This window comes from Oceanisphaera marina, from assembly GCF_014643915.1.
GTDB lineage: Bacteria > Pseudomonadota > Gammaproteobacteria > Enterobacterales > Aeromonadaceae > Oceanimonas > Oceanimonas marina.
In genome coordinates this window covers 57,541-115,211 of the sequence record NZ_BMKE01000010.1, presented here as the reverse complement: position 1 = coordinate 115,211, position 57,671 = coordinate 57,541, and the positions used below count along the sequence as shown (strand labels likewise).

Annotated in this window: 47 protein-coding genes and 1 riboswitch (2 of these 48 only partly in view); of the genes, 17 read left to right on the top strand and 30 right to left on the bottom strand. The window is 54.6% G+C overall.

The window, feature by feature from the left end:
- Window positions 1-164, top strand: partial view of a MerR family transcriptional regulator gene (locus IEW52_RS07955; protein ID WP_188629533.1) — the end only. It extends 229 nt beyond the left edge of the window; the window shows 164 of its 393 coding nt (coding positions 230-393); its start codon lies off the left edge, out of view; the stop codon is at window positions 162-164.
- Window positions 165-284: 120 nt separating this feature from the next.
- Here IEW52_RS07955 and aroA read toward each other — a convergent pair whose 3' ends face one another.
- The 4 genes from aroA to gyrA all read right to left on the bottom strand — a co-directional run bounded on the left by aroA (window position 285) and on the right by gyrA (window position 7,112).
- Complete coding sequence (gene aroA, locus IEW52_RS07950; protein WP_188629532.1) at window positions 285-1,565, bottom strand: 3-phosphoshikimate 1-carboxyvinyltransferase; 1,281 nt, start codon at window positions 1,563-1,565, stop codon at window positions 285-287.
- Between the two features lie 91 nt (window positions 1,566-1,656).
- Window positions 1,657-2,757 carry a histidinol-phosphate transaminase gene (gene hisC, locus IEW52_RS07945; RefSeq protein ID WP_188629531.1) on the bottom strand — a complete coding sequence of 367 codons (1,101 nt, stop codon included), beginning with the start codon at window positions 2,755-2,757 and terminating at the stop codon, window positions 1,657-1,659.
- Window positions 2,758-3,037: 280 nt separating this feature from the next.
- Window positions 3,038-4,126 (bottom strand): 3-phosphoserine/phosphohydroxythreonine transaminase, encoded by a 1,089-nt coding sequence (gene serC / locus IEW52_RS07940; RefSeq protein ID WP_188629530.1) that lies wholly within the window; start codon window positions 4,124-4,126, stop codon window positions 3,038-3,040.
- A gap of 223 nt (window positions 4,127-4,349) precedes the next feature.
- Complete coding sequence (gene gyrA, locus IEW52_RS07935) at window positions 4,350-7,112, bottom strand: DNA topoisomerase (ATP-hydrolyzing) subunit A (RefSeq protein WP_188629529.1); 2,763 nt, start codon at window positions 7,110-7,112, stop codon at window positions 4,350-4,352.
- A 159-nt stretch (window positions 7,113-7,271) separates the two neighbouring features.
- Between gyrA and ubiG the strand changes: the two genes are divergently transcribed.
- The 5 genes from ubiG (at window position 7,272) to yfaE (ending at window position 12,719) form a co-directional block, all read left to right on the top strand.
- A complete protein-coding gene (gene ubiG, locus IEW52_RS07930; protein WP_188629528.1) occupies window positions 7,272-7,970 on the top strand; it encodes a bifunctional 2-polyprenyl-6-hydroxyphenol methylase/3-demethylubiquinol 3-O-methyltransferase UbiG in 699 nt (232 codons plus the stop codon).
- A 3-nt stretch (window positions 7,971-7,973) separates the two neighbouring features.
- Window positions 7,974-8,651 (top strand): HAD family hydrolase, encoded by a 678-nt coding sequence (locus IEW52_RS07925; protein WP_188629527.1) that lies wholly within the window; start codon window positions 7,974-7,976, stop codon window positions 8,649-8,651.
- Between the two features lie 344 nt (window positions 8,652-8,995).
- The gene (nrdA, locus tag IEW52_RS07920) at window positions 8,996-11,269 is read left to right on the top strand and encodes a class 1a ribonucleoside-diphosphate reductase subunit alpha (protein ID WP_188629526.1); all 2,274 of its coding nucleotides are present in this window, start codon (window positions 8,996-8,998) and stop codon (window positions 11,267-11,269) included.
- A gap of 47 nt (window positions 11,270-11,316) precedes the next feature.
- Window positions 11,317-12,450: a class Ia ribonucleoside-diphosphate reductase subunit beta gene (gene nrdB / locus IEW52_RS07915; RefSeq protein WP_188629525.1), complete on the top strand. Its 1,134-nt coding sequence runs from the start codon at window positions 11,317-11,319 to the stop codon at window positions 12,448-12,450.
- Window positions 12,447-12,719, top strand: coding sequence for a class I ribonucleotide reductase maintenance protein YfaE (gene yfaE / locus IEW52_RS07910; protein WP_188629524.1), 273 nt, complete (start codon window positions 12,447-12,449; stop codon window positions 12,717-12,719). The genes nrdB and yfaE overlap by 4 nt, the downstream gene beginning before the upstream one ends.
- A 142-nt stretch (window positions 12,720-12,861) precedes the next feature.
- Here the strand turns inward: yfaE and IEW52_RS07905 are convergent, their stop codons facing one another.
- From IEW52_RS07905 to IEW52_RS07895, 3 genes are all read right to left on the bottom strand, one after another.
- A complete protein-coding gene (locus IEW52_RS07905; protein ID WP_188629523.1) occupies window positions 12,862-13,245 on the bottom strand; it encodes a DUF4112 domain-containing protein in 384 nt (127 codons plus the stop codon).
- 10 nt (window positions 13,246-13,255) lie between these two features.
- Window positions 13,256-13,414 (bottom strand): YqaE/Pmp3 family membrane protein, encoded by a 159-nt coding sequence (locus IEW52_RS07900; RefSeq protein WP_188629522.1) that lies wholly within the window; start codon window positions 13,412-13,414, stop codon window positions 13,256-13,258.
- A gap of 78 nt (window positions 13,415-13,492) precedes the next feature.
- A complete protein-coding gene (locus tag IEW52_RS07895; RefSeq protein WP_229667852.1) occupies window positions 13,493-13,753 on the bottom strand; it encodes a DUF1496 domain-containing protein in 261 nt (86 codons plus the stop codon).
- A 62-nt stretch (window positions 13,754-13,815) separates the two neighbouring features.
- Between IEW52_RS07895 and IEW52_RS07890 the strand changes: the two genes are divergently transcribed.
- The gene (locus IEW52_RS07890; RefSeq protein WP_188629521.1) at window positions 13,816-16,167 is read left to right on the top strand and encodes a fatty acid cis/trans isomerase; all 2,352 of its coding nucleotides are present in this window, start codon (window positions 13,816-13,818) and stop codon (window positions 16,165-16,167) included.
- A 612-nt stretch (window positions 16,168-16,779) separates the two neighbouring features.
- On the opposite strand, the gene IEW52_RS07885 is transcribed toward IEW52_RS07890, so the two are convergent.
- The 4 genes from IEW52_RS07885 to guaB form a co-directional block, all read right to left on the bottom strand.
- Complete coding sequence (locus IEW52_RS07885; protein WP_188629520.1) at window positions 16,780-17,232, bottom strand: DUF302 domain-containing protein; 453 nt, start codon at window positions 17,230-17,232, stop codon at window positions 16,780-16,782.
- A gap of 176 nt (window positions 17,233-17,408) precedes the next feature.
- Entirely contained in the window at window positions 17,409-18,668 is a 1,260-nt protein-coding gene (locus tag IEW52_RS07880) for a D-amino acid dehydrogenase (RefSeq protein ID WP_229667851.1), read from the bottom strand.
- Window positions 18,669-18,738: 70 nt separating this feature from the next.
- A riboswitch (glycine riboswitch) is annotated at window positions 18,739-18,851 on the bottom strand.
- Window positions 18,852-19,207: 356 nt separating this feature from the next.
- Window positions 19,208-20,785, bottom strand: a complete 1,578-nt coding sequence (gene guaA, locus IEW52_RS07875; protein ID WP_188629519.1) for a glutamine-hydrolyzing GMP synthase — start codon at window positions 20,783-20,785, stop codon at window positions 19,208-19,210.
- Between the two features lie 93 nt (window positions 20,786-20,878).
- A complete protein-coding gene (guaB, locus tag IEW52_RS07870) occupies window positions 20,879-22,342 on the bottom strand; it encodes an IMP dehydrogenase (protein WP_188629518.1) in 1,464 nt (487 codons plus the stop codon).
- A 218-nt stretch (window positions 22,343-22,560) separates the two neighbouring features.
- Here guaB and xseA point away from each other — a divergent pair, with 218 nt between their 5' ends.
- Window positions 22,561-23,844 (top strand): exodeoxyribonuclease VII large subunit, encoded by a 1,284-nt coding sequence (xseA, locus tag IEW52_RS07865; protein ID WP_229667853.1) that lies wholly within the window; start codon window positions 22,561-22,563, stop codon window positions 23,842-23,844.
- A gap of 131 nt (window positions 23,845-23,975) precedes the next feature.
- Entirely contained in the window at window positions 23,976-25,037 is a 1,062-nt protein-coding gene (locus IEW52_RS07860) for a transporter substrate-binding domain-containing protein (RefSeq protein ID WP_188629516.1), read from the top strand.
- 238 nt (window positions 25,038-25,275) lie between these two features.
- Here IEW52_RS07860 and IEW52_RS07855 read toward each other — a convergent pair whose 3' ends face one another.
- Window positions 25,276-26,943, bottom strand: a complete 1,668-nt coding sequence (locus IEW52_RS07855) for a methyl-accepting chemotaxis protein (RefSeq protein WP_188629515.1) — start codon at window positions 26,941-26,943, stop codon at window positions 25,276-25,278.
- A gap of 196 nt (window positions 26,944-27,139) precedes the next feature.
- On the opposite strand from IEW52_RS07855, the gene IEW52_RS07850 reads away from it, so the two are divergent.
- Window positions 27,140-27,640 (top strand): aminoacyl-tRNA deacylase, encoded by a 501-nt coding sequence (locus IEW52_RS07850; protein WP_188629514.1) that lies wholly within the window; start codon window positions 27,140-27,142, stop codon window positions 27,638-27,640.
- A 103-nt stretch (window positions 27,641-27,743) separates the two neighbouring features.
- Here the strand turns inward: IEW52_RS07850 and sucD are convergent, their stop codons facing one another.
- From sucD to sdhC, 8 genes are all read right to left on the bottom strand, one after another.
- Complete coding sequence (gene sucD / locus IEW52_RS07845) at window positions 27,744-28,616, bottom strand: succinate--CoA ligase subunit alpha (RefSeq protein WP_188629513.1); 873 nt, start codon at window positions 28,614-28,616, stop codon at window positions 27,744-27,746.
- Between the two features lie 4 nt (window positions 28,617-28,620).
- The gene (gene sucC, locus IEW52_RS07840) at window positions 28,621-29,787 is read right to left on the bottom strand and encodes an ADP-forming succinate--CoA ligase subunit beta (protein WP_188629512.1); all 1,167 of its coding nucleotides are present in this window, start codon (window positions 29,785-29,787) and stop codon (window positions 28,621-28,623) included.
- 75 nt (window positions 29,788-29,862) lie between these two features.
- Window positions 29,863-31,098 carry a 2-oxoglutarate dehydrogenase complex dihydrolipoyllysine-residue succinyltransferase gene (gene odhB, locus IEW52_RS07835; RefSeq protein WP_188629511.1) on the bottom strand — a complete coding sequence of 412 codons (1,236 nt, stop codon included), beginning with the start codon at window positions 31,096-31,098 and terminating at the stop codon, window positions 29,863-29,865.
- A gap of 18 nt (window positions 31,099-31,116) precedes the next feature.
- Entirely contained in the window at window positions 31,117-33,930 is a 2,814-nt protein-coding gene (gene sucA / locus IEW52_RS07830) for a 2-oxoglutarate dehydrogenase E1 component (RefSeq protein WP_188629510.1), read from the bottom strand.
- 92 nt (window positions 33,931-34,022) lie between these two features.
- Window positions 34,023-34,739 carry a succinate dehydrogenase iron-sulfur subunit gene (locus IEW52_RS07825; RefSeq protein ID WP_188629509.1) on the bottom strand — a complete coding sequence of 239 codons (717 nt, stop codon included), beginning with the start codon at window positions 34,737-34,739 and terminating at the stop codon, window positions 34,023-34,025.
- A gap of 15 nt (window positions 34,740-34,754) precedes the next feature.
- Window positions 34,755-36,521: a succinate dehydrogenase flavoprotein subunit gene (sdhA, locus tag IEW52_RS07820; RefSeq protein ID WP_188629508.1), complete on the bottom strand. Its 1,767-nt coding sequence runs from the start codon at window positions 36,519-36,521 to the stop codon at window positions 34,755-34,757.
- 1 nt (window position 36,522) lies between these two features.
- Window positions 36,523-36,867, bottom strand: coding sequence for a succinate dehydrogenase, hydrophobic membrane anchor protein (gene sdhD / locus IEW52_RS07815; RefSeq protein ID WP_188629507.1), 345 nt, complete (start codon window positions 36,865-36,867; stop codon window positions 36,523-36,525).
- Window positions 36,861-37,250, bottom strand: coding sequence for a succinate dehydrogenase cytochrome b556 subunit (gene sdhC / locus IEW52_RS07810; protein WP_373286222.1), 390 nt, complete (start codon window positions 37,248-37,250; stop codon window positions 36,861-36,863). The genes sdhD and sdhC overlap by 7 nt, the downstream gene beginning before the upstream one ends.
- Before the next feature lie 407 nt (window positions 37,251-37,657).
- Here sdhC and IEW52_RS07805 point away from each other — a divergent pair, with 407 nt between their 5' ends.
- Window positions 37,658-38,944: a citrate synthase gene (locus tag IEW52_RS07805; protein ID WP_188629505.1), complete on the top strand. Its 1,287-nt coding sequence runs from the start codon at window positions 37,658-37,660 to the stop codon at window positions 38,942-38,944.
- A 285-nt stretch (window positions 38,945-39,229) separates the two neighbouring features.
- Here IEW52_RS07805 and fbp read toward each other — a convergent pair whose 3' ends face one another.
- The 6 genes from fbp to IEW52_RS07775 form a co-directional block, all read right to left on the bottom strand.
- Window positions 39,230-40,240, bottom strand: coding sequence for a class 1 fructose-bisphosphatase (gene fbp / locus IEW52_RS07800; RefSeq protein WP_188629504.1), 1,011 nt, complete (start codon window positions 40,238-40,240; stop codon window positions 39,230-39,232).
- 125 nt (window positions 40,241-40,365) lie between these two features.
- The gene (gene kdsB / locus IEW52_RS07795; protein ID WP_188629503.1) at window positions 40,366-41,115 is read right to left on the bottom strand and encodes a 3-deoxy-manno-octulosonate cytidylyltransferase; all 750 of its coding nucleotides are present in this window, start codon (window positions 41,113-41,115) and stop codon (window positions 40,366-40,368) included.
- A complete protein-coding gene (locus tag IEW52_RS07790) occupies window positions 41,112-41,300 on the bottom strand; it encodes a Trm112 family protein (RefSeq protein WP_188629502.1) in 189 nt (62 codons plus the stop codon). Before IEW52_RS07790 ends, kdsB begins: the two co-directional genes overlap by 4 nt.
- Entirely contained in the window at window positions 41,290-42,273 is a 984-nt protein-coding gene (lpxK, locus tag IEW52_RS07785; protein WP_188629501.1) for a tetraacyldisaccharide 4'-kinase, read from the bottom strand. The genes IEW52_RS07790 and lpxK overlap by 11 nt, the downstream gene beginning before the upstream one ends.
- Window positions 42,273-44,024: a lipid A ABC transporter ATP-binding protein/permease MsbA gene (gene msbA / locus IEW52_RS07780; RefSeq protein ID WP_188629500.1), complete on the bottom strand. Its 1,752-nt coding sequence runs from the start codon at window positions 44,022-44,024 to the stop codon at window positions 42,273-42,275. Before msbA ends, lpxK begins: the two co-directional genes overlap by 1 nt.
- Window positions 44,025-44,051: 27 nt before the next feature.
- Entirely contained in the window at window positions 44,052-46,196 is a 2,145-nt protein-coding gene (locus IEW52_RS07775; RefSeq protein WP_373286221.1) for a DNA internalization-related competence protein ComEC/Rec2, read from the bottom strand.
- 72 nt (window positions 46,197-46,268) lie between these two features.
- Here IEW52_RS07775 and IEW52_RS07770 point away from each other — a divergent pair, with 72 nt between their 5' ends.
- Complete coding sequence (locus tag IEW52_RS07770; RefSeq protein ID WP_188629498.1) at window positions 46,269-46,781, top strand: DUF2062 domain-containing protein; 513 nt, start codon at window positions 46,269-46,271, stop codon at window positions 46,779-46,781.
- Between the two features lie 44 nt (window positions 46,782-46,825).
- A complete protein-coding gene (locus tag IEW52_RS07765) occupies window positions 46,826-47,272 on the top strand; it encodes a DUF2062 domain-containing protein (protein WP_229667849.1) in 447 nt (148 codons plus the stop codon).
- 422 nt (window positions 47,273-47,694) lie between these two features.
- Here the strand turns inward: IEW52_RS07765 and lolE are convergent, their stop codons facing one another.
- From lolE to IEW52_RS07750, 3 genes are read right to left on the bottom strand one after another with little or no spacing between them, the layout of a single operon-like run.
- Complete coding sequence (gene lolE / locus IEW52_RS07760) at window positions 47,695-48,936, bottom strand: lipoprotein-releasing ABC transporter permease subunit LolE (RefSeq protein ID WP_188629496.1); 1,242 nt, start codon at window positions 48,934-48,936, stop codon at window positions 47,695-47,697.
- Complete coding sequence (gene lolD / locus IEW52_RS07755; protein ID WP_188629495.1) at window positions 48,936-49,694, bottom strand: lipoprotein-releasing ABC transporter ATP-binding protein LolD; 759 nt, start codon at window positions 49,692-49,694, stop codon at window positions 48,936-48,938. The genes lolE and lolD overlap by 1 nt, the downstream gene beginning before the upstream one ends.
- On the bottom strand, window positions 49,687-50,898 hold the full coding sequence (locus IEW52_RS07750) for a lipoprotein-releasing ABC transporter permease subunit (protein WP_188629494.1): 1,212 nt from the start codon (window positions 50,896-50,898) through the stop codon (window positions 49,687-49,689). Before IEW52_RS07750 ends, lolD begins: the two co-directional genes overlap by 8 nt.
- A gap of 68 nt (window positions 50,899-50,966) precedes the next feature.
- Between IEW52_RS07750 and IEW52_RS07745 the strand changes: the two genes are divergently transcribed.
- The 4 genes from IEW52_RS07745 to IEW52_RS07730 all read left to right on the top strand — a co-directional run bounded on the left by IEW52_RS07745 (window position 50,967) and on the right by IEW52_RS07730 (window position 57,196).
- Entirely contained in the window at window positions 50,967-51,563 is a 597-nt protein-coding gene (locus tag IEW52_RS07745; RefSeq protein WP_229667848.1) for a PilZ domain-containing protein, read from the top strand.
- Window positions 51,560-55,015 carry a transcription-repair coupling factor gene (gene mfd, locus IEW52_RS07740; RefSeq protein ID WP_188629493.1) on the top strand — a complete coding sequence of 1,152 codons (3,456 nt, stop codon included), beginning with the start codon at window positions 51,560-51,562 and terminating at the stop codon, window positions 55,013-55,015. The genes IEW52_RS07745 and mfd overlap by 4 nt, the downstream gene beginning before the upstream one ends.
- A gap of 291 nt (window positions 55,016-55,306) precedes the next feature.
- On the top strand, window positions 55,307-56,821 hold the full coding sequence (locus tag IEW52_RS07735) for an FAD-dependent oxidoreductase (protein ID WP_188629492.1): 1,515 nt from the start codon (window positions 55,307-55,309) through the stop codon (window positions 56,819-56,821).
- A gap of 93 nt (window positions 56,822-56,914) precedes the next feature.
- Window positions 56,915-57,196: a DUF503 domain-containing protein gene (locus IEW52_RS07730; RefSeq protein ID WP_188629491.1), complete on the top strand. Its 282-nt coding sequence runs from the start codon at window positions 56,915-56,917 to the stop codon at window positions 57,194-57,196.
- A 396-nt stretch (window positions 57,197-57,592) separates the two neighbouring features.
- Here the strand turns inward: IEW52_RS07730 and yegD are convergent, their stop codons facing one another.
- Window positions 57,593-57,671 carry the end of a molecular chaperone gene (gene yegD, locus IEW52_RS07725; RefSeq protein WP_188629490.1) on the bottom strand. 1,295 nt of this gene lie beyond the right edge of the window, so 79 of the gene's 1,374 nt are visible here — the last part of the coding sequence; its start codon lies off the right edge, out of view; the stop codon is at window positions 57,593-57,595.

The window sequence follows — 57,671 nt, the reverse complement described above, 5'->3', positions numbered from 1 at the left end:
CCGAACACCGCTCGCGGCCTCAATTACACTCTATGGTCGCCATGATTGCCGAAAAACGGGCCAGCCTGCGCCAGCAGCAAGAGGATATTGCCAAGGTATTGGCCGAGCTGGACGCTGCAGACATCATGGCCCGCGACACGCTGGAAAAAATTAAACACCACTAAATATAGCTGAAAGCCATAAGCTGTCAGCGATCAGCTGTTCGGGCTGAGTGAAAAATGAAGGGGAAATGCCTGATCTGGGCATTTCCCCTTCACCGTTTACTCTTCACTCTTCACCCATTGTCAGCAGCTAATGCTGGCCAGTTTTTCAAAGTAGTCAGGAAAGGTCTTGGACGTACACTTGGGATCCAGGATCACCACTGGAGTATCGCTTAACGCCACCAGCGAGAAACACATGGCAATACGATGATCATTATAGGTGGCAATCTCGGCCTCTTGTAATTGCGCCGCCGGCGTCACCACCAGATAATCTTCGCCCTCTTCCACTTCCACGCCCAGTTTGGCCAATTCGGTTGCCATGGCATACAGACGATCGGTTTCCTTTACCCGCCAGTTGTAAATATTGCGAATACGGGTCGTACCATTGGCAAACAAGGCCGTGGTGGCAATGGTCATGGCCGCATCGGGAATATGGTTCATGTCCATATCGACGGCCTGCAATGGTGCCACATGCTCCGCCTCGATAAAGTCTTCACCCCAGGTAATTTTGGCACCCATGGCTTGCAGCACATCGGCAAACCGAATATCGCCCTGAATGCTGTTACGACCGATGCCCGTCACTTTTACCTTGCCTTTGATGGCGCCGGCCGCCAGAAAATACGACGCCGAAGAAGCATCGCCTTCTACCAAAAACTGGCCTGGCGACACATAGGTCTGGTTGCCCTTGATGTAAAAGGTCTGGTAGTTGTCGTGCTCCAGCTCAACGCCAAACTGACTCATGGTGTGCAGGGTAATATCGATATAAGGCTTTGAAACCAGCTCGCCCTTGATGTGCACCCGAGTATCGCCAGACGCCATGGGGGCGGCCATCAGCAAAGCCGTTAAAAACTGGCTGGAAACCGAGCCATCTATATGGACATCTCCGCCCCACAGCCCTTTGCCATTGATAAACACCGGTGGATACCCATCGGTTTTGAGATAGCTCACATCGGCACCGGCTTCGCGCAGGGCTTCTACCAGGTGACCGATGGGGCGCTCCCACATCCGAGGCTCGCCGGTCAGGGTAAACTCCCCCGTTCCCAGACACAGGGCGGCGCACAAGGGGCGCATGGCCGTGCCGGCATTACCCAAAAACAGTGACACCGGCTCGGCGGCACTGAACGCACGGCCCAGGCCGTGAACCACGCACTCGGTTTTATCGTCCGACAGCTCGTATTGCACGCCCAGCGTCTTGAGTGCATCCAGCATGTAGCGAATATCATCGCTGTCGAGCAGGTTGGTCAGGCGCGTCGTACCCTGAGCCTGGGCGGCCAGCAGCAGCGCCCGATTAGAGAGCGACTTGGAGCCAGGCAGATTGACAGTGCCCTCCACCCGGGCAATAGGAGATAATTTAAGGCTTTCCATAACATTCCTAGTAAGGATAAACAAACTGAGCTGCCTAGACGTTAACAGGGCCGAGGCATCTGGGCAAGCTCATGGCCTTACACCAACGGCTTTATGCCAGTATCTTGGCCAAAGCGTCCATACAGCGCTGGTTTTCATGCTCAAGGCCGATACTGATGCGCAAACAGGTTGGCAAACCATATCCCGCAATAGGCCTTACTATAACGCCTTCACGCAGCAAGGCCTCATAAACAGGCGCCGCATTGCGCTGCAGATCCAGGGTGATAAAATTCCCCCGAGAGGTCACGTAGCGTAACCCCAACTGTTCAAAGAAGGTCTCGTAACGTGCCATTTCACGCCGGTTAAGCTCAACCACTTCAGACAGATAAGCCTCATCATTCAATGCCGCTTCGGCCGCTGCCAGGCCCAGGCTGTTGCAGTTGAACGGTTCGCGAACCCGATTCAGCACACTGATCAGCTCAGGATGCGCCACCATGTAACCCACCCGTAATCCGGCCAGCCCATAGGCCTTGGAAAAGGTACGCGACACAATCAGGTTGGGATATTGCGCCAGCCAGTCGATGGACGGATGACGCTCATCTTCGGCCACATATTCGGTATAGGCTTCATCCAGGATCACCAACACCTGCCTGGGCACCTTGGCCAAAAACGCGGCCAGCTCGGCCTTGGTCAAAAAGGTGCCGGTCGGATTATTGGGATTGGTAATGCATACCAGCTTGGTCTGGTCGGTAATGGCCGCCGCCATGGCATCCAGATCATGCCCGAAATCTTTGGCCGGTATTTCTACCGCCTGAGCGCCGTGGGCCTGAGTGGCCATGGCATACACGATAAAGGTGTATTGAGAAAACACCACCTGTTGCTGTGCCGCCACAAAGGTGTGAAAGACCAGATCGATCAGTTCGTTAGAGCCATTACCCAACACCAGCTGATCGGTGTTGACGCCCAGCTTGCCGGCCAGCGCCGACTTCAGCGCAAAGCCATTGGCATCGGGATAACGCGCCAGCTCAGGTAAAGACCGCTCAATGGCCGCCCTGGCCTTGGGACTCAAGCCCAGAGGATTTTCGTTCGAGGCCAGCTTGACGCTGTTACTGATGCCAAGCTCACGTTCCAGCTCTGCTACCGGCTTGCCCGGCTGATAGGGGTGTAACTTCTCTACCCCGGCATTGGCCAGGGCTAAATAATCGAGACTCACAATAGCTCCTTAAAATTCTTTAAGACAAGGTGAAGAGTAAAGGAAATAGTGAAGGGTGAAACATAACCGATGCCAGACCTTAAAAACCAACGTCTCTATCGGTCACGTAATCCACGAAACCACACGAAAAAATCAAGACCAAAGGATGTGGCCTTAAAACGGTCGAATGAATTCGACCCTACCACAGGCTTACTTCTGTCCTTTCCCAAGCAAGGGGGGTGGTGCTTGTCGTTCTCTTCACCCTTTACCCTTCACACACTCTTATGGCTTAGCGCTGTATTCAAGCGTGTTGCTTGGCAAACTTGTCCATAAAGTCTACCAACGCCTGTACCCCTTCAATGGGCATGGCGTTATACACACTGGCGCGCATGCCACCGACAATGCGGTGTCCTTTCAGCGCCAGCAAGCCTTCAGCCTTGGCTTGAGCCAGGAAGGCTTCGTTCAGGCTTTCGTCTGTCAGCTGAAACGGAATATTCATCCAGGAACGCGCATCGGGATGTACATTGTTGCTATAGAAGTTGCTGGCATCCACGTAGCTGTACAGCAGCTCGGCCTTGGCTTTATTACGCTTACCCATAGCCTCCAGACCGCCTTCACGCTTTAACCACTTGAAGACCAAACCGGCCAGATACCAGGCATAGGTCGGGGGGGTATTCAACATGGAGTCGGACTTGGCCATGGCCGCATAATCCATAATGGCAGGGGTTTGCGGGCAGGCCTGATTCAGCAAGTCTTCACGCACTATGACCACCGCCAGACCGGAAGGCCCGATGTTTTTCTGCGCACCAGCATAAATAAGACCAAACTTGGTCACATCAATCGGGCGCGATAAAATCGTCGAGGACATATCGGCAATCAGAGGGACATCTCCGGTATCGGGTACAAAGGAATACTCCACGCCCTCTACGGTTTCATTGGTACAGTAATGAACATACGCCGCTTGCGGGTCCAGATCCCACTCACTGGCCAGCGCTCGCGGACCCTGCTCCGATGCCGCAGCAAAGCCGTCCAGTACTCTTACCGTGCCTACTTTTTCTGCTTCTGCAATGGCAGACTGAGACCACTGGCCGGTCACGATATAATCTGCCTTGGCATTTTTACCCATCAGGTTAAATGCCAGCGCCGCAAACTGGCCTCGGCCACCGCCTTGCAAAAACAATACCTTGTAGTTGTCCGGGATCTGCATCAAATCGCGCAGGTCTTGCTCGGCCTGGGCGGCAACGGCAATATAATCGCTGCTGCGGTGGCTCAGCTCCATGACCGACACACCCAGGTCATTAAAGTTACAAAACTCGGCCTGCGCCTGCTGCATGACTTCAACCGGCAGCATAGCCGGACCAGCACTGAAGTTATAAACCATCTTCTTCATTTCCCTGCGTTACCCTGTCTGCTAAAAAATCGATAACACGCCTGCCGAGTACGAGTGACCGGCATCGATGTCCCTGAAATGTACAACTCATATCACCATAGTGGTTGGGGTTCATGATGATATGATCGTTTTACACCGCCAGGTGGCTAAATCAAAGGGATTTTATCGCCCGCATGCCAGATGAACAAAAGGGGCCACCAGGGCCCCTTGTTATCAGCTGCGATTACTGTTCCTGTTCCGGATCCTGCTGCTCATTGTCGCTGCTGTCGCCGTCTTGCTCGTCGGCGTCAACATCGGTTTGCGCAATGGCGGCATCCCCTTCTTCGCTATCCAGTAGTTCGTCTTCTTCTTCCGGCTCTTCAATGCGCTGCAAGCCCACTACCTGTTCGTCTTCTCCGGTACGGATCAAACGTACACCGGCGGTGTTACGGCCAATGAGGCTCACTTCCAGCACACGAGTTCTTACCAGAATTCCGCCATTGGTAATCAGCATGATCTCGTGGCTTTCGTCGACCTGAATCGCGCCCACCACGGCACCGTTACGCTCGCCCACTTTAATGGACAGCACGCCCATGGTGCCACGACTGCGGGTTGGGTATTCTTCCAGTGCCGTACGCTTGCCATAACCGTTGGCGGTTACCGTAAGAATCGGACCTTCGCCACGCGGGATAATCAAGGACACCACTTTATCGTTCGCGCCCAGGCGAATACCCCGTACGCCGGCCGCAGTACGGCCCATGGGGCGTACACCTTTAAACGGCTTGCTTTCGCCGGCGTCGGACTCTTCGGCCTCGGCCACGTCAACGGCTTCACCTTCGATGGCGTCAGCGTCATTGGCTTCAACATCATCATGGCCGCTGCCTTCGGCAAAGCGCACTACCTTGCCAGCATCAGAGAACAACATGATCTCGTTGCTGCCGTCGGTAATATCCACCCCGATCAACTCATCGCCTTCACGCAAGTTGATGGCACGAATGCCCGATGCCAGAGGACGACGGAAGGCCGACAGGCTGGTCTTCTTCACGGTGCCATCGGCAGTGGCAAAGAACACGTACTTGTCGTCGCTGTATTCCTGCACCGGCAAAATGGCGGTAATGCGCTCGTCTGCCTCCAGCGGCAGCAGGTTGACGATGGGTCGGCCGCGAGCAGCACGGCTGGCTTCGGGTAACTGGTAAACCTTGAGCCAGTACACCTTGCCGGCGGTCGAGAAGCACAAGATGGTGTCGTGGGTATTGGCCACCAGCAACCGCTCGACGAAGTCTTCTTCTTTCATCTTGGTGGCGGACTTGCCGCGGCCACCACGGCGTTGAGCTTCGTAGTCGGTCAGGGGTTGGTATTTCACATAGCCCTGATGGGACAAGGTCACCACTACGTCTTCCTGGGTGATCAAATCTTCGATGTTGATCTCGGAACTGGAGTTGGTGATCTCGGTGCGGCGAGCATCACCGTACTGGGTCTTGACCAGTTCCAGCTCTTCTCGGATCACTTCCATCAGGCGTTCCGGATTGTTCAGAATATAAAGCAGCTCGGCAATCAAGGTGAGCAGGTTTTGATATTCTTCCAGAATCTTTTCGTGCTCAAGACCGGTCAGGCGATGCAGACGCAAGTCCAGAATCGCCTGGGCCTGTTGTTCGGTCAGGTGATACAAGCCATCACGAATACCAAACTCCGGCTCCAGCCATTCAGGACGCGCGGCATCATCACCGGCCTGCTCCAGCATGCTGGCCACGTTGCCCAGATCCCAGCCTTGACTGATCAGGCCGATTTTTGCTTCGGCGGCGGTAGGCGAACGGCGGATCAACTCGATAATAGGGTCGATATTGGCCAGCGCAATCGCCAGACCTTCCAGGATGTGGGCGCGGTCACGGGCCTTGCGCAGTTCAAAGATGGTGCGGCGCGTCACCACTTCACGTCTGTGCTGAATAAAGCACTTCAGCATGTCTTTCAGGTTGAAGATGCGCGGCTGATTGTTATCCAGCGCCACCATATTGATGCCGAATACGTTTTGCATCTGGGTTTGTGAATAGAGGTTATTCAAAATCACCTCACCCACTTCACCGCGGCGCACTTCAATCACGATGCGCATGCCGTCTTTATCAGACTCATCGCGCAGGGCAGTAATGCCTTCGATGCGCTTTTCTTTTACCAGATCGGCGATTTTTTCAATCAAGCGCGCCTTGTTCACCTGGTACGGCAACTCGGACACGATAATGGTTTCACGACCGGTTTTTTCATCGGTTTGCACTTCGGCCACGGCACGAACATAGATCTTGCCACGACCGGTACGGTACGCATCTATGATGCCGGACTTGCCGTTGATGATACCGCCGGTAGGAAAATCCGGGCCCGGGATCAGCTCAATCAGTTGATCGATGGTGATGCTTTCATCATCAATCAATGCCAGACAGCCATCGACCACTTCATTCAGGTTATGAGGTGGAATATTGGTGGCCATGCCCACGGCAATACCGGATGAACCATTCACCAGCAGATTGGGCACCTTGGTCGGCATCACCGCCGGGATCATCTCGGTGCCGTCGTAGTTGGGCACCCAGTCGACGGTTTCTTTGTCTAAATCGGCCAGTAGTTCGTGGGAGATTTTATCCATGCGAATTTCGGTATAACGCATGGCAGCGGCGGAATCGCCATCTACCGAGCCGAAGTTACCCTGGCCATCGACCAGGGTGTAACGCATCGAAAATTCCTGCGCCATACGCACAATAGTGTCATAAACGGCACTGTCTCCGTGCGGGTGATACTTACCAATTACGTCACCCACCACACGGGCCGATTTTTTGTAGGGCTTGTTCCAGTCGTTGCCAAGTTCATTCATGGCGAACAGCACGCGGCGGTGCACTGGTTTCAAACCATCTCGTACATCGGGCAGAGCACGTCCTACGATTACGCTCATGGCGTAATCCAGATAGGAGCGTTTTAGCTCATCCTCAATGTTTATCGGCATGATTTCTCGGGCCAGATCGGTCATAGCAAGTCTTGTCCCCAGTTTATTGTTGATATCGCAATAAAAAACGCATCATTCTACCATACAAATACGCTCAGGGAGCACTGAAGCTGGCAGTGAATATCTGCTTGGCTATAATGGCCACTCTCACTTTTCATTTAATTATCTATAAAGGCGCTGTCCGTGAATGTAGACCAACAGGAAATCGAGAAATTTGACGCCATGGCCTCCCGCTGGTGGGACTTAGACGGCGACTTTAAACCCTTGCACCGGCTCAACCCGTTGCGCCTTGGCTGGATTGCCGATAAAGCGGACGGCCTGTTTGGCAAACAGATTATCGACATCGGCTGTGGTGGCGGCATTTTAAGTGAAAGCATGGCCCGCGACGGAGCCGATGTGACGGGCGTCGACATGGGCCGCGAACCCTTGGCAGTGGCGCGCCTGCATGCACTGGAAACCGGCGTGAGCGTCAATTACCGTCAGGGCACCGCAGAACAGGTCGCCGACGAGCAGCCTGGCCAGTTTGACGTGGTCACCTGCATGGAAATGCTCGAACACGTGCCCAGCCCCGCCTCTGTGGTACAGGCCTGTGCCAATCTGGCCAAACCGGGTGCCACCCTGGTGTTTTCTACCATCAACCGTAATCCCAGAGCCTGGCTGATGATGATAGCGGCGGCCGAGCACGTTTTTAAAATGGTGCCCAAAGGCACTCACGACCACAAGAAATTCATCACCCCTGCCGAGCTGTGCCGCTATATAGAACAGGCCGGCCTGGTAGTAAAAGACATCAGCGGGGTGGTGTATCAGCCATTAACCGGCGATTTCAAGCTCAGCTCGGACGCCGACGTTAACTATATGGTGCATGCCATCAAACCGGAGTAAGTCATGACCTTTCAAGCCGTGTTGTTTGATCTGGATGGCACCCTGCTGGATACCGCAGGCGACATGGGCGCTGCCGCCAACCACGTGATTGCCAGTCTGGGCTTGCCGGCACTGTCCGAGGCGGTACTGCAATGCACCACCTCGGATGGCTCTTATGCCCTGCTTAGGGCCGGTATTCATGCCGAATTAATCGAGCAACACGGTTTGGAGCAGTTACGTCAGCAGATGCTGGGCTTTTACGGCGCCAATTTGTGCCATCACACCCGGCCTTACGATGGCGTGCCGGCGTTGCTGGAGTGGCTCAATGTTAGTGGTATTCCCTGGGGCATAGTAACCAATAAACCGGCGGCGCTTACCCTGCCCCTGCTCGCAGAGTTACCCCTGTTTGCGCGCTGCGGGGTCACAGTGAGTGCCGATACCCTGGCGCAAAAGAAGCCCCACCCCGCCCCCTTGCTGTTTGCCGCCGAGCAATTGGCGGTGTCGCCACAGCATTGTGTGTACATTGGCGATCATAAACGCGATATAGAAGCAGGCCGAGCTGCCGGCATGACCACGGTGGCCGCAAAGTGGGGGTATATCTCGGCAGGAGAAGAGCCCGGGCAGTGGCAGGCAGACCACCAAATCGATTCTGTTTTTAGCTTGTTTGCTTGGCTAAAAGACACAATTGAGGCTAACCGCTGAAAGAACCAACAAGATCGCCAATTCCCCTTTTTTGCAAGGCAAATATTTTTAAAAATGTTTAATGCCGTGCAGAAAAACGGCACCGCTTCGCTAACGCCAGACCGCCAAAGGGATAAGCGTTAGCGAGTACAAACCTATCGCCTGCTAATCACAGATTATCCACAGTTCCAAGGCTTGGCACCGCCTTGAGAATTCCGACGCAACACACTATATTGTGCCGTTAATCCATTACGACAACTACATGTTGTGCTTCCTTCGGCAATCTACCACACTATATAGGATGGTAGCTGGCATAAGCACGTTTGACCGAAGTCGATGCAACACCACGGGAGAAGGTCTGTTTCATGAATAAAAATCTGCTGGTTACCAAGCGTTCTGGCGCTAAGGAACATCTTGATCTGGATAAGATTCACCGCGTTATCGACTGGGCAGCCGAAGGCCTGGATAACGTGTCTGTGTCCCAGGTTGAGTTGCGTTCACACATCCAGTTTTATGAAGGTATCCGCACCGAAGACATTCATGAAACCATCATCAAGGCTGCCGCCGATCTGATCTCGGAAGACACGCCAGACTATCAGTATCTGGCCGCCCGTCTTGCCGTGTTCCATTTGCGTAAAAAAGCCTACGGCCGTTTTACGCCGCCGCATCTTTACGACCATGTGGCGCGCCTGACCGAGCTTGGCAAATACGATCAGCACATACTGGCCGACTATAGCCGTGACGAATTTGATGCGCTGAACGACTATATAGTGCATGACCGCGATCTGACCTTCTCTTACGCCGCCGTCAAGCAGCTTGAAGGCAAATACCTGGTACAAAACCGGGTAAACGGCGACATATATGAAAGCCCGCAGTTTTTGTACATGCTGGTAGCGGCTTGCCTGTTCTCCAAATATCCGAAAGACACCCGTCTCGATTACGTGACCCGCTTCTATGACGCCGTGTCTCAGTTCAAGGTGTCTTTGCCCACGCCGATTATGGCCGGCGTACGTACTCCTACCCGCCAGTTCAGCTCTTGCGTACTGATCGAGTGCGGCGACAGCCTGGATTCCATTAACGCCACCTCCAGCGCCATCGTGCGCTATGTGTCCCAGCGTGCCGGCATCGGCATCAACGCCGGCCGCATTCGTGCCCTGGGTAGCCCCATCCGTGGCGGTGAAGCGTTTCATACCGGTTGCATCCCGTTTTACAAGCACTTTCAAACTGCCGTTAAATGCTGCTCTCAGGGCGGCGTGCGCGGCGGTGCGGCGACCTTGTTCTACCCGATGTGGCACCTGGAAGTGGAATCACTGCTGGTATTGAAAAACAACCGGGGCGTAGAAGAAAACCGCGTGCGGCACATGGACTATGGCGTGCAAATCAACCGCCTGATGTACCAGCGCCTGATCAAGGGTGGCGACATTACTTTGTTCTCGCCTTCAGACGTGCCCGGCCTGTACGACGCCTTCTTTGAAGATCAGGCCAAGTTTGAAGAGCTGTACGTCAAGTACGAACAGGACGACAGCATTCGCAAGCGCACCGTCAAAGCACTGGAACTGTTCTCGCTGATGATGCAAGAACGAGCCGGCACCGGTCGTATCTATATTCAGCACGTGGATCACTGCAACACCCACAGCCCGTTTGACCCAAGCGTGGCACCGGTACGCCAGAGCAACCTGTGCCTGGAAATTGCGCTGCCGACCAAGCCGTTAACCGATGTTAACGATGATCAGGGTGAAATTGCACTTTGCACCTTGTCGGCCTTTAACCTGGGCGCCATCAAGGAGTTGAGCGAGCTGGAAGAGCTGGCCGAGCTGGCCGTGCGCGCCCTCGATGCCCTGCTCGACTATCAGGATTACCCCTTGCTGGCCGCGCAAAATGGCTCCATGAACCGTCGTACGCTGGGTATCGGTGTGATCAACTATGCCTATTATCTGGCCAAAAACGGCGTGAAATACTCCGACGGCAGCGCTTTGGGTCTGACTCACAAGACCTTTGAAGCCATTCAGTATTACCTGTTGAAAGCCTCGGTGAAGCTGGCAGAAGAATTTGGCCCCTGTCCGGCCTTTGGCGATACCACTTATGCCCAGGGTATACTGCCCATCGATACCTACAAAAAGGATCTGGATGCCTTGTGCCAGGAGCCGCTGCACCTGGATTGGGAAAGCCTGCGTGAGCAAATCAAGACCGTGGGCCTGCGTAACAGCACCCTGACGGCCCTGATGCCTTCCGAAACGTCCAGCCAGATTTCCAATGCCACCAATGGCATTGAGCCACCTCGTGGCCTGGTCTCGGTGAAAGCTTCTAAAGACGGCATTCTGAAGCAGGTCGTGCCCGAGTATGCCGAGCTGAAGGATCAATACGAACTGTTGTGGAAAATGCCTTCCAACGACGGTTATTTACAGCTGGTAGGCATTATGCAGAAGTTTGTCGACCAGGCGATCTCTGCCAATACCAACTACGATCCTTCGCGCTTCGACGGTGGCCGAGTGCCCATGAAGCAGCTGCTGAAAGACTTGCTCACCGCCTATAAGTTTGGCCTTAAAACGCTGTATTACCATAACACTCGTGATGGTGCGGCAGACGCGCAAAACGATATGCAAGAAGACGATTGTGCCGGTGGCGCCTGCAAAATATAACCAATGATGGCGAGGGCTTCCCTCGCCCTTATGCGTGGAATAGATAAATGTCTTACACAACTTTCAGTCAAGTTCAGAACGACCACATGAAAGAGCCCATGTTTCTTGGCAACTCGGTCAACGTGGCGCGTTATGATCAACAAAAATACGATATCTTCGAAAAGCTGATCGAAAAACAGCTGTCTTTTTTCTGGCGCCCGGAAGAAGTGGATGTATCTCAGGATCGCATCGACTATCAGGCACTGCCGGATCATGAAAAGCACATTTTTATCAGCAACCTCAAATACCAGACGCTGCTCGACTCCATTCAGGGCCGTAGCCCCAACGTAGCGCTGCTGCCTTTGGTATCGATCCCCGAGCTGGAAACCTGGATTGAAACCTGGGCGTTTTCCGAAACCATTCACTCGCGCTCTTACACCCACATTATTCGTAATATCGTGAATAACCCGGGTACCGTGTTCGACGATATCGTCGATAACGAAGAAATCCTCAAGCGCGCGAGCGATATTGCCGGCTATTATGACGAGCTGATCCGCTATACCAACCTCTATCACCTGCACGGTGAAGGCGAGCTCGAATATCAGGGCCAGGCCCTGAACATCAGCCGCTATGAGTTAAAGAAAAAACTCTATCTGTGCTTGATGAGCGTTAACGTACTGGAAGCGATTCGCTTCTACGTCAGCTTTGCCTGTTCATTTGCCTTTGCCGAGCGCGAGCTGATGGAAGGGAACGCTAAAATCATCAAGCTGATTGCCCGTGACGAAGCCCTGCACCTGACCGGCACTCAGCACATGCTGAATATTCTACGCAGCGGGGACGATGATCCCGAAATGGCGCAAATTGCCAAAGAGTGCGAGCAGCAGTGTTTTGAGCTGTTCCGCGATGCGGCCATTCAGGAAAAACAGTGGGCAGAATATCTGTTTAAAGACGGCTCCATGATCGGCCTGAACAAAGACATTCTGTGCCAGTACGTGGAATACATCACCAACCTGCGTATGCAGGCCATTGGCCTGACTCCCGCCTTTGAAAAGGCCAAGCAAAATCCCATTCCGTGGATTAATGCCTGGTTGTCATCGGACAATGTACAGGTGGCACCGCAAGAAGTGGAAGTCAGCTCGTATCTGGTCGGCCAAATCGATTCTCAAATGAATCATGACGACCTGGGTGATTTCGAGCTGTGAGCCGAGTGTGTACCCAGGCATTAAGCTTTGAACTTCGAGCAGGAGAAACCCTGCTCGAAGGGCTGGAGCGCACCGGGCACGCCGTTGAATATCAGTGTCGCAGTGGATACTGCGGCGCCTGCCGCACCACAATTCTGAGCGGAGAAGTCCGTTATCAGAGCACCCCGCTCGCCTTTGTTGCCACCGGCGACATTCTTCCCTGCTGCTGTCGCCCGCAAGGCGATGTGGTGCTTGAGGTTGATGCCGAACTGATAAAGAAGCAGGCTTGACGCCGTAAGGCGTGAAGGGTGAAGGGTGAAGGGTGAAGGGTGAAGGGTGAAGGGTGAATTCATCCTATACAAAAAGGGACGGATGGGTAAACACAGGTTCAGGTTGGGTAACCTGTCCCCTTCACCATTATTCCCTCACTCTTCACGTGTTTTTGCTTAAATACTCATTCAGTATGCGCATGTTGCGCAAATTGGCCTTGAAGGCAAAATCAAAAATATCTCCGACGATGGGGATGACGCCCACCACCAGCTCGATCAATACATTCATTGCCATGCGCGCCAAGAGCCGAAATGGCAGCTTCAAGCGCGCCGCCTCTACGACGAGGTAAGACGATAAAGCCGTTCCCACCAGATCACCTATGCCGGGAACCAGGCCGATAATGCCATCCAGTCCAATTCTAAAGCCTCCGGGTAATCGAATGGCGCTGTCCAGCAGCCATGCCAAACGATCCAGTCGCTTACTGGCAGAAGCATGTTGAGCGCTGGCTGTTTTGGCACTCAAGGTTTGGCACTCGATGTTTTGCATGCACTGTGAATCACTTTTTGGCAATCACCCACACCGCATGCACAATACCGGGAATATAACCCAGCAAGGTCAGCAAAATATTGATCCAGAAGTGCTTGCTCAGCCCTACCTGCATAAAGACCCCCAACGGCGGCAACAGGATGGCGATAATGATACGAATAAAGTCCATGGCGTGCTCCTTTTAACACTGATGCTTATAACGTTAGCAGAAAATAGAGCGATTAAACGTCATGTTAACGTGCACGCGTCAGGATTTATCCGATGGCACCAAAGGAAAACGCTGCCAGCTTAAACGGCCATTCAGCTCAAAGGATTTTTCTCGCTCGCACACAAACAATTGCTTGCCCATTTCAATCACCGAGCCTTTTGAATAACGCTGATCGGCATAAAAACATACCGGCTCACTCCCGGCATTTACATTCAGCTCCAATGCTGGCTGTGTACTCATGGTGGTCGCCACCACCGCCGTTGAACACATCAGCAAACATCCAACCAAAACTCTCATCATGATACTCTCCCTCTTTACCTGGAATGGTAACACCCTCTTGCTCTCATAAAACAAGGCATGTTATGAAAAAACGCTATTGGCTGATATGGGCTCTCGCCTTCATCTCTCGGCTCCTGCTCATCCCCGCCCATGCAGCTGATGCTACCGCCAACACCGGCGGCCAGACGATCGACTATCAGCGCGATATCAAACCTGTTTTTGAACAGAAATGCATTGCCTGCCATGCCTGTTACGACTCCCCCTGCCAGCTCAAGCTATCCAGCAATGAAGGTGTGCTGCGGGGTGCCAGCAAGGCGCCCGTTTATGATGGTGCTCGCACCAAAGATGCCGAGCCCAGTCGCTTGCATGTGGACGCTTATGGCGAGGCTGAATGGCGCCAGCACGGTTTTTTCAGTGTACTCGAGCGCAAGGACGATAAAGCCGCCGTCATGATGCGCATGCTGGCATTGGGCCAGCAAACAACATGGGGAAACAACGAACGGCTACCGGATGAACTGGATCTCTCTCTTAACCGTGCCAATCAATGCAGCCAGCCGGATGAATTTGATAACTTTGCCCGCCAGCATCCGCAAGCCGGCATGCCTTATGCCGTAACCGGATTAACCGACCAGGAATATCACACCGTAAGTAACTGGATAGCCCAGGGTGCCTCTGTGCCCGAACAAACCGTGACCTTGTCGCCGGCACTGCAAACAACAGTCAATCAATGGGAAAGCTGGCTAAACCGCGATAGTGATCGTTATCGGCTGGTGGCTCGCTATCTCTACGAGCACTGGTTTTTAGCGCATCTGTATTTCAGTGATCAAGATACCAACGAACAGACGGTGTTTTTTGAGCTGGTACGCTCTCGTACTCCAGCCGGACTCCCCGTTGACGTTATCGCGACCACCAGACCGACGGATGATCCTGAGGGAGTTTTCTATTATCGGTTACGGCCACGGCTGGACAGCCGGGTACACAAAACCCATATCATCTACCCGCTGAATAGTGACAAGCTGCAGCGACTGAATCAGCTGTTTTTTGCCGATGACTGGACCATTAAAAAAATGCCCAGTTACGACACCGACTATGCCGCCAATCCGTTTTTTACATATAACGCCATTCCTGCCCGTACTCGCTATCAATTTTTACTGGATGACGCCGAATACTTTGTACGCTCATTTATACGCGGCCCGGTTTGCCGCGGGCAGATTGCCACCGATGTGATCCGCGATCAGTTCTGGGTGGCATTTCAGGCACCAGAGCACGATCTCTTTGTGACCGATGCCAGCCATCAAACCCAGGTCAGAGACTGGCTTACCCTGCCCGGCCTGGATTCCGATCTGCTTAGCCTGGGCCCGGACTGGGTTTCTTATCGCAGTGATCGCAACAACTACTTGCAACATCGTCAACTTGCCTATGCCAAGCGTTACCCACAGGGTCCGGATCTTGATCATCTATGGGATGGAGAAGGTCATAACCATCAGGCTTTGCTCACGGTATTTCGCCATCATGACAGCGCAAGCGTAATCAAGGGCTGGCAAGGCGACAGCCCATCCACCATGTGGGTGATGGATTATCCACTGCTGGAACGCACCTATTACACGCTGGTTGCCAACTTCAATGTCTATGGCAGCGTCTCGCACCAGGCGAAAACCCGACTCTATTTCGATCTTATTCGCAACGGTGCCGAGGCCAACTTACTGCGCTTTTTGCCCGCAGAGCAACGCAACCCGTTATTGCATCGCTGGTATGACAACAGTGCCCGCATCAAGCTTTTTACCAGCTACGCCGATGTGGATGAAACAACGCCCAGCCAAATCAAGGTAAACCCAGGGCAACCGCTTGCCGACTTCAGCCAACAGGTGCTGGCTGCCTTGACTCCGGTTGCCGGCCCTGATGATATTCTCAATCGTTGTCGACAAACCGGTTGTTCAAGCAACAATAACGAAGGTGAAACGGCTCCGTCAGAAGATGCCGCTATCTATCAGCTAAAGCGGCTGACTGGCGTCACGGCAAGTCAGCTGCCCGCCATCAAATGGTTGCCGGAAGTCACCTTGCTGCGCATAGAAAATGGCGAGCAGCGCCAGGTTTACAGCCTGATCCATAATCGGGACCACAGTAACGTTGCCTTTCTGTTGGGGGAGAGCCTGCGCCTGCGCCCAGACAATGACACCTTGACCGTATTGCCCGGGGTAGTCGGCAGTTACCCTAACTTCATCTTCAACGTAAAACAGCAACAATTGCCCGACTTCATGACCGCCTTGATTACGCTGCAAGAGCCTGAAGATATTCATGGGCTGGCAGATCAATTTGGTATTCGTCGTACTCATCCAGACTTCTGGTTTTATTTTCATGACATGCATCATTACCTGCAGGAAACAACACCGTTGGAAGCAGGTTTACTGGACATGAATCGCTATCTAAATTTATAAATTAACCGTGTAAATAACCGTTAAATCTCCCCCCAAGCCAAAGAGTTGCTTTCCTCTGGAGCTTGGGCTAGGGTATTTGCACTGCTTTGAAATAACTTGCACGGGTTACTTTTTACATAAGAGCACGGTTTGTAGAGAGGGTGTATGCATATTTATCAACTCCCTTCTTTACCACCCTCTCTTTTTATCCATATTTATCTGCGAAATTTTTATTTTTCGGCCAATGTTCATCTTTGTTTCTGTTTCTTGTGTATAGCGATAAGGAGATGCAATCTTGAAGTATTTACCTGCCGTGACCTGATTTAAACTGCCCCCAGTTTAAATGAATGAAAAAGTCGACTATGTAAGCCAGAAAGAAAAGAAAACGGCACTTTTCCGATGGTGGTTCATTAAGGAGCTTGATCATGAGTAAGGAAAAAGTAAAAAAGAAAGCAGAAAAATCACTGAAAGAAAAACGTCAGGAAAAACGCGACAAGCGCAAGAATAGCGAATAAGCAAGTAGCGGTGCAACGCCACTACGGGAGCAGGCACAAGAGCCAGTGCCTGATTCGGATACAGACAAGATAATCAGTACCTCATATTGGGCGCCTCTAGGCGCCCTTTTTAATGAGTTTACTTTTTGGCTACAGATTGAGCGATGCTGGCCAGCGCCTTTGCTACGGTCGCCAGCTCTTGCTCACATCCCTTGATGTCGTGTCTTTGTACCAGGTAATCCGGGTCATTATAAGACACCCACACCTTGCCATCGGCCGCTTGCCACATCAGCATTTTTTGTGGCAAATCGATGCCCACACTCTGCTGGCACTGCATCAGCGGGCTACCTACCCTGGGGTTACCAAAGACGATAAGCTCTGTATCCCTCAGTTTGATATCAACCTGTTCCGCTGCCTGCCCGTGATTAATGCGGTTAAACACCGTCATGCCTTTTTCTTTCAGGGTCGTTTCTATCCGATTTGCCGTTTCTGTCACCGTATACGCACTTTCAATATCGATCATGCCATCGGCCGCCTGTGACGATGTCGCCACCAGCAGCGTTAACCAGACAGTAAAAAGTATGGCTCTCATCGACTTCTCCTTAAATGGAACAACACGCACAGTAAGAGTAACAATGCTGTATTGAGTCTAGACGTTCAAGGCGCTCAAACATTAAAAACCATGAATACGCGCCGTGTATAAAAAATGCCAGTCAGCTTCACTGACTGGCATTCTCCTTTAACGGCTATCGTTCGGTGCTGAGAACCTTAGCTCACCACCGCCATCGTCAAGCTGCTGCTTCTGGTTTCATCACGTACCCCCGCCATCACGCTTGCTACCATATCAGCGGTGGCACCACTTAATGTCCATCCCAAATGGCCATGACCTGTATTGTAAAACACCTGTGGATGACGACCCCGGCCCACCTTAGGCATCATGTTCGGCATCATAGGTCTCAAGCCAGCCCACGGCACCACACTGCTGGTAGAAACATCAGGGAAGTGCCGGTTACACCACTTCACCAATGGGCGAATACGATCTTCGCGAATATTGCGATTATAGCCGTTAAACTCGGCCGTTCCTGCAATCCGAAAACGATCTTTGCCCAGGCGGCTGGTCACGATTTTCGTCTCGTCGTCCAGCAAGGAAATTAACGGCGCACTCTCCTGGCTCTGCTGGTCACGCAAGTTAACCGTAATTGAATACCCCTTCACCGGGTAGATATTGACTCGGTCACCCAGTTTACTCGCCAGTTTCCGACTCCCCACGCCCGCGCACACCACAACCGCATCAAAGTGGTTTGAGTTACCTTTATTGTCAGTCACCCGAACGCCCTTGCCTTCAATGCTGACGTCATCAAGCTCGGTTTCCATACAGAAGGTAACGCCGGCCTTGCGAATGGCTTCAGCCAGCCCAAAGGTAAAGTTGTGAATATCGCCCGTGCTATCACTGGGTGTCCAGAAGCCGCCAACAAAGCTACCTTGCAGGCGTGGCTCTTTTAGTTTGATATCGGCAGATGTGAGGGCATGGCGCTCTAATCCGCCTTTTTTCAGCAGTTTGGTGACTTCACAGGCGTGGTTAAAATCTTTTTGATTGGCATAAAAATGCATAATGCCACAATCGGAATGATCAAACCCAACCCCCCATGTTTGCCCCAGCGCCATCAGATGCTGACGCGCTTCAATGGCCAGGCGGGTGGTTTCAATGGTATTACGTTGGTAATCGGGAATGTGGCGCATAAATTCGAGCATCCAACTCAATTTATGCCAGCTTGGAGTGGGGTTAACCAGTAATGGCGCATCCGCCTGCAGCATCCATTTAATGCCTTTTAATACCGTGGACCAGGTGTTCCACACCTCGGCATTGGAGGCAGAAAGCTGGCCGCCATTGGCGAAACTGGTTTCCATGGCGGCATAACGCTGTCGGTCAAACACGGTGACCTCAAACCCCTGCTCAATCAACTTGGCGGCGGTGGTAATTCCGGTAATACCGGCACCTAAAACAGCAACCTTTTTCATCTCGGACATGAAAGTGCACTCTTTTTGTGCAGGCATGGCGCACCTTGTTTTAATGCAAAGTAATACGCAGCATTGCCTGACGTCCCCATCCGTCTTGGAGCCTGAGAGATTCACCAGCTCTATCCCTCGATAGATTGGTTTGCTCCTTCGGCGGGTCTAAAGTGCAACAGACCACTCTTCGGATATGTCTACAGCCACCGGTCCTTTTGCCTGAGAGTTTACGGGGCGGTTGCTCCTTCGGCGGCGCTGATACCTTGCGGTACTGGCTCAGCACTCTCTCCCGGCTGGCTTGAACACCCTACACATTAGATACAAAAAATTAACATCACAACACAATTATCTTGCCATTGAGCAACAAAGTATGACTTTGTGCTATTGATCTCCTTTTCTATGGGTTTTGTGAAAAAAGAATCTGGATTTCAGGCTTTATCTGTAACTGGTCGCTTAAACTCGACGGTGTACCGCTATCCGAAGGGATTTTTAGATATAAAAAGGGCGCTATTAAGCGCCCTCCTCATTTAGCAGTCTGCCCTATTCAGGCTGACAGTTTATTCCCACTCAATGGTAGCCGGTGGCTTGCCAGAGATGTCGTATACGACACGAGAAATACCGTCGATTTCGTTGATGATACGGTTGGATACATGCCCCAGGAAGTCATATGGCAGGTGTGCCCAATGCGCGGTCATGAAGTCGATGGTTTCTACCGCACGCAATGATACAACCCAGTCGTACTTGCGGGCATCACCCATGACGCCTACCGAACGGACCGGCAGGAACACGGTGAACGCCTGGCTGACCTTGTTGTACAGATCATAATTGTGCAGCTCTTCAATGAAGATGGCATCGGCACGACGCAGCAGGTCGCAATATTCCTTCTTCACTTCGCCCAATACGCGTACACCCAGACCTGGCCCAGGGAACGGGTGACGATACAGCATGTCGTAAGGCAGACCCAATTCCAGGCCCACACGGCGTACTTCGTCCTTGAACAGCTCTTTGAGCGGTTCAACCAGTCCCATTTCCATGTCATCCGGCAAGCCACCCACGTTGTGGTGTGACTTGATCACATGGGCTTTGCCGGTGGCAGAACCAGCAGATTCGATCACGTCGGGATAAATGGTGCCCTGTGCCAGCCATTTAACGTCTTTGATCTTGCCGGCTTCTTCGTCGAACACTTCGATAAAGACGCGACCGATGATCTTGCGCTTGGCTTCAGGATCATTTTCGCTGGCCATGGCGTCCAGAAAACGATGCTCGGCATTCACGTGTACTATGTTCAGGCCGAAGTGGTCGCCGAACATGTCCATTACCTGCTCGGCTTCGTTCAACCGCAACAGACCGTTATCTACAAAGACGCAGGTCAGCTGTGGGCCAATGGCACGGTGCAGCAGCATGGCGGTGACGGAAGAATCCACACCACCAGACAGACCCAACAGCACCTTGTCGCTGCCTACCTGTTCGCGAATACGCGCCACGGCGTCATCGATAATGGTGGCAGGCGTCCACAAGGCATCACAGGCACAGATAGTGCGAATGAAGTGCTCCAGCATGCGCGAACCCTGGCGGGTATGAGTCACTTCCGGGTGGAATTGCACACCGTAGAAATGACGGCTTTCGTCCGCCATGGCGGCAAACGGACAGCTGCCGGTTTGCGCCACTTTTTCAAAACCCTCGGGCAAGGCTACAACCTTGTCGCCATGGCTCATCCATACATCCAGCAACGGCTTGCCGTCGGCATCAATGGCATCTTCAATGTTGGCAAACAGGGCACAATCGGCCACTCGCTGTACCTGGGCATAACCGAACTCACGCTCGTTAGAACCCGCTACAGAGCCACCCAGCTGTTCGGCCATGGTCTGCATGCCGTAGCAAATACCAAACACCGGCACGCCCGCTTCAAACACATATTCAGGCGCGCGAGGGCTATTCGCCTCGGTGACTGACTCTGGGCCCCCAGACAAGATAATGCCATTTGGATTAAAGTCCCGGATTTGGGCTTCGGTTACGTCCCAAGCCCACAACTCACAATAAACGCCCAGCTCCCGAACACGGCGGGCAATCAGCTGGGTATATTGTGAGCCGAAATCCAGGATCAGGATCCGGTTATCATGAATATTTTTGGTCATCGTCTTCCTACTCGTTACAAGAACCGCCTGAGGGGGGAGCAGACGGCAATAGAAAAACGGGGAAACTCGTCCCCCGTCTACTGCGTTTTTGGATCAGCCCAACCGATAGTTAGGCGCTTCCTTGGTAATGGTCACATCGTGCACGTGCGATTCCTGAATGCCCGCGCCGGATATCTTAACAAATTCTGCCTTGGTGCGCAGGTCATCTATGGTGGCACTGCCGGTTAATCCCATGGCACTGCGCAGACCGCCCATTTGCTGATGAATAATTTCTTTCAGCTTACCTTTGTAAGGCACTCGACCTTCAATGCCTTCCGGTACCAGTTTGTCGGCGGCATTGTCGGTTTGAAAATAACGGTCGCTGGAGCCTTTACTCATGGCGCCCAAGGATCCCATACCACGGTAAGACTTGAAAGAGCGCCCCTGGAATAATTCGATTTCGCCGGGCGATTCTTCGGTGCCCGCAAACATGGAACCCATCATCACACAGTTGGCTCCGGCGGCCAGCGCCTTGGCAATGTCGCCAGAAAAGCGAATGCCACCATCGGCAATCACCGGAATATCCAGATCTTTCAGGGCTTCTACCGCATTGGCCACGGCACTGATTTGTGGCACACCACAGCCGGTTACAATACGAGTGGTACAGATAGAGCCCGGGCCTATGCCGACCTTGACCGCACTGACGCCTGCTTCAACCAATGCCAGCGCGCCCGCAGCCGTTGCTACGTTGCCGCCTACAATCGCCAAATCGGGAAATGCTTTACGGGTTTCGCGAATGCGCTCGAGTACGCCTTCGGAATGACCGTGTGAAGAGTCGATCAGCAGTACGTCCAGGCCGGCATCGACCAGCGCCTGAATGCGCTCTTCGTTGCCAGGAGCGGCACCTACGGCTGCCCCCACACGCAAACGCCCCTGGTCGTCTTTACAGGCATTTGGCTTGCTTTCGGCTTTCTGGAAATCCTTGGCGCTGATCATGCCGGTCAGCTGACCCTTGCTGCCCACTACCAGTACTTTTTCGATACGGTGCTGTTGCATCAGGGCTTCTACCCGCTCACGGGCGGCGCCGGCTTCTACGGTAACCAGACGAGATTTTTCGGTCATCACCTCGTCAACCCGCTTGTCCATGTCCTGCACAAAGCGCACATCACGGCCGGTAATAATACCCACCAGTTCACCGCTGGAAGACACGACCGGGTAGCCGGCAAAGCCATTGATCAGGGTCTGTTCGCGTACTTCGCCAATGGTCATGTCGGGGCGCACGGTCACCGGATCGGACACGACACCACTTTCGAATTTTTTCACCTTGCGCACCTGGGCGGCCTGGGCTTCTACCGACATATTCTTGTGAATAAAACCGATGCCACCTTCCTGAGCCAGAGCAATGGCCAGATCGGCGTCAGTCACCGTATCCATGGCGGCAGAAACAATAGGAATGTTGAGCGTTATGTCTCGCGTAAGGCGAGTACGGAGGTCTGCAGTATTGGGAAGCACGGTAGAGTGAGCTGGAACCAGCAATACATCATCAAAGGTCAGGGCGTCTTGAATAATCCTAAGCATCGCAATATTCACCATAGTTGGGGGGTAAAAATATTGCAGTAGAATTTTAGGCAAGTCGTCCTTGTCGGTAAAGCGATTTTTGTTATTTTGGCCAATTAAGCGCAAAATAGTGATGAAAACGGCTTACCTTCATATAAAGATACTCATCAGAGGCCATTTTGCAGCAAGATAAGTTAACAGACGTATATACGGTCACTCGCCTGAATCGACATGCCCGCATGCTGCTGGAAGGCGAAATGGGCACGGTAGCGCTCACTGGCGAAATCTCCAACCTGGCCACCCCGGGGTCGGGTCATTGGTATTTTTCTCTCAAGGACAATCAGTCGCAACTGCGCTGTGCCATGTTTCGCGGTAATAATCGCAGCGTGTCCTTTCGGCCGAAAAATGGCGATCAGGTGCTGATCTTCGGCAAAGTCACCCTGTATGAGCCCAGAGGTGATTACCAGCTGGTCGCACAAACCATGGCGCCCGCCGGCGAAGGCTTGCTGAAACAGCAATATGAGGCGCTTAAACAGAGCCTGGGTGCCGAGGGGCTGTTCGATGCCGATCGCAAGCAACCCCTGCCGCCCCACCCTGTCCGCATTGGCATCATCAGTTCGCCTACCGGCGCGGCCCTGCATGACATTTTAAGCGTGTTGGCACGCCGGGCGCCTCATTTGCAGGTCATTATCTACCCCAGCCAGGTGCAGGGCGACATTGCCGCCACTCAACTGATATCGGCTCTGGAGCGGGCCAATCGCCGCAATGAGACAGAGGTACTGATCCTGGCCCGCGGCGGTGGCTCACTGGAAGACTTGTGGTGTTTTAACGACGAACGTTTGATACGTGCCATTGCCGCCTCGCACCTGCCGATAGTCAGTGCCGTGGGCCACGAAGTCGATATTACCCTGAGTGATCTGGTGGCCGACTTGCGCGCCCCCACTCCGTCTGCCGCCGCCGAGTTGATCAGCCAGGACGGCGGTGCCCAGCAGCTGCAGTATCAACAGTGGCAGCAACGGCTGCAGCAGGCACAACGGCGCTATTTATTGCAAAGCAGCAACCGCTTAACCCGCTTGAATGCGCGCCTGCAGCTTCAACATCCACGCCAGCAACTGCAACAACAGGCACAACGACTGGACCAGCTGCAGGTCAGACTGCAACGCGCCTTGCGCCAGCGCCTGGCCGAGTCTCAACAACGGCTGAGCAATGGCAAACTGCGCCTGCAACATCAGCATCCGGCCCAGCGCCTGCAAAGCCGTCAATTGCAGCTGAATGGCCTGCAACTGCGCCTGAGCAGCCTGTTGAAAGCCCGGCTGGATCGCAGCAAACATCAGCTGGCTCTGGCAGGCTCTCGCCTCAATGCCATGAGTCCTCTGGCCACTCTTTCGCGGGGGTACAGCATTACCCTGCACCAAAAACGGGTGCTGACCGATGCCAGTCAATTACAACCGGGCCAGGCTATCACTACCCGGCTGGCCAACGGTGAAGTGGTGAGCCGAGTAGAACAGATTACCGCCAAATGATAAGGCGTCTGTCTCGCACCTGGGGAGATTTATTCTGACCAGGCCTCTTCTAATCCAGATGAGGCTGTTTACACTGGACGTGACTTATACACAAACTGGGAGCAAGGCCAGATTCAAGGCCATACCACGTTATGCTTAGAAAGATTATTTTTTATGTTTTACTCACCACATTTGGGCTGTCTGCCCAGGCTCAAACCGAGCAACCAATAAAAGTAGGCATCACCCAGGTTCCTCCTTTTGTCATGCAAAACGATGACGGCCGATGGGAAGGGATCAGCATCGACCTTTGGGAAGACATTGCAAAAGGCATGAACCGAGAATATGAGTGGGTGCCCCTGTCATTTGGTGCGCTGCTGGATGCCGTTGAAAACGGGGAGGTGGACGTCGCCGTGGGCGCACTGACCATGACCGCCGACCGGGATACGCAGTTTGACTTCAGCCACCCCTTCTATCAAACAGGATTGTCCATCGCCATTCCTCAGGTGGCGGAGCAAAGTCTGCTCGCCAGTTTGAAGGCGTTAATCAGCTGGCAGTTCCTGAGCGTGGTGCTTGCCCTTGCCGCCCTGTTGTTGGGTGCGGGTTTCCTGTTGTGGCTGGTGGAGCGAAAACGTAACCCGGACCAGTTTGGCGGTTCAGCGGCACAAGGCATTGGCGCCAGCTTCTGGTGGGCTGCGGTCACCATGACCACGGTCGGTTATGGCGACAAGGCGCCGGTCTCGTTTGCCGGCCGTGTCATCGGTCTTGTCTGGATGTTTGCCGGCCTGATCATGGTGGCCAGCTTTACCGCCGCCATTACCTCATCCTTGACCGTGAGCAACCTGCGCACCGGTATTCAGGGCGCCAGCGATTTGCCCGGCAAGGTGGTGGCAACCATTAACGAAACCGCCAGCCAGCGTTATCTGGAAGAAGAACGAGTTCGTTATCAAACCTACCCTGATCTCACTACCGCCATGGAATCGGTGATCAAGGGCGAAACGGACGCCATTGTTTACGATCGTGCGCTGATGCAATACCGCAATCTACAGCTGGGCCAACAGCTGACCGTGCTGCCCGGCGTGTTTGCGCAGCAGCTGTATGCGCTGGCCCTGCCGGATGGCAGCCCGCTAAGGGCCGAAATCTCGCAGCATGTGCTTAGAGTGACCGAAGAAGACAGCTGGGCAGACGTGCGGGCCGCCTACCTGGGCAAGGAATAAGCTCCGCGGGAAGCCGTACGCTGACGCCATACGCCGTCAGTTTAAAAGACGATATGCATCTTCAACTTATAGCGTAAGGCGTATCGCGTTGCTGTGTTTTGGGTTATATCGCCCTCTTCACTCTTTGCCCATCACCCTGGACCGTCTTTTCAAAACAAAAAACACCGAGCTGAACAGGCTCGGTGTTTTTTGTGTTTACGTGCCGCTTAAGGCTGAAACCAAGCCGGCGTTGGCAGGTTTAGCTGGTCGGCACCAGTTTGCCTAGCGGCAAGGCCTTGTCTTCATCCATATGCCCCTCTTGCAGTTGGTAATGGTTGATCATCTCTTCCAGTACCTTGCATTCGGCCACCAGCTGCAAACTGGCAGTGGCGGCAGCGGTTGATTGCAACAAGGTTTCTCCTGACGAGTCTCGCACTCGAGTAATGTTGTAACTCACCTCGGCACACACCGCACTTTGTTCATCGGCCGAAGTCGACACCAGGGCATTCAGCTCGTTGATCCGTGCCACCTGCCCGATAATGGACTGTAACGAATCCATCGCGGCCTGAGTGCTGGCCACGCTGTTAACGGCCTGCTCTTCGGCTTTCTCTATGGCGTGCACGGCCTCTTTGGCTTCCCCCTGCAGTAAACGGATCATGCCGGTAATTTCTTGTGCAGATTGTTGCGTGCGCAGTGAAAGCGTACGTACTTCATCCGCCACCACGGCAAAGCCTCGCCCCGACTCTCCGGCCCGCGCAGCCTCTATGGCCGCGTTTAACGCCAGCAGGTTGGTTTGCTCGGCAATGCCTTTGATCATGTCCAACACCTTGTCTACCTGATCACAGCGGCCATCCAGAGTCCGTATTACCTTGTCGATACGGCCGATTTCACCGTTCAAGTCTTCAATGCCGGCCACCGCTACCTGGGCCTGATCACTGGCCGTTAGCGCAAAGGCATGACTTTGTTCGGAGGTTTCCGAAGTTAAGCGGGCATTTTCTCGCACCTCGCGCGCCGAGGCTTCCATCTCATTCACCGCCGTAGCAATCAGCGCGGTTTCCTGATCTTGCGCCTTTACCGAGCTGTCCGTTTGCTCGGCGCCTTGCTGGATTTGATCCGCCGCGTTGTAAATGCGCCCCGTTACCTGCTGTACCTCTCGCAGGCTGCCCTGAAAACTGCTCAACAAGCCATTAATGGCCCCCACAAGCCCACCCAGCTCGTCTTTACCCATGGGCACCAGCCGCGAGGTAAGATCACGGTTTTTGGCCAGCAACTGCAAACGACCACTGATGTCGAGAATGGGGCTTTTCAGATAATAATTCTGGATAATCCACAGTAAAAGGCCGGCAGCCAGCATCACAGCCAGCAGTATCCCGCCCAGGCGCAAGTTATTGTTTCGGATCTGACCAAAGGTATCGGTCAAGTCATAGCTGATACGCACGGCCCCCATCACGGTGCCCTCTGCCACCTGATGACACTGCAAACAGGCCGTGCCCCTGTATTCCTTAAACGCCTTGTAGGGCTTAACCAGGGTCAGGCTGGGAATTTCATCCTGCAGATGCAAATCGAGCACGGTTTCACCCTGCTCAATGGCACGCCTGTCCAGCTCGTCTTCAATGCCCTGATCCGGCGCGCCCGGGCCAAACAAATCGCTTACGGCCGGTGCCCGAATAACCCGCGCCTGTTGAATGCCCAACTCTTCCTGAACCTTGGTCTGCACCAGTTTACGTTTGTGAATCACCCCGTTTTCCATCAGCACATTAAGCTGATCCATATACAGGTTGGCCGTGGTTTCTATTTTTTCTTCAGCCAACTGCAACGCCAGCGAGCGTTGCAGCTTGGTAGATACAATAAAGCACAAAATAAATACCAAGGCGAATATCACCAGTAAGGGTAAAAATATCTTCCAGTTCAGAGAGAGATTGCGCATTATTTTATAATCTCGAATGAAGCCACAGTGAGCCATTCTAAAACAATCGGCACATCATTAAATCACAATGATGATGTTAATTGATCTGGATCAAACAGCGATACCCTGTATTTAAAAGTCAACATTTAGTTAACGAACTATAATTAAATGATGACTTAAGAAGGCGCTGATTTGGCATGGCCTTCGGGAGGTAGCTATGGGTATGTCAACCAAGCTCAAACACTATTTAAATGAACATCATATCGCGTACAGTCGTGTGCAGCACCCCTATGCACAAGGCAGTACGCAAAGCGCCATTGTCAGCCACATTCCACTGGCACAAATGGCCAAGGCCGTTGTGCTGACTTGTGACGATAACCAAGCTGTCATGGCCGTGGTCCCCGCCGCCGACACCGTCGACTTGCAACGCCTTAATTACCTATTGCATAGCCAGCCACAGTTGGCGTCGGAGCTCGATTTGGCTCTGTGGTTCGACGACTGCGATAAAGGCGCCATACCAGCGTTGGGTGAAGCGTACTCGCTAAATACGCTGGTAGACGATGACATTCTGGCCATGGCGGATATCTATATGGAAAGTGGTGATCATCAGCAGTTGATTCACATCACAGGCGATGATTTTCGCCTGCTGGCCAATCACTGGCAACATGGGCATTTCAGTATCAAACCCTCTCCCTGGAGCCGGGTAGAAAGAATGTGATTTAAAACGTGAAGAGTGAAGCGTAAAACATAAAAGGAGCCTGAAGGCTCCTTTTTATTTTTTGCAACTTACCGCTTATGGCTTAACGCTGACAGCTTAGCGGTTACCAACCGGTGACTTCACGTAAGGCACTGCCGATGTCGGCGAGTGAACGGACGGTTTTAACACCCGCATCTTCCAGCGCGGCAAACTTCTCGTCTGCCGTGCCCTTGCCGCCCGAAATAATGGCGCCGGCATGGCCCATTCGTTTACCGACCGGGGCCGTTACACCAGCGATGTAGGATACCACTGGCTTGGTCACATGCTGTTTAATGTAAGCGGCGGCTTCTTCTTCGGCCGTGCCCCCAATTTCACCAATCATCACGATGGCTTCGGTTTCCGGATCCTTTTCGAACAACTCAAGAATGTCGATAAAGTTGGAACCAGGGATAGGGTCGCCGCCAATACCCACACAGCTGGACTGGCCAAAGCCTTCGTCTGTGGTCTGTTTGACCGCTTCATAGGTCAGGGTGCCGGAGCGCGAAATAATGCCCACTCGGCCTTTACGGTGAATACTGCCCGGCATAATGCCGATTTTGCATTCGCCGGGCGTAATCACGCCCGGACAGTTAGGGCCAATCATGCGTACGCCGGTTTGCTCCAGCTTCACTTTTACGTCCAGCATATCCAGAGTGGGAATGCCTTCGGTAATGGTCACAATCAGCTCTATGCCTGCGTCTATCGCTTCCAGAATCGCATCTTTACAAAATGGCGCAGGCACATAAATCACGGTGGCAGTGGCACCGGTCACCTCAACGGCCTCGCGTACCGTGTTGAACACCGGCAGGCCTAAATGCGTAGTACCGCCCTTGCCCGGAGACACGCCGCCCACCATATTGGTGCCATATTCAATGGCTTGTTCGGAATGAAAAGTGCCCTGGCCGCCGGTAAACCCCTGGCAAATAACCTTGGTATTTTTATTAATCAGAATGCTCATGCTGTTATTTCTCCTGTGCGGCGTTAACGACGCGCTCGGCGGCATCGCTCAAGCTGGTGGCGGCAATGATATTCAGGCCAGATTCGGCAAGCTTGGCAGTGCCGGCTTCGGCATTGTTGCCTTCCAAACGCACCACAACAGGGACTTCTACCCCTACTTCTTTTACCGCACCAATAATGCCATCGGCTATCATGTCGCAACGGACTATGCCGCCGAAAATATTCACCAGCACCGCTTTTACGTTTTGATCGGAGAGAATAATCTTGAAGGCTTCCGTTACCCGCTCTTTGGTCGCACCACCGCCCACATCGAGGAAGTTGGCCGGTGAGCCGCCATGCAGATTAACAATGTCCATGGTGCCCATGGCCAGGCCTGCGCCATTCACCATGCACCCTATGTTGCCATCCAGTGCCACGTAGTTAAGCTCCCACTTGGCCGCATGGGCCTCGCGAGCATCGTCCTGGGACGGATCGTGCATGTCGCGCAGCTTGGGCTGGCGATACATGGCATTGGAATCTATGTTGATTTTGCCATCCAGACACAACAAGTCACCGGCTTTGGTAATGATCAGCGGGTTGACTTCCAGCAAGGCAAAATCCAGGTCCAGGAACATTTGTCCCAGGCCGAGATAAATTTGGGTGAACTGCTTGATCTGCTTACCTTCCAGACCCAGCTTGAAAGCCAGTTCACGGCCTTGATAAGCCTGTGGGCCCACCAAGGGATCAATGGCCGCCTTATGGATCAGTTCAGGCGTTTCTTCGGCCACTTTTTCTATTTCAACACCGCCTTCGGTAGAGGCCATAAAGACCACACGGCGTGTCGCTCGATCGACGACTGCACCCAGATAGAGCTCTTTGTCTATGTCGCTGCAGGCTTCAACCAATATTTTAGCCACCGGCTGACCGTTGGCATCCGTCTGATAAGTCACCAGATTTTTGCCCAGCCAGTGTTCGGCAAATTCTCTTATCTCTTCTTTCGTTTTAGCCACTTTAACGCCACCAGCCTTACCTCGGCCACCGGCATGAACCTGACATTTAACGACCCACATACTACCGCCGAGCTTACTGGCGGCTTCCACTGCTTCCTGTGGATTGTCACATGCATAGCCTTCTGATACGGGCAAACCGTAGTCAGCAAACAATTTCTTTGCCTGATATTCATGCAAATTCATGTTGTATTTCCGTTTAGTAGGGTTTCAGAGTAAAAAGAAGGTCGGACCATGGCCCGACCTCATTATTATTATGAGTTACACATCTAACAGCAGTCGCGTTGGGTCTTCAAGCAATTCTTTAATCGACACCAGGAAGCTAACCGACTCTCGTCCGTCAATCATGCGGTGATCGTAAGACAGCGCCAGATACATCATCGGCTGAATAACCACTTCACCATTCACCGCCATGGGCCTGTCTTCAATCTTGTGCATGCCCAAAATCGCACTTTGCGGCGGGTTGATGATAGGGGTCGACATCAGAGAGCCAAACACACCGCCGTTGGTCACGGTGAAGTTACCGCCGGTCATGTCGTCTACGGTCAACTTGCCGTCACGGCCTTTAACAGCCAGCTCTTTAATGGTTTTTTCGATGTCGGCCAGGCTCAGGCGATCACAGTCGCGCAGTACCGGAGTGACCAGTCCACGCGGCGTGGATACCGCTATGCTCACATCAAAATAGTTGTGATACACGATATCATCACCGTCCAGCGACGCATTGACTTCGGGGAAACGCTTGAGTGATTCCACCACGGCCTTCACGTAGAAAGACATAAAGCCCAAACGCACACCATGGCGCTTTTCAAACACCTCCTGGTACTGCTTGCGCAGCGACATAATCGGACCCATGTTGACCTCGTTGAAGGTGGTCAGCATGGCGGTGGTGTTTTTGGCTTCCAGCAAACGCTCGGCCACGCGCTTGCGCAAACGCGTCATGGGCACGCGTTTTTCGGTGCGCTCTTCCGGCGAGGCAACAATAGGATCAACCTTGGCGGCAGGCGCATTGGCTTTTTTACCGCCGTCCTTGATGAAAGCTTCCACGTCTTCCTTGGTAATACGGCCACCCTTGCCGGAACCCGATACCTTGGCCACATCAATGTTGTGCTCGGCCACCAGGCGACGTACCGCCGGGCTTAGACTGTCGTCGTCGGCCTTGGCATCGGCCTTGCTGTCTTGTTTGGCTTCTTCTTTACTTTCTTCTTTGGCTTCACCGTTGGCAGAAGAGGTTTTTTCCCTGGTCGCTTCACCGGCCACGGCGCCTTTCTTGATTTTGCCAATCAGCTGCTGACCCAGTACGGTCGCGCCGGCATCTTCAAGAATGGACTCCAGAATACCTGCTTCAGGCGCCGGGACTTCCAGCACCACCTTGTCGGTTTCAATGTCGACGATCACTTCGTCGCGTTCAACCTGGTCCCCTGGCTGTTTGTGCCAGGTGGCGATAGTGGCATCGGCGACGGACTCTGGTAAGTCTGGAACCTTGATTTCGATGGTCATCAATATGTCCTTAGTGCGTTAGGCTTGGGTCGGCGTCAGTGCGTCTTCGACCAGCGCTTTTTGTTGTTGTAAATGAACAGAGGTATAACCCACCGCCGGTGATGCCGAAGCCTCACGTCCGGTATAACGCAAACTTGCCCCCTCAGGGATAGCCGCGCGGAAATGATGCTGGCTACAGTACCAGGCGCCCTGGTTTTGCGGCTCTTCCTGACACCAGGCAAAATCGGTTACATGCTGGTAGTCTTCAAGAATCGCGGCCACCTCTTCCTGAGGGAAGGGATACAGCTGCTCAATTCGAATAATGGCCACATCCGTTTGTTCATTCTTGCGTCGTGCGTCCAGCAAATCGTAATACACCTTGCCAGAGCACAGCACCACACGCTTCACACCTTTGGGATCCAGATCATCTATTTCGCCAATTGCGTTCAGGAAAGTGCCGCTGGCCAGGGTTTCCATATCGGAAACGGCCAGTGGATGGCGCAATAACGATTTGGGTGACATCACCACCAAAGGCCGGCGCATGGGGCGCAACACCTGACGACGGATCATGTGGAAGACCTGAGCCGGCGTGGTGGGAGCCACTACCTGCATGTTGTGCTCGGCACACAACTGCAAATAACGCTCCAAACGGGCACTGGAATGCTCCGGGCCCTGACCTTCGTAACCGTGCGGCAATAACAGGGTCAAGCCACACATGCGGCCCCACTTCTGTTCACCCGAGCTCAAGAACTGATCGATCACCACCTGGGCACCGTTGGCAAAGTCACCAAACTGGGCTTCCCATACGGTCAGACCATCGGGTTCGGCGGTGGCATAACCATATTCGAAGGCCATGACCGCTTCTTCACTCAGCACAGAGTCATACACCTGAAACTGGCCTTGTTTGTCGGACAAGTGACACAAAGGCGTATAGGTACTGGCATCGTTCTGATTGTGCAGCACCGCATGACGGTGGAAGAAAGTGCCCCGGCCCGAATCCTGGCCGGTCAGACGCACTTCATAGCCGTTATCGCACAAGGTGGCATAAGCCAGTACTTCGGCAAAGCCCCAATCCGCCAGTTTTTCACCTTTGGCCATCAACTTGCGGTCGTCATAAATCTTGCCAACCTGACGCTGCAGCGTATGGCTCTCCGGATAGGACGTTACGCGCTCGGCCAGCTCTTTCAGCTTGTCGAGATCGTAGCTGTCGTCATAGGGCATGTCCCATTCGTGGCCCAGATAAGGAGACCAGTCCACGGTGACTTTTTCCATGGAGCGCCACTCTTTCACCACACACTCGCCACCGTCCAGTGCATCACGGTATTCGTTGATCATCACTGTGGTGTCTTCCGCGGAAATAGTGCCATTGGCAATCAGCTTGTCGGCATAGATTTTACGCGGCGTAGGGTGTTTCTTGATCTTCTTGTACATCAGCGGCTGGGTTGCACTCGGCTCATCGGCCTCGTTATGGCCATGACGACGGTAACAAACCAGGTCGATCACCACGTCGCGACCAAACTCGTTACGATAGTCCAGCGCCAGCTGCGTCACCTGCACCACGGCTTCTGGATCGTCGGCATTGACGTGGAAAATCGGCGCCTGCACCATTTTGGCGATATCGGTACAGTACTCGGTAGAGCGGGTATCGCGGGGGTTGGAAGTCGTAAAGCCCACCTGGTTGTTGATGACGATACGTACTGTGCCACCCACCCCGTAACCCCGGGTCAGCGACATGTTAAAGGTTTCTGCCACAACACCCTGCCCGGCAAAGGCAGAGTCACCGTGAATGGTGATCGGCAAGACCTGACGACCGTCCGGGTTGTCCAGTCGATCCATACGCGCACGCACCGAGCCAATCACCACCGGGTTGACAATTTCAAGGTGGGAGGGGTTGAACGCCAGCGCCAGATGCACGCTGCCACCCGGAGTTTCAAAATCGGAGCTGAAACCCATGTGATATTTAACGTCACCTGAGCTCTGGGTCTCGTACTTGCCGGCAAAGGCATCAAACAAGTCTTGAGGACGCTTGCCCAGTACGTTCACCAGCATGTTCAAACGGCCACGGTGAGCCATGCCAATTACGACTTCCTGGCCACCGTTTTCACCAAAGCGGCGGATCAGCTCTTTGGTCATGGGCACCAGGGCATCGCCGCCTTCCAGCGAGAAGCGCTTGGCACCGGGGAACTTGGCGCCTAAGTATTTTTCCAGACCTTCGGCGGCATTCAGGCTGCTTAAAAAGCGCAGCTTGTCTTCTTTGCTGAATTTGGGTTCGCCGACCACGGGCTCAAGCTGGCTTTGGATCCAGCGTTTTTCGCGGGTGCTGGTAATGTGCATGTATTCTGCACCTACCGAGCCGCAATAGGTCTTTTGCAAAGCCGTCACCAGGTCTTTCAACTTCATGGTTTCCTGGCCAATGGCATAAGAACCCACGTTGAAGGTGGCGTCCAGATCGGAGCCGGTCAGGTTGTGAAAGGCAGGATCCAGCTCGGCCACCACTTTGCGATTCCACAGATTGAGCGGATCCAGGTTTGCATTCTGATGGCCACGAAAACGATAGGCGTTAATCAGCTGCAGAACTTTAACCTGCTTGGCATCGGTATGGGGGTCACTGACCGGAGTGGCGTAGCGAGAAGTGTCTTTGGCAAGACGGCGGAAATAATCTCTTACTTGCGAATGAGGCTGATCTTGAATGTTCTCTTCTTGCGCCGGCAGCTCGTTGAACACGGTTTGCCATTGCTCGGGAACCGACTCAGGATCGGCAAGGTAAGCCTCGTAAAGGTCTTCTACATAGGTCGCATTGGCACCGGCCAGGTAAGAAGATTCCAGCCAGGCTTGCATAACGCCATTGTGCATCTTTATCCCTTTATAACGTCTCGACAGGGCTACTGTCGTTTGGTCGTCGAGTTAACGCCGCCCTTGCGGGCGGCGGATTATCCAGCAAGCGGTTACACTGCCCGCTTTAATAACATGGACTTGATACTACCAATCGCTTTGGTGGGATTAAGCCCTTTAGGGCAAACATCCACGCAGTTCATGATGCCATGGCAACGGAACACGCTAAAGGCGTCATCCATATTCGACAAGCGCTCGTCCGCTCCCGTATCGCGGCTGTCGGCCAGCCAGCGATAGGCGGCCAGCAAACCGGCAGGGCCGATAAACTTGTCTGGGTTCCACCAGAAAGACGGGCAGGCCGTTGAGCAACAGGCGCACAAGATGCACTCGTACAACCCGTCCAGCTTGGCCCGCTCTTCCGGTGACTGCAGATGCTCCCGCGCCGGCGGTAGTTTTTCATCGGCAATCAGGAACGGCTTGACCTTTTCCCACTGGGTGTAGAACTGGCTCATATCGATGACCAGATCGCGCACCACAGGCAGGCCGGGCAAGGGCCGGATCACCACTTTATTGCCACGCTTGAGCAGATCGGATAATGGCGTAATACAGGCCAGTCCGTTCTTGCCGTTCATGTTCATGCCATCGGAGCCACAGACCCCTTCGCGGCACGAGCGACGAAACGACAGGCTTGGATCCTGCTCTTTCAATACCAGCAGCGCATCCAGCACCATCATGTCGGAGCCTTCGGCAACCTCCAGCCGATAGTCTTTCATGTGCGGCTTGGCATCGGTTTCCGGGTTGTAACGATAAACTGAAATAGTAACTTGCATCTTTATCCCCTCCCCTTAGTAAGTCCGCGCTTTTGGCTCGAATGCGTCACGAAGATTCGGTGACAGATTCACGGGCCGGGTGCTCATGGACTCGGTATCAGGGCTGTACAAGGAATGACATAACCAGTTCGCATCATCACGATCCGGATAATCGAATCGGGAGTGCGCGCCCCGGCTTTCGGTCCGGAAGTTGGCTGCAACGGCGGTGGCATAAGCAGTTTCCATCAGGTTATCCAACTCCAGACACTCGATGCGCTGGGTGTTGAAGTCACGGCTGGTGTCGTCCAGACGAGCATTCTGGAGACGCTCGCGGATCTTTTTCAGCTCGGCCAGACCAGTCGCCATGGCGTCCCCTTCACGGAATACCGAGAAGTTATGCTGCATGCACTGTTGCAGGTCTTTCTTGATTTGTACCGGATCTTCGCCGTCGCGGTTGTTTTCCCAACGGTTGTAACGGGCCATGGCGGCATCGATGTTGGCATCGGTGGCGTCTTTAACGTCACTCAGCTCATGCAGCGCCTCCACCAGATGGCGACCCACTGCCCGCCCAAACACCACCAGATCCAGCAGCGAATTGCCGCCCAGACGGTTGGCACCGTGTACCGATACGCAGGCAATTTCGCCTACTGCAAACAGACCTTTCACCGGTACGTCCTTGCCATCGGCATCCTTACCCAGCGCCTGACCGTTCACGTTGGTCGGCACGCCACCCATCATGTAGTGACAGGTAGGAATCACCGGGATCGGCTCTTTCACCGGATCCACGTGAGCAAAGGTACGAGACAGCTCGCAGATACCGGGCAGACGAGATTCAAGTACGTCTTTACCCAGGTGATCCAGCTTCAACTTAAGGTGCGGTCCCCAGGGACCATCGCAGCCGCGGCCTTCGCGGATTTCAATCATCATGGAACGAGCGACGACGTCTCGGCTGGCCAGGTCTTTGGCGTTGGGCGCATAGCGCTCCATGAACCGCTCGCCATCTTTATTCAGCAGATAACCGCCTTCACCACGGCAACCTTCGGTCACCAGCGTACCGGCGCCGGCAATGCCGGTGGGGTGAAACTGCCACATTTCCATGTCCTGTACCGGTACACCGGCACGCAGTGCCATGCCCACGCCGTCACCGGTGTTAATGTGCGCATTGGTGGTGGACTGAAAAATACGACCCGCACCGCCGGTGGCCAGAATGGTTGCCTTGGCCTTGAAATACACCAGCTCGCCGGTTTCGATGTCGATGGCCGTACAGCCCACCACATCACCGTCTTCATTTTTTACCAGATCCAGGGCATACCATTCAGAGAATACCGTGGTCTTGTGCTTGACGTTTTGCTGATACAGGGTGTGCAACAGGGCATGACCGGTACGGTCCGAGGCCGCGGCGGTACGTGCGGCCTGCTCGCCACCAAAATTCATGGACTGGCCGCCGAAGGGACGCTGATAAATTTTACCGTTGTCGAGTCGGGAGAAAGGCAAGCCCATTTTTTCCAGCTCGAGCACGGCTTCAGGGCCGCTTTGACACATGAATTCGATGGCATCCTGGTCACCAATATAATCGGAGCCCTTGACGGTATCGTACATGTGCCATTCCCAGTTATCTTCATGGGTATTACCCAGGGCCACCGTAATGCCGCCCTGGGCAGACACTGTATGAGAACGGGTTGGGAAAACTTTGGACAAGAGCGCGCAGCTTTTGCCCGACTCGGCTATTTGTAGTGCAGCACGCATGCCTGCACCGCCGGCGCCGATTACTACGGCGTCAAATTCGCGAATGGTAATAGTCACCTTATACACCCCACAGTACGACGATACCGGTCAGTACATAAACCAGCAGTAACACCACTACCCCAAACTGTGCAGCCCCACGCAGCATCGCACACTTCACATAATCGGATAGTACCTGCCAGGCGCCAATCCAGGCGTGAATCAACACACTCAGCAGCGCCAGTAGCGTAAACACCTTGGTAAAGGTTTGAGAGAAAAAGCCTGCCCATACGTCATAGGTAATGTCATTAAAGGCAATAAACCCTACCAGATACAGGGTATATAAGGTCATGATGACCGCGGTGACGCGCACCAGCATAAAGTCGTGCACACCACTGCGGCCGAAGCTTGCAGAATTAGTTACCATACCATTATCCCCGCTAGCAGTGACAATATCGCAGTTATCCCAAGCGCCACCTTGGCACTCAGTGCTCCTGATTCCAGCTCTTCACAATAACCCATGTCCATAATTAGATGACGGATGCCACCCACAATGTGATAGGCTAGCGCAGTCAATATCCCCCAAAGAATAAACCAGACGAAAAATCCGTCGAGTATATCCACTACCGCCAAGAAACCGTTTTCCGAAGAAAGCGAATAGCTTAACAGCCATAGCAGGATAGCGAGTGCGAACAGTGTGATAACGCCGGAAACCCGGTGCAGGATAGATGCGATTGCAGCGACAGGTTGGCGAATAGTCCGTAGATCGAGGTTTACAGGTCTCTGTTTTTTAGTCACGGTCTTGCCCACTTGGCTCATTTGAGCACGTTAGTTATTGTTTTATATAGACATAGCCCAGATATACGATATGGAAGTGTAAAAGCAACGATTGGCTGATATTGGATTGCACCAAGGCGTTCACAACCTCGCCTCATTGTTTGCAACATTTCCACAACTGCTCCATATACCTTCGCAGCCAGTATAAGAAGGGGAAAATACAATTACAACGAAGTGCTTGAGCCAATTGCTAAATCTGTAAAGCCGATCGCACAACGGGGTCTGTTGTTGCTTCCTGCAACGAGGTAAATTGACATTACCCCCCAGTTCTGTTTTCAATATGCCCGCACCACAGGAAGCATTAGTAGTTAAACATTCATTTAAACTATGTAAAAATACTTACCTGCGGACCTATTATAAAAAAGCGAAGGAGACGTGCTATGGCTGACCAAAAGGCCACTCTGCATTTGCCAGGCAAGGAACCCATTGAGCTTCCAATCGCCTCGGGCACTGCTGGTTATGATGTAATCGATATCAGCTCCCTGGGCTCTACTGGGTACTTTACCTATGACCCTGGCTTTATGGCCACGGCGTCCTGCCAGTCCGACATTACCTATATCGATGGCGATGAAGGTATCTTGCTGTATCGCGGCTACCCCATCGACCAGCTGGCACAACAAGCCAACTACCTTGAAGTCTGTTACCTGCTGCTTTACGGAGAAGCGCCTACCGCCAAGCAGTTTGAGGAATTTCAACGCTGCATCATGCGCCACACCATGGTGCACGAGCAGTTGTCGTCCTTCTTCAAGGGCTATCGCCGTGATGCGCACCCCATGGCCATTGTCTGTGGTGTTATTGCCGGCTTGTCCGCCTTTTATCATGATCCCATGGATATTAATGATCAAAGGCACCGGGAAATTGCCGCTCACCGAATGATTGCCAAGCTGCCTACCATATCGGCCATGGCCTATAAATATTCGGTTGGCCAGCCCTTTGTGTATCCACGCAACGACTTGAGCTACGCTGCCAACTTCCTGCAAATGATGTTTGCCGTGCCATGCGAAGACTACAAGGTCAACCCGATTGTTGAGCGTGCCATGGACCGTATCTTTACCTTACATGCGGATCATGAGCAAAACGCGTCGACCTCTACAGTACGTCTGGCTGGCTCCAGTGGTGCCAACCCATTCGCCTGTATTGCTGCCGGCATTGCATCGCTGTGGGGCCCTGCTCACGGCGGCGCAAACGAAGCTTGCCTGACCATGCTCGAAGAAATTGGCTCGGTTGATCGTATCCCCGAGTTTATCGAGCGCGCCAAAGACAAGGATGACCCCTTCCGCTTGATGGGCTTTGGTCACCGGGTATACAAAAACTTCGATCCGCGAGCCACCGTGATGCGTGATACCTGTCACGAAGTACTGGACGATCTCAAGATTGAAGATCCGCTGCTGGACGTGGCCATGGAACTGGAGCGCATTGCGTTGTCCGACCCCTACTTCGTCGATCGCAAGCTGTATCCGAACGTCGATTTCTACTCGGGCATCGTACTGAAAGCCGTGGGCATTCCGACCAGCATGTTCACTGTGATCTTCGCGCTGTCTCGTACCGTGGGCTGGATGTCGCACTGGAACGAGATGATGTCTGATCCCAAGCAGAAAATCGGCCGTCCACGTCAGCTGTACACCGGTGCCGCCGAGCGTGACTTCAAATCTCAGGTAGAGAAATAACCGCCGTTAAGCTTCATCGCTGAACAGCAAAAAGGCCGACATGCAAATGTCGGCCTTTTTTTGTCAGTGAAGAATAGTGAAGCGTGCAGCGTGCAGCGTGCAGAGAAAGTACAGCGCGGCCGATATTTTCATACAGCACCAACAAAAAAACACCGAACCTGTCAGGCTCGGTGTTTTATTGTAGCAGCCTGCTTTAGCTGGCGGTTAACGCGTAACGGCATTTAACAGCGATCCTGCTACGCAAGATTTCGCAGCTAAAGCAGCGGCTACAGGCTGGGCGCTACTTTACTCAGCTGAAAACGCTTTCATCAGTTCGTCGGCCTTGTCGACCATCTTGCTGGATCCCACAAAGTACGGCGTGCGCTGGTGCAGTTCGGTTGGCTTGATTTCCATGATACGACGGAAGCCATCGGTCGCCTTGCCACCGGCCTGCTCGGCCAGGAACGCCAGCGGGTTGCACTCATACAGCAACCGCAGTTTGCCATTGGGCGAGCTGGTGCCGGACGGGTAAATATAAATACCGCCTTTAAGCATATTACGGTGAAAATCAGACACCAGAGAGCCAATGTAGCGTGAAGTATAAGGACGATGGGTGGCGTCGTCTTTTTCCTGACAAAACTTGAGATACTTCTTCACGCCTTCGGGAAACTTGATGTAGTTACCCTCGTTGATCGAGTAAATCTTGCCTTGCTCGGGAATGCGGATGTTTTCGTGAGACAGGCAGAATGATCCCAGGGTCGGATCGTAGGTAAAGCCATGTACGCCATTACCCGTAGTGTATACCAGCATGGTAGAGGAACCATAGACAACATAACCTGCGGCTACCTGGTTCACACCGGGCTGCAGAAAATCATCCATGGTCACAGGTGAGCCTGGCTCACTGACGCGACGGTAAATCGAAAAGATGGTGCCCACGGATACGTTGACATCGATATTGGAGGAGCCGTCGAGCGGGTCCATCAAGACCACGTATTTGGCATGGCACTGGCGATCGTCATCAAAGCCCACAAAGTGGTCTTCTTCTTCAGAGGCGATGCCACACACTTCACCACGGGCTTCCAACGCCGCTTTGAATACGTCATTGGCAAACACATCCAGCTTCTGCTGTGTTTCACCCTGCACATTTTCACTGCCTGCGCTGCCACCGATAATATCGGTCACCAGGCCGGCACGGTTGATTTCCCGATTAACCACCTTGGCAGCACGACGAATAGAAGACAACAGCGATGACAGCTCGCCGCTGGCACTGGGGTATTCAGCTTGGTTCTTGATGATGTATTCACCCAGGGTAATCATAATCTTCCTCAATTGTTTTCTTGAGACGTAAACCGCCATAATTGCAGGGCCAATACACCCCGTTCATTTCTATTACTAAGCTGTTGATAACATTATATTACTTGAATTCTTGCCGCATCCTGTGGCTATCTGGGTGCCAGCTGCTGGCGCACCGCTTCCAGGTCGGCCGGGGTGTCCACACCCGGCAGCGGTACTTCACAGGCATCGGCCAGGGCAATCGATTCGCCGTGCCACAGCACTCTTAGCTGTTCCAGTTTTTCCAACTGCTCCAGCGGGCTGACCGGCAGTGCCAGATAATGGCGAATAAACCCTGCACGATAGGCATAAATGCCGATATGGCGCCGACAGTGGCTTAAATCCGGTGCAGCGGCCGCCGTGCCGTCCCGGTCGAAGGGCACAGCAGAACGGCTGAAATAAAGGGCCTGACCATGAGCATTACCGACCACCTTGACCACGTTGGGGTCCTGTAGCTGCTCGACATGCTCGAGGGGCGTGGCCAGGGTGGCCATGGGAGCTGTACTGTTGGCCAGCAAGGAAGCCACCTGATCCACCAGCGCCGGGGGCAGCAAGGGTTCGTCCCCCTGCACATTCACCACTATGTCGTCGGCTGCCAGCTCAAGGGACTCCACCACTTCGGCCAATCGCTCGGTGCCCGACTCGTGGTGGGACCCGGTCATGCACACCTCAACATTGCTAGAGGCCAGCGCATCACGAATACGGGTATCGTCGGTGGCCACCACCACCCGCAGCGCGGTACTTTTTTGTGCCTGCTCGGCCACCCACAAAATCATGGGTTTGCCGTGAATATCGGCCAACGGCTTGCCAGGCAGGCGGGTTGAACTGAAGCGGGCGGGAATAACAACCACGAAACTCATGCGGGTAGCTCGTCCAGGCTCAGCTTGCGGGCCCGGTTTTCCAGCAATACCGGAATATTTTCGGTAATCGGGTAGGCCAGTCTGTCGAAGCGGCACACCAATTCGTTATGAGCACGGTCCAGCTGCAGTTTTCCCTTGCAGACCGGACAGGCAATAATTTCCACCAGTTTAGCGTCAATCGCCATCGTGTAGCTCCTTGAGTCGAGTTATAAGCAAATGTTCAAACGCGTGCGGCAATTGCGCATCTACCGGCAAATACCAGGTGTCGGGGTGGCCACCAGGCCACTTGACGGCATCTTTTTCGGTGATCAGCAACGGGGCCGCGTGTAAATGGGCCAGCTGTTCGGGCATCACCGCCTTGTGATCCGCCAGTGCCAGACGCTGCTCCACCTTGAATCCTAATTGTTCCAGAGTGGCAAAAAATCGCGGCGGATGACCGATACCGGCCAGCGCATGCACCCGGGCACCGACGCCTGGCGTGCAACGGCTGGTACTGCACTCAGGCGTATCGGATACCGGCTGCAATATGCCCGGTTGCAGACGCATTATAAACTCACCCTGATGGGCGGGACCGCCATTATTAATAATGGCATCCACCTTGTTCAGCCGCCATTGGCCTTCGCGCAGTGGGCCCATGGGCAGCAGACAGCCGTTACCAAAACGCCGCTTGCCATCCACCACCACCAGCTCGATATCTCGCGCCAGCGCGTAATGCTGCAAACCATCATCACTGATAATAATGTCAACAGCACTCAAACTGGTCAGCAGGGCCGCCGCCTCTGCCCGTTTTGGCCCCACCACCACCGGGCAACCGGTGCGCCGGTAAATCAGTACCGGCTCGTCTCCGGCCTGCTCGGGGCGGGTATCGGCAGTTAATAACAGCGGATACTGCTCGCTGTTGCCGCCATAACCACGGCTGATCACCCCGGGGGTGTAGCCCTGTTCGCGTAGCCATTGCACCAGCCAGACCACCAGCGGCGTCTTGCCATTGCCGCCCACGGTCAGGTTACCCACCACAATGACCGGCACCGGAGCCTGATACTTGGCTTTAAGCCCAAAGCGAAACAGCGCGCGCCGCAGGCCGCTGACCAGGGCAAACACCGCACTTAACGGTGCCAGCAACCACAGCCATACAGCACCTTTATACCAGGCTTGCATCAGCTCTCGCCATATTGAATGCTTCTCAGCTGGGCGTACACGCCCTGCTGCTCAAGCAACTCCTGGTGCGAACCCCGCTCGACCACCTGGCCCTCGTCAATGACCAAAATTTCATCGGCGCTTTCTATGGTCGACAGCCGATGGGCAATCACCAGCGCGGTTCTGTTCTTGCGCAGTGCATCCAGCGCCGCCTGAATATGGCGCTCCGATTCGGTATCCAGCGCCGAAGTCGCCTCATCCAGAATGAGCAATGGTGCATCGCGCAACAAGGCTCTGGCAATGGCAATCCGCTGACGCTGGCCGCCCGACAGACTGGCACCATTTTCGCCAATCACGGTATCGTAGCCCTGTTCCAGCTTGTTGATAAACTCGTCGGCATAGGCCACCTTGGCCGCGGCGATCACCTGTTCGCGGCTGTATTCGCCTTCGGCGGCGTAGGCAATATTATTGGCAATGGAGTCATTAAACAGGTGTACCTGTTGCGATACCAGGGCAAACTGCCGGCGCAGATCACTCAAACGATATTCTCGAAGATCGACGCCATCAAGACGAATTTCGCCCTCATCAATGTCATAAAATCGAGTCAGTAAACTGGCAATGGTACTCTTGCCAGAGCCCGAGCGCCCGACCAAAGCAATGGTCTTGCCCGGTGACAGGGTAAAACTCACATTTTTTAATGCCGCCGTTTCCTTGGTGGGATAGGTGAAACTCACCCGATCAAACTCCAGATTGCCCTTGGCCCGTGTTAATGCTCGTGTGCCATGATCGCGCTCGCCATCGCTGTCCAGCAAGGCAAACAGGCTCTGGCTGGCGGCAATACCGCGTTGATAAGAGGCGTTTACCTGAGTCAGGCTCTTTAACGGGCGCATCAGCATCATCATGGAAGTGACAATTACGGTAAAAGTACCCGGCGTCAGCTGATCCTGAATATTGTCGAAGGTAGATACATACAGCAGAATGGCCAGCGCACTGGAGGCAATCACCTGCACCAGCGGCGTACCAATGGAGTCTGCAGCCACCATTTTCATGTTCTGCTGGCGCACCGCATTGCTCACCCGATGAAAACGTCCCGACTCTACCTTTTGGCCATTGAACATCAGCACTTCTTTATGGCCTTTAAGCATTTGCTCGGTATTGCTGGTGATATTGCCCATGGCATCCTGCATGCCCCGGCTCAAACGGCGAAAGCGGCGACTGATAATGGCGATCATCACCCCGACAACCGGACCCACCACAAAGAAAATCAGCGACAGCTGCCAGGAGTGATAAAACATCAGACCGAGCAAACCGATCACGGTGGCACCTTCTCGCACCAGGGTCACCAGGGTCGAACTGGCCGCAGAAGAGACTTGCGAGGCATCGTAGGTGACTTTCGACAATAAATTGCCGCTGTTATGACGATCAAAAAAGGCCACCGGCATGGTCATCAGCTTGCCGAACACTTCTTGTTGCAGCGCCATGACCACATGGTTGCCCACCCAGGCCATGCAAAAGCCGGATAAAAAGGTACAGACACCACGCAAGAAAACGATGCCCATCACAAACACCGGCATCCATTTTAACACCGCCGGATCCTGCCCGGTGAGGCCGTCATCGATCAGCGGCTTGATGGAATAAACGAAGGCAGTATCTACGGCCGCATAACCCGCCATACCGATAATCGCCGCCAGCAAACCGAGCTTGCGCTCCTTCACATAACCCAGTAACCGCTTGAGCACCGGCCAGGATGAAGTATGTGCATCTTGGGACATAAAGTCTCTACCTTGAAAAACGAGGCGCTATTCTAACGGCTTAGGGCCGTTCAACCAAGTATTGAGCTTGTGATACCAGGCACCGGGTCGTTTTCTCTGCACCAAACGCCAGCGAGAGCCATCAGCCACCAGGTGCACCATGCCCTGATCTCCGGTAATGATTTGCCCCACACCTTGCTGTTTAAAGCGTGCCATTACCTCGGATGACGGAAAGCCCCAGCGATTGCCAAAACCGGCGGTATGTACCACCCAGTCTGGATTAACCGTATCAATAAAGGCGGCAGTAGATGAGCTGTTGCTGCCATGATGAGGACTCAGCAGCAGCTTGGCCGCCAGTGGCTGACCGGTGGCCAGCAGTGCCTGTTCGGCTCTGGCTTCAATGTCGCCGGTTAATAATACCGACAGCCGGCCGTCGCTGATGTGCAGCACACAAGAGTCATTATTGCTGTGGCCGCTGATATTAACCGGCCACAGCACGGTGAGCGTCAGCTCGCCCCAGTGGCTTTGCTGCCCGGCGCGGCAATGCTGTCCATCTGACCAGGCGCCCCAGCGGTGGGCAATAGGCAAGGTGTGGGCCAGATAATCGCGATTGCCGCTGTGATCCTGATCGTCATGGCTGACCACCAGATACTCGAGCTTGTCGATGCCCAGGTTGCGCAACAGCGGCAAAATCACCCCATCGGCCATATTGAAGCCCGAGTTAAAGCGATTGCCGGTATCATACAGCAGCGCCTGCTTGTCCTGGGTCACCAGCACCGACAGCCCCTGCCCCACATCCAGCACTCGTACCTGCCAGCCGGACGGCGATAATAACAGCCAACACAAGATATACCCGGGCAACACCAGCAATCCCCGGGCCCTTGGCAACAACGCCAGCGGCAGTAACAAGATTACCAACCCCACCCCCTGGGCATGAGCCGATAGCCAGATCCAGGGCGATACACTGTCGTTCAGCCAGTGCAAACCGGCAATCAGGGGTTCAAACAGCGCGTTCAACAGGCTGAATACCCAGACAGACAACTCAGGTGCGGGCAGCAAGAGCAGCGATGCCAACAGCAACAGCGGGATCAGTAACAACGAAAACAGCGGGATCAACACCAGATTCACAGGCAAGGATAACCAGCTGACGCCTCCGAACAGCAGCATGACTAACGGTAGCAACAACACCGTCAGTCCCACCTGCAAGCGCCATAATCGACGCCCGCCCAGCCAGCCGGTCGTCACCAGGAGCGCCGCCACCGCCAGTATCGACAGCCAGAAACCGTAATCCAGCGCCAGCCAGGGATTTGCAGCCAGCAACAGCATCATGGTCATCAGCACAATACGCCGCCCGCTCCAGAATCGCCCCCAGCAGTACAGCCCCAACCAGAGTAACAGCATCAGCAAGGCGCGCTGGGTAGGCACCGAAAACCCTGCCAGCCAGGCATACCCCAGCGCCAGACTGGCAGCCAATGCAGTGGCAATCCAGCGGTTGCCACTCAGGCGCCCTGCCAACAATCCCAATCCGGCCACCAAACCAATATGCAGCCCGGAGATGGCAAACAAGTGACTAATCCCCAGCCCACGCAGCATGGCCCAGTCTCGAGATTCCAGCCCCGAGCGATCGCCTATGCTCAGGGCCAGTAGCCAGGGCTGAGCGGGAAGATCATCCGTCACCGCCTTGATGTGGCGAACCAGGCGGGTACGTTTAATGCCAGAATGAGCCTGTTGGGTAAGTGTTCCCGTGACGCTGCCGCGCGCGCTAATCCCCTGCCCCAGCAACCAGCGAGCACTGTCAAAGGTCCCGGGATTATGCAAGCCATGGGGCAGGCGCAGCCGGGTGATGGTTTGAAAATATTCGCCCACCCGGGGCGGTGTTTGTTCGCCGTACCAGGACAACAAAACCCGAGGCTGAGGGGAAAGTGCTTGACCATTCAGGGTTTTCAGCCTGACAATCAGCCTGCTTGCGGACTGGCCTTTGGGTTGAATCGTCTCTACGGTGCCGGCAACAAGTTGAGTACGTTCAAATAAAGTCGGGGTTTGCAGCCAATTCAGCTGCCAGTGACTGTAACATAGCGCCCACACGACACCGAGTAACAAGCACGCCGTGGCCGGCCTTCGTTGCCAGCTTAAACCGGCTACACATGCCAAGGGTATCCACCAATCCCAACCGGGGAGCCAGGGCCAGATCATGATGCTTGAAATGCCGAAGCAAAAAGAAAAAAGCGACTTATCCATCCGATAAGTATTGCGGACTTAGAGCAAATGCCAAAAAAGACGTTAAAACGCCTGATGCCAGACCCCGGCACCATCAAGAACAATAAATATCTTGGGTTGCTGGGCAGTCGGTTACACGACAATAATTTATGGTACCTCAACCGACACTCGGCTGCCGGGGCCTTTGCCGTGGGGCTGTTTTGCACCTGGATGCCCATTCCTTTTCAAATGGTGCTGGCCGCCCTGCTGGCCATGACCTTTCGCGTGAACTTGCCGCTGTCTGCCGTGTTGGTGTGGCTGAGCAATCCGCTGACCATGCCGCCCATGTTTTACTTTGCCTATCGGCTCGGCTCCTTCTTGCTGGACCGCCCCCACCACTACAAGCACTTTGAACTCAGTTTGTCCGGGCTGAGCAGCGCCATGAGCTCGGCGGCGCCGCCTTTCTTGTTGGGGTGTCTGGTGATGGCCATCGTGTGCTCAGCCACGGGCTTTATGGTGATCCACGGACTCTGGCGCTGGACGGTATCGCGGCGTTGGAAACGGCGACGGCGCATTCCGTAATGATACGACAATGGCTACGATCAAAAATGCCCAGCCAGGCTACCATGCGTGAGCACAGGCTGCTGCGCATGTTTGGCGAACGCTTGCTCGACCCGGACTACTGGAGCTATAACCGCCGCTCGGTGGCCATTGCCATGGCCGCCGGTGTATTTGCCGCCTGGCTACCCCTGCCCCTGCACTCTCTTGTTGCCATTGGTCTGGCCATTTTACTGCGCGGCTATCTGCCCCTGGCCATCGCCATGGTGTGGGTCAACAACCCGTTGACCATAGCCCCGATGTTTTATCTGGCCTACCAGCTGGGCATAAGACTGCTGGGTCTGCCGGCCCTGGAATTCAGCTACTCTCTGGAGCATGACATTGCCAGCATCATCTGGCCATTGCTGACCGGCGCTCTTTTGCTGGGCTTGGTGTCTTCTGTCTCGGCCTGGCTACTCACCCGCCTGTATTGGCGCTGCAAAATACACAGAGCCTGGAAGGCAAGAAGACGCTGATACCGTGAAGAGTAAAGAGTTAAGGGTGAAGCGAACAAGCTACCAAACAGCAGAACCTGTGGTCTTTTGCTGTCATCCTGACGAACATCAGGATGACAGTTTGTATTTTTGTAGGGTGCCGCTTTAGCTGGCACTCCCGTCTCAGCGGGACTTTATTAATACCATCCTGCTAACGCATGACCTGCAGCTTAAGCGCAGGACTACAGGGTGTGGTGCTTTGCTGTTGGCTGTCTGTCGTTCCCTTCACTCTTTACGCTTCACTCATCACAAGAGAGGGTTCGCGGGAATGACAAGAGAGATGTGCAGAAACCACCCACAGATAGCGGTGACATACGCCAGAAAGAGGGCAACCACAAAAAAACGCCGGATTTGCAGACCCGGCGTTTTTGTTTTTCTGACCGCTTACCGCTTAAAGCCGTGTTTCAAGCTTCTCCCAGCAACTGCCGTGGCAGCAGTTTGCCGGCGCGCCAGGCGGGGTACACGGTGGCCAGAAAGATCAGCACCAATGCCGAGCCGGTGACCAGCCATAAATCCGCCCAGTGAAACTCGGTGGGAATAAAGTCGATAAAATAGATATCCGGATTCAAGAAACGATGCCCGGTCATGCCCTCTATGGCCGCCACCAGATCCGATAACCGCGTCGCCAGCAACAGCCCCAGCACACCGCCAATCAAGATACCGGTAATACCGTTCAACATGCCCTGCACCACAAAGGCGCCACGAATTTGCCAGGGGCCGGCACCCATGGTTTTAAGAATGGCAATGTCGCCCTTCTTCTCGTTCACCGCCATCACCAGCGTAGAGACGATATTGAAACTGGCCACCGCCATCACCAGCAGCAACACCACTATCATCAGAGTACGCACCAGCTGAATGTCGTGATAAATATTACCCTGGCTTTCCATCCAGCTGCTCACATAAAACCCCACCGGCATGCCCATCGCCGCCTGCATGGTGAGCTGATCTGCCGCCAGCACCTCGGTCACCCGCAAATGAAAGCCCGAAATGGTGTCATTCATCTCTTTCAACTCCTGGGCATCCTGCAAATGGGTATAACCCAGTACGCTGTCGAGCTGGCCACCCAGGCTCAATATACCAATCAGGGTAAAGCGGTGACGCCTGGGCGAACCAAAGCCGTCACTGCCCGGGGATGGCAGCAATAACGACACGCTGTCGCCGACCGTTAGCCCCAGTTGGTCGGTAATGGCTTTGCCCAAAATCAGCCCGCGCTCGCCGGGACGCAACATCGCCAGACTGGCGCCATTTAAATAGGGCTTGAGCTCGGATACCCTGGCCTCGTCTTCGGGTACCACCCCTTGCAGCTGCACCGCCTTTAACTTGTCGCCACGGCTCAGCAGGCCTTCCAGCGGTACGACCGGCGACACGGCCACTATGCCGGGTGAACCTTCCAGCCGGTCCGCCATGGACTGCCACTGGTTTACCGGTCCCTTGGCAGCAGTCAGCTGGCCGTGGGGCAACACCGACAAGATGCGATTTTCCAGCTCCCGTTCAAAGCCGTTCATCGCCGACAGTCCCAGGATCAGCGCACTCACACCAATGGCGATGCCCGCAATCGAGGCCACCGAGATAAAGGAAATAAAGCGGTTGCGACGTTTGGCGCGGCTAAAGCGCCAGCCCCAGAACACACTCAAGGGTCGAAACATCAGGCTTGCTCCTGCACTGAACTCAGCGTGGCTGACGTACGCAGCTCGTCGTCGGTTACCCAGCGCCCGTCCATCAACTGGCCGTCGACCAGGCGTCCATCCACCAAGCGGCATTGTCTGTCGAGGCGCGCAGCCAGTGCAAGATCGTGGGTGACCACCACCAGGCCGGTGCCCAGCTCGCTTTGCAGCTCGGCCAGCAAGGCAAACACCTCGGCGGCGCTGTGAGCGTCCAGGTTACCGGTGGGCTCATCGGCCAGCACCAGTCGCGGCTTGTTCACCAGCGCCCGCGCAATAGCCACCCGCTGACGCTCACCGCCAGACAAGGCCGAGGGTCTGTGCTCCAGGCGATGGCCCAGCCCCACCCGCGTTAACAGCGCCTCGGCGGCGGCCCGCGCTTCGGCCACCGGACGACCGGCAATCAGCAAGGGCATGGCGGCGTTTTCCAGGGCGGTAAACTCACCCAACAGGTGATGAAACTGATACACAAATCCCATGTACCGGTTACGAAACCGCGCCTGGGCACGGTCGCGCATGCGGTGCAGATCTTCGCCTTCGATCAGCACCCGGCCACTGGTGGGCGCATCCAGGCTGCCCAGCAAGTGCAGCAAGGTACTCTTACCCGACCCCGAGCTGCCCACCACGGCCAGGCTCTCGCCAGCGGCCAGCTGCAGACTCACGCCATCCAGTATGGTGACCGGCTGCGCTCCGTCCAGATGAGTTTTAGTTAAATTTTCAACCGTTACTAACGGATTATTCATAACGCAAGGCCTCGGCAGGATGAACACGCGATGCCCGCCACGCCGGATACAGGCTGGCCAACACGCACAATAATAAAGTGGAAAACAACACGGTAATCAGTTGCATGGGTAACAGTAACACCGGCAGCTCGGCGCCCCCGGCGGCGCCATAAAAATTCAGGCCCAGCACATTAAGCACCACATCCAGGTTCAAGCTGAGCAAGACCCCCAGCACAAAGCCCAGTATGCTGCCCAGCACGCCACTGAAGCCGCCCTGAATCATGAAGATGGTCATGATGCGTCCCCGGCTCAGACCCAGAGTTTTCAGCATGGCGATTTCGGCTTCCTTATCGGTCACCACCATCACCATGGCCGACAGAATATTAAAGGCCGCCACCAGTACAATCAGCGCCAGCATAAAGCTCATCAGCCGTTTTTCCATGGCCACCGCCTGAAACAACTCGCCGCGAGTGTGTTGCCAGGTTTCGTAAACAAGCGGCTCGGGCAGCACCGGCAAGGCAGACAGCGCAAAGGGGTCATCCAGCCACAGCCGCAAGCCAGAAGCCTGGCCCGGGGCATAGCGCAACAGGCGCGCGGCATCGTCCAGGCGCGCAACAATCAGCTGTCGGTCTACATCTGTGCCGGTACTGAAGGTGCCCACCAGAGTAAACAATCGCTGGCTGGGCACCCGGCCCAAAGGCGTAAAACGACTGCCTTCGGTAACCGTCACCCGCACCTTGTCGCCGGGCTCGACGCCCAGGGAACGCGCCGCGCTCCAGCCCATGACTACGCCGTAGGGCAAATATTCAAAATACTCCCGGGTGCGAGCATCCAGGGTTTGCAGAATATGATCCTGGCTATTGGCCGGATCTATGCCATAGAGCTCGACGCCGGTAATATGCCCCGGCCCCTGCACCATGGCCTCGGCGCGAATAAAGGGCGCGCTGGCTATCACTGCGTCGCTGTTGGCAAACAAGCTCTGGTATTGCTCGGGATCGGCCAGTCGGCCCTGGGGCTCGGTGACCATGGCGTGGGGCAGCACGCCCAGCATGCGGTCTTTAAGCTGTTGTTCAAAGCCATTCATGACCGCCGACACCACAATCAGTGCCGCCACCCCCAGTAAAATACCAATGGTAGAAAAGCCGGATACAAAAGAAGCAAAGCTTCGCTGGCCCCGTGCGCCCGCATAGCGTAGGCCCAACATTAACGTCAGGGGTTGAAACATGGTCTAATCATCCGTTTTTTAAAGGGTTTTACCTCACCCGCAAGTTGCGGAATAATAAAGGTATGTGAATGGCGCAACAAGAGCAGCAAATAATGGCAGACCCTTATTTCAGCATCGACTATCGGGCGCAGGTTAACCTGATCCCCCTGGCGGATGGCGAAACCGTGCCCGACGCCGACACTTTGGAGGCCCAGATCCCGGCGCCATTCAAGCTTATCAGTGAAGTGACCCGCATCGATACCAATAATGCCCGCTTGCTGCGCAACCTGGACGAACATGCGGCGGAACTGGTCGAAATCATCAATTTGCAGTCACGCAAAATCGATCTGGTGCTCAGCTATGTACTGGCCGGCGAAGATGACCCCACCGAACGGCATCATACCCTGAGCCTGGGTGGTGGCGGTTTTACCTTTTTATCGCGACAGCCCCTGGCTGACGGATGTGCCATACGCTTCAAACTGTTTTTGCCAGAACTGTCGGTGGCGGTTTATGGTTATGGCGAGGTGCAGGCAGAATCCGAGCCCGAGCACTATCGTTGTCACTTTACTGCCCTGCGCGAACAAGACAGAGATGCCCTGATTCGTGCCAGCCTGCAACTCCAGGCCAAGCAACTTAAAGCCCGCGCCGAACGCCGCGCCCAACAAGACGGCCCCACAACATCATGATCCAGATAGCCAGCCCTACTCCCAGACCCAAGGCCAGCCTGGGCCAACTGATTGGCAGCAGCTTGAGCCTGGCCATTGCCGAACAAGTCAAACAGCAGCAACAACTGGTGTTGTTGATGGTGCCGGATACCCCCACCGCCCTGCGGCTGGAGCAGGAGGTTCGCCACCTCTTGCAACAAGACGCCAGCACAGAGCAGGCGCTGCCTGTGCAGCTGTTCCCCGACTGGGAAACTCTGCCCTACGATCAGTTTTCACCGCACCGGGATATCATCTCCCAGCGACTGGAAACCCTGTATGGCGTGCCGGCACTCAGCCGGGGCCTGCTGATTGTGCCCATCACAACCCTAATGCTGCGCACTCCGCCCAGAGACTGGCTGGAGCAAAACAGCCTGCTGCTGAAAACCGGTGACAAACTGGATATGCACGGCCTGCGCACTCGACTGGAACGCGCCGGCTATCGCGCGGTAGAACAGGTATTGGAGCACGGCGAATTTGCCGCCCGCGGCGCCCTGCTCGATCTGTATCCCATGGGGGCCGTTGAACCCTATCGCATCGACTTTTTTGACGATGAAATTGACACCCTGCGCCCCTTCGACCCCGATACCCAACGCTCGCGCGATACGGTGGCCGAGGTGCGCCTGTTGCCGGCGCGGGAGTTTCCGACCGACAGCCATGCCATAGAGCGTTTTCGTGGCCAGTATCGCGAGCGCTTTGCGCTGCGTAACGAGCCGGAGTCCTTGTATCACAGAGTAAGTCAAAGCCAGTTTCCGGCGGGTATCGAGCATTACTTTCCGCTGTTTTTCGAACACACCCAGACCCTGTTCGACTCGCTGCCAGAGAACTTGCTGGTACTCACCGTGGGCGAGCTGTCTGAGGCCGCCACTGTGTTCTGGCAAGATGTGCAAGAGCGCTATGAAGATCGTCGCCACGACACCCTGCGCCCACTGTTGCCGCCCGACGAACTGTATCTGCAGCCCGGTGCCGTGTTGCAGCAACTCAACCAGTGGCCGCAGCTGCACTTGAGCCCAACGCCGGTGCTGGAAAAAGGCGACCGGCTCAATGCGCCCATTCGTGCGCTGCCGGAGCTGGAAGTGGAGCATCAGAAAGCCGAACCACTCACCCGCTTGCTGGCGTTCTGTGACCAGTTCAAGGGCCGGGTGTTGTTCTCGGTGGAAACCGCCGGTCGGCGTGAGGCCCTGATTGAACTGTTTGCCGGCTCTGCCATCAAGCCCTGGCCCTATCACAGCGTGAATGAATTTCTGGCGGGTAGCGATAACATCGGCCTGCTGGTCGGTCCGCTGTCGCAAGGCTTTATTCTCGATGACCGCTTGGCCCTGATCTGCGAAGGCGACTTGCTGGGTGGGCGCGTTATTCAGCGCCGCCGTCGCGAAAAGTCCAAGAGCCTGAGCCCTGATACCCTGATCCGCAACCTGGCCGAGCTGTCGATGGGTCAGCCGGTGGTGCATCTGGATCACGGCGTGGGCCGCTACACCGGCCTGCAAACCCTGGATGCCGGCGGAATGAAGTCGGAATACCTGACCCTGGAATACGCCGGTGGCGACAAGCTGTATGTGCCGGTGACCGCCCTGCATCTGGTGGGCCGTTACAGCGGTGCCGATGCCCCTGCCCTGAACAAGCTCGGCAACGAAACCTGGGCCAAGGCCAAACGCAAGGCCGCCGAAAAAGTGCGCGACGTAGCCGCCGAACTGCTGGATGTGTATGCCCGCCGTGCCGCCCAGCCCGGTCAGGCCATGATCCACGACAAGGCCGCCTACCGGCAGTTTTCCGATGCCTTTCCGTTTGAAGAAACCGACGATCAGCTGAACGCCATCAATGCGGTGCTCACCGACATGACCCAGCCCAAGGCCATGGACAGACTGGTGTGTGGTGACGTGGGCTTTGGTAAAACCGAAGTGGCAATGCGCGCCGCCTTCGTGGCAGTGCACCATGGCAAACAGGTAGCGGTATTGGTGCCCACTACCCTGTTGGCCCAGCAGCATTACGACAACTTTAGAGACCGCTTCGCCAACTGGCCGGTACGCATAGACATGATCAGCCGTTTTAAAAGCGGCAAAGAGCAGGACAAGGTGCTGGAGGGGATCAGCGACGGCACCATAGATATTGTGATCGGGACTCATAAATTATTAAGCCAGGATATTCGCTTTAAAGACCTCGGCTTGTTGATTGTGGACGAAGAACACCGCTTTGGCGTGCGCCAGAAAGATCAGATCAAGGCGCTGCGCGCCGACGTGGACATTCTGACGCTCACCGCGACCCCCATTCCGCGCACCCTGAACATGGCCATGGGCGGCATGCGCGATCTGTCCATTATCGCCACCCCACCGGCCAAGCGACTGGCGGTAAAAACCTTCGTGCGCGAATCGGATCCCGCCACCATCCGCGAGGCCATTTTGCGGGAACTCAAGCGTGGCGGCCAAGTCTATTACCTGCACAACGAAGTGCAAACCATAGAACACACCGCAGAAACCCTGGCCACCCTGGTACCCGAGGCGCGCATTGGCATCGCCCACGGCCAGATGCGCGAGCGGGAGCTGGAACGGGTGATGAGTGATTTTTACCATCAGCGCTATAACGTGCTGCTGTGCTCCACCATCATAGAAACCGGTATCGATGTGCCCACCGCCAACACCATTATCATGGACAGAGCCGACAAGCTGGGCCTGGCGCAGTTGCACCAGCTGCGCGGCCGTGTGGGGCGTTCGCACCATCAGGCCTATGCCTATTTGATGACCCCCCACCCCAAGCGCATGACCACGGATGCCAAAAAACGGCTGGAGGCCATTTCGGCGCTGGAAGACTTGGGTGCCGGTTTTGCCCTGGCCACCCACGATCTGGAAATTCGCGGCGCCGGCGAGCTGCTGGGCGACGAGCAGAGTGGCCAGATCACCGCCATCGGCTTCAGCCTGTATATGGAAATGCTGGAGCAGGCAGTCAAAGCGCTACAATCGGGCAAGGAGCCGGCACTGGAACAACTGCTGCGCAGCCAAACCGACATCGAACTGCGCCTGCCCGCCCTGCTACCGGAGGATTATATTCCCGACGTCAACATGCGCCTGTCCATGTACAAACGCATCGCCACCGCAGAAGATGATGCTCAGCTTCGCGAACTGCAGGTAGAGCTGATTGACCGCTTTGGCCTCTTGCCCGAGCCCACCAAAAATCTGGTGGCGCTGGCGGGGCTCAAGCTCAAGGCCAACCCTCTGGGCATCGACAAAATCGACGCCAGTGCCACTGGCGGCAGCATTACCTTTGCCCAGGATGCCAACATAGACCCCATGTTCCTGGTCAGCCTCTTGCAAAGCCAGCCGCGCATCTACAAAATGGAAGGGCCAACCCGGCTGCGCTTTGCGATACCCAGCCACGATGCCGCCGCAAGACTCGCGCTGATCAACGATTTGCTCACCGAACTCGGCAAGCACCAGGTTACGTGATGGGTGAAGGGGAAAGAGTGGAGAGGACGACATAACACCAACCCCAAACCCATTTTTGCCACGGAATACACGGAAATACACGGACGTAAAGACAGGTAAAAGTGAAAGGGCTTCTTATGCATAAGGTCACCCCCTAAGAGCCCTTCGTATTTATCCCATCTTCATTTTTCCGTGGGTTCCGTGCTTCTTGTTACAAAGAATCGTGGCGAAAGAGCTTTTTATATTTAGGTGTTAGATTTAACCCTTCACTCTTTGCGCTTCACTCTTCACACACCGCATTCTTGAGAACTAATGAACACACACCTTTGCCATGCCAGCCCGCAACGCCCACTGACCGTTGGCATTTTGGGCGGCGGCGTTGCCGGGGCCACCACTGCGTTACGGCTGGCCGATTTAGGCATTAATACCCTGCTGATTGAAGCCGGCAATGGCTTGCTGAATGGTCCGCCCATTTGCCACCTGCACGCGGGCGGCAATCTGTATCGCGAAATCAGCGATCAGCAATGCCTGACGCTGTTGCGCCAGTCCATCGACTCGGTGCGCGCCTATCCGCACAGCATCAATCGTCGCCCTACCGTGATCGCCATCCCGACCTCGGATGCCGGGGATGCCAGCGCGCTGTTGCCGCGACTCAGGCAGGTCACCCAGGAGTATCAACGGCTGGTGGCGGAAGATGTGGCCAACAAGGTGTTGGGCGAGCCGGAAAATTATTATCGTTGCTACAGCCGCGAGCAGTTTGTGGATCTGGCCGAGCGCCCTCTGCCCGAAAAAGCAAACAGCCACGACGACTGGTTAATCCCCCTGGCCCATCATCTGGACCCGGACTTGCTGAAGTTTCCGCTGATTTTGGTGCAGGAATACGGCTGGAGCCTGTTTCGCATGGCGGCCACCGCCACCCTGGCATTGCAAGACTCACCCCATTGCCAGTTGCAACTGAACACCCGCGCCACCGAGCTTGAGCCCTTGCCCGATGGCTGGCTGATCCATACAGAGACCTGCTCTCAGCAAGAAACACAGTTGGTGCAACAGCAGGTGCAAGCGCACAAGGTCGACTTTCTGGTGAATGCCTGCGGTTTTCGCACCGGCCTGGTGGATGACATGGCTGGTTACCGTCGCCAACGGCTGGTGGAATACAAGGCCGCCTATGTGGCCCACTGGCACACCCGCGGTGAATGGCCGGAGGTGATTTTTCACGGACCACGCGGCACCCCCAGGGGCATGGCTCAGTTAACGCCCTATCCGAACGGGGTATTTCAGCTGCACGGCATGACAGACGGCATCACGCTGTTTAAAAACGGCCTGGTGGCCAGCGGCCCGCTCAGCGCCCAGCCGCAATTGCCCCAGCCATATCAAATCCAGCTGGAGCAAGGCTGGCAAAATACCGACATAGAAGCCCGCACCCGGGAGGCCATTAATCACATGGCCCGCCTGCTGCCCGACTTTGCTCGTGCCACCGTGGGTGGCAAGCCGCTGTTTGGCGCCCAGCAAATTCCGGGCAGTGATCCCTCGCTGCGTGCCGCCGATGTCTCCTTTGAAGGCCAGCATTATGCGCGGGTAGAAATCGTCAAGGCCAGCTCGGCACTGACCGCGGCGGATCGCATCGTGGCCCGACTGGCCGACCTGGGCTGGTTAAAAATCGACTGCCCACAGCAAGATGTTAAGCCTGATGGTGCGAAACAAGCACCGCGCTTATCACCGCAACTGGCCATTACCCGCCAGCAGAGTGCCGAGCAGGTAGAAGCCGTTGCCGTACAACTCGCCAATGAACGCGGCTACCCAGAAGCACTGGCACTGAATATGGGGTGAGAGTAAGAGGCTACTGGGTAACCTCTGCCGACACTCGCTTGCAGAACGGCCAAAGCATACTAGGCTGTTCTGCAGGCGAGCAAGGAGCACGATATGCATATCGCTATTCTGACCATCACTTTTTCTCTGCCGGGATGTGGTTCCCTCAAAGAAAAGCGCCAGCGCATCGGCGGCATGCACGAACGATTCGGGCGCACCCCGTCGGTGGCTGTCTGCGAGAGTGGTGAACACGACCGGCACGATGCCAGCGAATGGTCGTTTGTGGTAGTAGCCACCACCAAGCGCGAGGTTGAGTCTCAGTGCAGCCAGATTGAAGACAAGATACAGCGCACCGTAGAAGCACGCATGATCAAGGTCACCCGCGAGCTTCTCTAGGGGCCGTCGACCTTGATTAAGTCATAAAACGGACAGGAACCAGTATGAACAAGATACAGAAAAATAGAGATCACATCTGAAAGAGATCTTGATGGTAAGGGCTAAAACAAAGCTTTAAGCCGTCAGCTGTACGCTATTAGTTAAATATAAGCCCTCGCTCCTGTGACCTTTGTAGGCTGCCGCTTTAGCTGGCAGTCCCGCCTCAGCGGGATTTTAAAATATTTTTCGCAACGGAAGAACGCGGAACCCACAGAAAAATAGAGCTCAAGTCTGAAAAACAGTTAATGGGTAAGACCAAGCCCTTACCAATAAGGTGCCCTTGGCACTTTTCGCCCTCATCTCATCTTAATTTTTCCGTGCGTTCCGTGACCCTCTTAACAAAGAAGCGTTGCAGAATTATTTTGTTTTAAGCGGTCCATAAATGGTGTTAGCCCAACGGGTCAAGCCGGCGGTGACGCTGCCAAAGTGGTCACCG

Excerpts from the sequence above, each read along its gene's own strand:
- IEW52_RS07850 (WP_188629514.1), top strand. The coding sequence starts at position 27,140 with ATGGGTATGTCAACCAAGCTCAAACACTATTTAAATGAACATCATATC.
- IEW52_RS07770 (WP_188629498.1), top strand. The coding sequence starts at position 46,269 with ATGCCAAAAAAGACGTTAAAACGCCTGATGCCAGACCCCGGCACCATC.
- lolE (WP_188629496.1), bottom strand. The coding sequence starts at position 48,936 with ATGTTTCGACCCTTGAGTGTGTTCTGGGGCTGGCGCTTTAGCCGCGCC.
- odhB (WP_188629511.1), bottom strand. The coding sequence starts at position 31,098 with ATGACCATCGAAATCAAGGTTCCAGACTTACCAGAGTCCGTCGCCGAT.
- IEW52_RS07775 (WP_373286221.1), bottom strand. The coding sequence starts at position 46,196 with ATGATCTGGCCCTGGCTCCCCGGTTGGGATTGGTGGATACCCTTGGCA.
- serC (WP_188629530.1), bottom strand. The coding sequence starts at position 4,126 with ATGAAGAAGATGGTTTATAACTTCAGTGCTGGTCCGGCTATGCTGCCG.
- IEW52_RS07880 (WP_229667851.1), bottom strand. The coding sequence starts at position 18,668 with ATGTCCGAGATGAAAAAGGTTGCTGTTTTAGGTGCCGGTATTACCGGA.
- mfd (WP_188629493.1), top strand. The coding sequence starts at position 51,560 with ATGATCCAGATAGCCAGCCCTACTCCCAGACCCAAGGCCAGCCTGGGC.
- IEW52_RS07805 (WP_188629505.1), top strand. The coding sequence starts at position 37,658 with ATGGCTGACCAAAAGGCCACTCTGCATTTGCCAGGCAAGGAACCCATT.
- guaB (WP_188629518.1), bottom strand. The coding sequence starts at position 22,342 with ATGCTTAGGATTATTCAAGACGCCCTGACCTTTGATGATGTATTGCTG.
- xseA (WP_229667853.1), top strand. The coding sequence starts at position 22,561 with ATGCTGCTGGAAGGCGAAATGGGCACGGTAGCGCTCACTGGCGAAATC.
- IEW52_RS07750 (WP_188629494.1), bottom strand. The coding sequence starts at position 50,898 with ATGTTTCAACCCCTGACGTTAATGTTGGGCCTACGCTATGCGGGCGCA.
- IEW52_RS07860 (WP_188629516.1), top strand. The coding sequence starts at position 23,976 with ATGCTTAGAAAGATTATTTTTTATGTTTTACTCACCACATTTGGGCTG.
- IEW52_RS07855 (WP_188629515.1), bottom strand. The coding sequence starts at position 26,943 with ATGCGCAATCTCTCTCTGAACTGGAAGATATTTTTACCCTTACTGGTG.
- gyrA (WP_188629529.1), bottom strand. The coding sequence starts at position 7,112 with ATGACCGATCTGGCCCGAGAAATCATGCCGATAAACATTGAGGATGAG.
- nrdB (WP_188629525.1), top strand. The coding sequence starts at position 11,317 with ATGTCTTACACAACTTTCAGTCAAGTTCAGAACGACCACATGAAAGAG.
- IEW52_RS07905 (WP_188629523.1), bottom strand. The coding sequence starts at position 13,245 with ATGCAAAACATCGAGTGCCAAACCTTGAGTGCCAAAACAGCCAGCGCT.
- aroA (WP_188629532.1), bottom strand. The coding sequence starts at position 1,565 with ATGGAAAGCCTTAAATTATCTCCTATTGCCCGGGTGGAGGGCACTGTC.
- IEW52_RS07825 (WP_188629509.1), bottom strand. The coding sequence starts at position 34,739 with ATGCAAGTTACTATTTCAGTTTATCGTTACAACCCGGAAACCGATGCC.
- lolD (WP_188629495.1), bottom strand. The coding sequence starts at position 49,694 with ATGAATAATCCGTTAGTAACGGTTGAAAATTTAACTAAAACTCATCTG.
- IEW52_RS07900 (WP_188629522.1), bottom strand. The coding sequence starts at position 13,414 with ATGGACTTTATTCGTATCATTATCGCCATCCTGTTGCCGCCGTTGGGG.
- sucD (WP_188629513.1), bottom strand. The coding sequence starts at position 28,616 with ATGAGCATTCTGATTAATAAAAATACCAAGGTTATTTGCCAGGGGTTT.
- lpxK (WP_188629501.1), bottom strand. The coding sequence starts at position 42,273 with ATGCAAGCCTGGTATAAAGGTGCTGTATGGCTGTGGTTGCTGGCACCG.
- IEW52_RS07925 (WP_188629527.1), top strand. The coding sequence starts at position 7,974 with ATGACCTTTCAAGCCGTGTTGTTTGATCTGGATGGCACCCTGCTGGAT.
- sucC (WP_188629512.1), bottom strand. The coding sequence starts at position 29,787 with ATGAATTTGCATGAATATCAGGCAAAGAAATTGTTTGCTGACTACGGT.
- IEW52_RS07885 (WP_188629520.1), bottom strand. The coding sequence starts at position 17,232 with ATGAGAGCCATACTTTTTACTGTCTGGTTAACGCTGCTGGTGGCGACA.
- IEW52_RS07790 (WP_188629502.1), bottom strand. The coding sequence starts at position 41,300 with ATGGCGATTGACGCTAAACTGGTGGAAATTATTGCCTGTCCGGTCTGC.
- msbA (WP_188629500.1), bottom strand. The coding sequence starts at position 44,024 with ATGTCCCAAGATGCACATACTTCATCCTGGCCGGTGCTCAAGCGGTTA.
- sucA (WP_188629510.1), bottom strand. The coding sequence starts at position 33,930 with ATGCACAATGGCGTTATGCAAGCCTGGCTGGAATCTTCTTACCTGGCC.
- IEW52_RS07895 (WP_229667852.1), bottom strand. The coding sequence starts at position 13,753 with ATGATGAGAGTTTTGGTTGGATGTTTGCTGATGTGTTCAACGGCGGTG.
- fbp (WP_188629504.1), bottom strand. The coding sequence starts at position 40,240 with ATGATTACCCTGGGTGAATACATCATCAAGAACCAAGCTGAATACCCC.
- IEW52_RS07735 (WP_188629492.1), top strand. The coding sequence starts at position 55,307 with ATGAACACACACCTTTGCCATGCCAGCCCGCAACGCCCACTGACCGTT.
- kdsB (WP_188629503.1), bottom strand. The coding sequence starts at position 41,115 with ATGAGTTTCGTGGTTGTTATTCCCGCCCGCTTCAGTTCAACCCGCCTG.
- nrdA (WP_188629526.1), top strand. The coding sequence starts at position 8,996 with ATGAATAAAAATCTGCTGGTTACCAAGCGTTCTGGCGCTAAGGAACAT.
- guaA (WP_188629519.1), bottom strand. The coding sequence starts at position 20,785 with ATGACCAAAAATATTCATGATAACCGGATCCTGATCCTGGATTTCGGC.
- sdhD (WP_188629507.1), bottom strand. The coding sequence starts at position 36,867 with ATGGTAACTAATTCTGCAAGCTTCGGCCGCAGTGGTGTGCACGACTTT.
- IEW52_RS07765 (WP_229667849.1), top strand. The coding sequence starts at position 46,826 with ATGCGTGAGCACAGGCTGCTGCGCATGTTTGGCGAACGCTTGCTCGAC.
- IEW52_RS07745 (WP_229667848.1), top strand. The coding sequence starts at position 50,967 with ATGGCGCAACAAGAGCAGCAAATAATGGCAGACCCTTATTTCAGCATC.
- IEW52_RS07890 (WP_188629521.1), top strand. The coding sequence starts at position 13,816 with ATGAAAAAACGCTATTGGCTGATATGGGCTCTCGCCTTCATCTCTCGG.
- IEW52_RS07730 (WP_188629491.1), top strand. The coding sequence starts at position 56,915 with ATGCATATCGCTATTCTGACCATCACTTTTTCTCTGCCGGGATGTGGT.